The sequence below is a fragment of the Conexibacter sp. JCM 18997 genome (genome assembly GCF_055391915.1).
The window spans coordinates 606,829-662,456 of sequence record NZ_AP043885.1 but is presented as its reverse complement, the minus strand read 5'-3'; the positions used below and the strand labels follow the sequence as shown (position 1 = coordinate 662,456).

Genomic DNA, 55,628 nt, shown 5'->3' with positions numbered 1-55,628 from the left:
CGGAAGCAGTTCTCCGGGTCGGTCTGGGCGATGAGCGACGCCAGTGGCTCGGCGAAATGCCCGACGTGCTCCAGCGCGTACTCCTTGACGGGCTCGTCGAAGGGCTCGGCGGCGTCGTGGGCCTCGAGCATCCACCACTCGTAGCCCGGCTTGCCCTCGTGGAGGATCGGCGTGTAGCTGCCCTGACGGGTGCGGTCGTGCGCGAAGACGCCCTGCGTCGGGACGGGCCCGTCGAAGGTGAACCAGCCCGCCATCAGGTGGATGTTCTGCTCGCGGATCGGCTCGTCGCCCCACAGCTGCTTGCGCACGACCGAGTTCAGCCCGTCTGAGCCGACGAGCAGATCGACCTCGAGGTCCTCACGCCCGTCGATGTGCACGACGACGCGGTCGCCGCGGTCCTCGAAGCCCGTGACGGGCTGACCGAGGCGGAGCATCCCCGGCGGCAGCGTGTCGAGCATCCGCTTGTAGAGACCCCAGCGCACCAGTCCGATGAAGCCGCCGTTGTACTCGTCCACGACCGCCTTGGGCAGCCGGAACTCCGCGCGCTGGTGCCCGTCCCACCGGCGCAGCGTCGTGTGGCAGGGCGCGCCGAGATCCTTGATGTCGACGCCGATCAGCTCGAGCACCTTCTGCGGCGGCGGCCACAGGTTCAGGATGTTCCCGGCGGCGCGCACCTCCGGGTAGCGCTCCAGCAGCACGACCTCGTAGCCGAGGCGGTGCATCGCCAAGCCGGTGGCCATGCCACCGGGCCCGGCGCCGACGACGCCGACGCGTCCGCGCGAAGCCATGTCAGCCGCGGGCGACGAAGCCTTCGAGCATCTCGTCGCTGCGTCCGACGAGACCCGGCGGGATGGCGACCATGTGCACCGCGGGCAGGCCGATCTCGGTGCGGAACGAGTTGTTGGGCCCGTCCTCGACGCGCCAGAGAACCGGCTCCCAGTCGGGCACGTAGTTGCGATAGCCGCCCGAGTTCAGCTCGTAGCGCAGACCGGCGGGGTCGCGGAAGTACAGGTAGTTCTGCTCGCCGATGCCGTGCTGGCCCGGCCCGTAGTCCACGTCGTGGCCGTGCTCGAGGATGAGCTTGGCGCCCTCGGTCAGGTCGTGGTTGGTCTCGACCCAGAACGCGACGTGGTGCAGGCGCCCGGGGGTCCCGTCGAAGTCGAGGATGAAGCCGTAGTCGTGGGACTTCTCGTTGTTCGTCGCGACGCCGAAGAACCACGGTCCGCCCGGCTCGGGCTCGACCGCGGCCATGAGGCGGAAGTCGAGGACGTCGCGGTGCCAGTACATGGCCTCGCGCACGTCGGGTGCAGTGACGGTGAGATGGTCGAGCAGACGCACGCCGATGCCGCGGGTGCTGCGCCGCTGCGGACGCTCCGGGTAGGGCGACTCCTCACCGGCAGGCGCGACCGCGCGGTCGACGTCCCAGAACAGCTCGGTCGGGTGCCCGGCCGGTCCGACGAAGCGGTACGCCCGCCCGTGACCGAAGGAGGACTCGATCCACTCCCCCTGGATGCCGGCGGCCTCGACCGAGGCGACGGCGATGTCCAGCTGCTCGGCGTTCCAGCTGCGGAAGGCGCCGTGGCCGAGCGCGGGCTCGGGCCCCTCCGTGAGGACCAGGCTGTAGGCGTAGTGATCACCCCAACAGCGCAGGTAGACGGAATCGCTCTCCTCGCGCACGACGTGCAGGCCGAGGATGTCGCGGGCGAACGCGACGGACTCGTCGAGCTTCGGCGTCATCAGCTCGACGTGCGACAGCATGGACAACGGGCGATGCGGCATGGACTCTCCTCCGACTCTGTACGAAACGGAGCGTATCAGAAGTGTGTAGGCTTGGGGACATGACTACGGAGGAGAGCGTCGTCGTCATCGGCGGCGGCATCGGGGGTCTGACCCTCGCGTACGGACTCGCGCGCGCCGGATACGGCGTCGAGGTGGTCGAGGCCGGCGGTCGAGGCGACCGCCTGGGCACCGGCATGACGCTGCTGGGCAACGCGTTACGAGCGTTGGACGAGATCGACCTCGCCGACGAGATCGTCGCGGCCGGCTTCGGCTGGGACGCCGTCTCTATGCGCGACGCCGGCGGCGCCGTCGTCCACGAGCAGCCCCTCCCCCCGGTCTTCCGGCCCGACGGGCCCCGGGCGATCGGGATCATGCGCACCCGCCTGGCCGATGTGCTCGAGCAGCGCGCCCGCGACAGCGGCGCCGTCGTTCGCTTCGACACCGCCGCGACGGCGATCGATCAGGACGCCGACGGCGCTTCGGTGACGCTGTCGGACGGCCAGACCCTGCGCGCCGACCTGGTCGTGGCCGCCGACGGCGTCTACTCCAAGACGCGCGCCGCGGTGTTCGGCGATCACGCCCCGCGCTTCACCGGCGAGAGCGGCTGGCGCTACACGATCCCGCGCCCGGAGAACCTCAACGGCCTGGCGCTCTACCGATCGGGCCGGCACACGATCGGCGGCCTGCCGCTGTCGCACGACCTGGCCTACCTGTTCTACCTGGAGCACACCGACGAGCGGGTGCGCATGCCCGCCGATCAGCTCGGCGAGTTGCTGCGCGAGCGCTTCGCCCCGTTCGACGCGCCGGAGCTCGTGAAGGCCGCGGCCGAGATCGACGACACGCGGCACATCAGCTTCCGCCCTTACGACGTGCTCTTGATGCCCGGGCCCTGGTACCGCGGCCGTGTCGCGCTGCTGGGCGACGCCGCGCATGCGCTCACGCCGCAGCTGACGTCGGGTGGCGGGATGGCGATCGAGGACGCGGTGGTCCTCACCCAGGAGCTGGAGCAGGCCGGCGGCGACATCGACGTGGCGTTGCGCGCGTGGGACGAGCGCCGGCAGGCCCGGGTCATCCCGATCTACGAGAATTCGCTGCGCATCTGCGAGCTCGAGCAGGACCCCAACAACGACGGGCAGGAGGGCATGCGGCTGATGGGTGAGAGCCACATGCTGCTGGCGCAGGCCATGTGACCTGCGCCAGCCGGTCTCAGCGGGGCGTCAGGCCTCGCTGAGGACGTGCGAGCACGCCTGGTGCAGGCGGAAGATGTCGGGCAGCTCCGCTGGGTCGACGCGTCCGTAGCCGCAGACGGCGCCGATGCCGAAGTGGTCCAGGTGGCGGTGGGCGAGCGCGATGCGCTCGCGGCAGCCCTCGGCGCCGTCGGTGTGGACGAGTCCGAGGTAGACGACGGTGTCGCCAATGTCGAGGTCGTCCAGCGGCGCGAAGAACGCGTCGTCGGGCTCGGCCACGACGGGCATGTGGATGTAGGACAGGTCGTGGGCGCTGCGCTGCTTGGCCTCGTTGGACATGCGAACGCACGCCGACAGGTCGCCCATGTCCTTCATGGGCCAGCCGCCCCAGGTGCCGTAGCACCAGTGGATGCCGAGCAGCACGTCGTCGGGGACCTTCTCGGTCAGCGGGCCGACCGTGGCGGCGTGGCGCTCGATCTTCTGGTCGAAGGTTTCATGCGGCCAGTGGCCGATGCTGACGCCGTCGCCGGAGGCCAGATCCACGAACTCCATGGCGAAGTCGAACTGGATCTGCAGGTCCTCGGCCGGCACGACCTCGAGGATCTTCTCGATCTCCCGGCCGATCGCCTCGTGGTAGGCGGCGTGGATGATCGGCCACTCGTCGGGCTCGCTGAAGAAGTAGGAGACCGCGCTGCCCGTGGCGGGCAGGCAGACCTGGAAGCGGACGCCGTCGGGGATCACGCCGTCGGCGCGCAGCTGCTTGAACGTCTCGTATGACGTCAGCGCCTCGGTCGCGTAGCCGAGGTCGTCGAAGTGCAGCTCGGTGACGCCGGGGTTCAGCGCGAACAGGAACGACGCCTCCCACACGTCGGGCTTGGCGTCGGGCTGGGTCTGCACGCCGCCGTCGGGTGAGCGCGTGACGCGCAGGTCGGGATGCTGGGAGTAGACGGTGCGCGGCAGGAAGCCGATCCAGATCTTGCGCAACCCCACCTCCCCGTCCGGGATGCCCAGCAGCTGGTCGCCGATCAGCTCGCCGGCGGTGCGCATCCCTTCCTCGACGGTGTCGTACGGCATGCTGCCCACGAGCAGCACAGGGTGGTCGACTTCCGAAGCCATCTAACTCTCCTCGCGTAACGGAACGGTGCGTAGCGTATCGAAACGGACGAGACCTCACCACTCGTCACCAGATGCGGGAAGCTGGGTCTGTGACGCTCGCCTTCGACGACAAAGGGCGACTCCGCCCCGGCTCAGCGCCTGGCTGGGGCTACAGCTGGTGGCTCGTCGCGCACGACGTCACCAAGGCCGACTTCGAGGCCATGACGCCGTCCCAGCGGATGGAGCTGTGGATCCAGTACGACGCCGCGCTGCATGACGGCTGGGCGCCCGACGTGACGCCGGACGAATGGGTCGGGCCACACCACCCCTCCGCCCCGTCTCGCGCCGGCCAGACCTCGCCGCCCCGAACCAAGCCGAAGCGCTCGCGGGAGCGATAGTCGCTGCTCGGAACGCGCGATTGTCGCGCTGGCTGTCGCGCACACTCCCTCAGAACGACAAAACCCCCGATCAGATCGGGGGCTTTGAGAGTACCGCTACGGGGATTCGAACCCCGGTTTCCGCCGTGAGAGGGCGGCGTCCTAGTCCCCTGGACGATAGCGGCAGGTGAACGCTGAAACAGGGTAGCAACCCGGATCTCAGAATCGTCGCCGCTTTACTCGAACAACTGAGCAAACGGTTGAACTGGTCCAACCGGTTGTGGCGCGTCGGCGCTCTGCCGGTCGTACAGAAGTCCATGCTTTGGTCGAAGCGTGATCCCCGATGTGGGGATGAGGCGAACGGAGGACAAACGCTGGTCCTATTGGTCCCACCTAGTGAAAGACATGGATGTCAATCATGCCCCTCTCTCGCAGCCGTAACGCCGCCACCATCGCCGAGCTCAAGGACCGCCTGACGAGCCTCGACGCCAACTGCCTGACCGACCTGGTGGCGGGCATGGACGCCCTCAACCGGGGCGACCTGACCGTCGCGGTCGTGCCCGTCACCACGCCGATCACCGACTCGCACGCCACTGGGGACGTCGCCGAGCTGGTCGAGCTGTTCAACGGGATGCTCGACAAGGCGCAGACCGCCATCAACGGCTACAACAGCTTCCGCGAGGAGATGCGCGCGGCCCTGGGCGACCACTCCTCACTGCAGGAGCTGCAGGCCCGCCTGACCTCGCTGAGCGACCACTGCCTCGTCGCCCTCGGCGAGGGCCTGGACGCGATGACGCGCGGCGACCTGACCGTCGACGCGCAGCCCGTCACCACGGCGCTGACCGCCGAGCCGGGCACCAACCTGGGCACGCTGGGCGAGACGTTCAACACGATGCTCGGCCGGGCGCAGGGCGGCCTGGGCGCCTACAACGTCATGCGCACGCAGATCGGCGACCTGATCGGCGACATCGCCAACACGTCGTCGGCCGTCGCCGGCGCGTCGGAGCAGATGTCGGCGACCGCGGTCCAGACCGGCCAGGCGATCGACGAGATCGCCCGCGCGTCCACCGATCTGGCCCACGGCGCCGAGCGGCAGGTGACGTCGATCGCCGACACGCAGGAGCTGTCGCACGAGGCCGCGTCGCTGGCCACGACCGCCCACGAGATCGCCGGCCAGGGCGTCGAGATGACGTCGCAGATCGCCTCGATCGCCGACCAGACCAACCTGCTGGCCCTCAACGCGGCCATCGAGGCCGCCCGCGCCGGCGAGCACGGGCGCGGCTTCGCCGTCGTCGCCGACGAGGTGCGCAAGCTGGCCGAGTCGTCGGCCGCCACGGTACGCGACACCGAGCAGGCGTTCAACGAGCTGGCCAGCTCGGTCTCTCAGGTCGCCGAGGTCGTCGCCAAGATCGAGGCGGCGACCGGCGACGTGCGCGCGGTGGCCGAGGACGCCAGCGCCGCCACGCAGCAGGTCTCAGCTTCGGCCGAGCAGTCGTCGGCCTCCACCCAGGAGGTCAGCGCTGCCACCCAGGAGCTCGCCGCCCGCGCAAGCGAGCTGGACGCCCTGGTCGGCCGATTCACCCTGGTGGGCTAACGCCCACGAGGTAGGACGAAGGACCAAGCGAGCAGGACCGCGCCCGCGTCGCCGATCCCTAGCGGCGGCGCGGGCGCCACTCGCGCATCGCGCACTCGACCTGGTCAGGCACGAGCGGCCCGACCGGCAGCGGCGTCGGCGCCTGGCGCTCGGCCCGCATGCCGTCGATGACCAGCGTGAGGATGCGGCGCCAGGTATCCGGCTCCACGTCGCGCGTGTACTCCGCGACCGAGCCCATCGCGAACTGGATGAGCGGCAGATCCGACGGGGCGATGTCGGCGCGCAGCTGCCCGGAGCGCTGAGCGCGCTCCACCAGCTCGGTGACCAGCGGGACGATCCGGTCGCGCGCCCGGCCGATCTGCTCACGGCCGTGGGCCGAGCCGGACATCAGCTCCTTCAGGCCGCGGTCCGCGCACTGGCGCTCGACCGTGCCCTCCATGAACGCGACGAAGCCCTCCCACGGGTCCTCGACGCTCAACGCCGCCTCGGCCTGCGCGACGAACAGGTCGAGCTGCTCCTCGAAGAGCGCCGAGATCAGCTCCTCCTTGTCGGCGAAGCGGCGGTAGACGGTGCCCACCCCCACGCCGGCCTCCCGCGCGATCGCGTCGAGCGAGACCTCCAGGCCGTCGCGGGCGAACACGACGCGGGCGGCCTCGAGGATGCGCTGGCGGTTGCGCTCGGCGTCACGACGCAGCGGGCGGGGCGCGGCGGGCGTCTCGGCGGCGGACATGTGACCCATGTTACTCAAAAGTGGACGACACCCCTCCAGTTTCGTGCTACATTGCCGATAAGAAGTTGAGAAGCATCCTCCACTTGAGACACGAGAGCCCCATGAACGCCACCGCCAACCCACACCACAGCCGCCGCTGGTGGATCCTCGCGATCCTCGGCATCGCGCAGCTGATGGTCGTCCTCGACGCGACGATCGTGAACATCGCGCTGCCCTCCGCCCAGGCGGACCTGGGCTTCTCCGATGACAATCGTCAGTGGATCATCACCGCCTACGCGCTCGCGTTCGGCTCCCTGCTGCTGATCGGTGGTCGCATCGGCGACCTGTTCGGCCGGCGGTTGGTGTTCGTCGGCGGCCTGCTCGGCTTCGCCGTGGCCAGCGCCATCGGCGGCATGGCCCAGAGCTTCGAGGTGCTGGTCGCCTCGCGGGCGCTGCAGGGCGTCTTCGGCGCGCTGCTCGCCCCCGCCGCCCTGTCGCTGCTGACCACGACGTTCAGCGAGCCGGGCGAGCGCGGCAAGGCGTTCGGCATCTTCGGCGCGGTCGCCGGCGCCGGCGGCGCGGTCGGCCTCCTGCTCGGCGGCGTGCTCACCGAGTACCTGAGCTGGCGCTGGTGCCTCTACGTCAACCTGATCTTCGCCGTGCCCGCCGCGATCGGCGGCCTGACCCTGATCACCAGCCAGCGTCACCCCGACAAGCCCAAGCTCGACCTGCTGGGCACCGCCGCGGCGACCGCCGGCCTGTTCGCTCTGGTCTACGGCTTCTCGCAGGCCGAGACCAAGGGCTGGAGCGCCACGAGCACGATCGCGTTCCTGGCCGCCGGCGTCGTCCTGTTGATCGCCTTCGTCGTGCGGCAGCTGCACGCCACGCATCCGCTGCTGCCGATGCGCGTCGTGCTGGACCGCGACCGCGGGGCCTCGTACCTGGCCATGGGCATCTCGGGCGCGGGCATGTTCGGCGTCTTCCTGTTCCTGACCTACTACCTGCAGCAGACCCTGGGCTTCTCGCCGGTCACCACCGGCCTGGCCTTCCTGCCGCTGGCCCTGTCGATCATGGTCTCGGCCACGATGGCCACCGCCGTGCTCGTGCCGCGCTTCGGCCCGCGCCCGCTGGTCACCGGCGGCATGGGGCTGGCCGCGATCGGCATGCTGATCCTCACGCAGGTGGGCACCGACACGAGCTACTTCACGCACGTGCTCCCGGCGCTGATCATCATGGCCTCGGGGATGGGCTTCATCTTCGCCCCGGCCATGAACACCGCCACGGCGGGCGTGGCCGCCCACGACGCGGGCATCGCCTCGGCGATGGTCAACACCGGCCAGCAGGTCGGCGGCTCGATCGGCACCGCGGTGCTGAGCACGCTGGCGGCCAGCGCGGTGACGTCCTACGCCGCCGGCAAGCCGCAGACCGCGGACGTGCTGGCCCAGGCCTCGGTGCACGGATACACGACCGCGTTCTGGTGGTCGGCCGGCATCTTCCTGGTCGGCGCGGTGGTCAGCGGAGCGCTCTACCGGCGCGGCGTGCCGGTGGTCGATCCGGCCGCGGAGCCGGTGCTCGCGCACTAGGCGCTACATTGCAACGCGCATCTGCGGATGTGGCGGAATTGGTAGACGCGCAGGCTTCAGGTGCCTGTGTCCTTCGGGACGTGGAGGTTCAAGTCCTCTCATCCGCATACCGCAGACGCTGACGAGGGCCCCGGGCGACCGGGGCCCTCGGCGTTTCAGCCCTTGACGATGATCGTCCGCCCGCGCGTGGCGGCCGTCCCGCCGGTGGGCGTGAAGCGCACCTGCACGGCCAGGCGCAGGCGGTGGCTGCGCCGCAGCGTCCGCTTGGCCTTCGTCGTCAGCTTCAGCGGCACGGCCACCCGGCCGGGGCCGCCCTTGGCGGTCGAGGTCCGCAGCAGCTTGCGGGGACCGGTCACGCGGACGGTGCCCGCCGACCCGACCTGCAGCGTCAGCGAGCGGCCGTTGACCGAGCCGATCGACACGCGGTTGGACGGCGTGCCGGTCGACGGGGTGGTTGGCGTGGTGGTCGGCGTGGTCGGCGTCGTCGAGCCGCCCGCGGCGACCGTCAACGGCGGGCTGGTCTGCGTCGTCGCGCCGGCCTGGTTGGCCGCGCTGGACACGCACCGGTACGCGCCCGCCTGATCGGCGGTCAGCGTGGCGCTGGTCGCGCCGGCGATGGCCACGTTGTCGCGCGTCCAGGCGATCGCGGTGGTCTGCGGCACCCGGTACAGGAACGCGGGCAGGATGTCGGGCGCCCACGTGCCCGGAGCGCAGGTCAGCGCCGATCCGATCGCCGTGGCTCCGGTGATCGCCGGAGCGTTGGCGCCCTCGGGCTTCTTCAGCAGCGCCGGGAACTCGGGCGTGGCGATCGTCGCGGTGAGCGTGGCGACGTCCCCACCTCCGGTCCCGTCCGTGCGCACGTAGGAGACCTTGTTGCCCGTCTGGTTGGCGAAGTAGACCCGGCCGGCCGCGGCGTCGATCGCCATGCCCTCGGGGCTGCTGACCGTCGCGCCGGCGGTGTTGAGGTCGGCCCCGCCGGTGCCGTCCAGCTTGGCCCACGAGATCTTGTTGGCGGCGAAGTTGGACCAGTAGACGCGGCCTGCCGCCGGATCCACGGCCAACCCATCCGGCCCGCTGACCGTCGCGCCGGTGGTGGTCAGGTCGCCGCCACCGGTGCCGCTGAGGTTGGCGAAGGAGATCTTGTTGGCGTTGAAGTTGGCCCAGTAGATGCGCCCGGCCGCGGGATCCACGGCCACGCCCTCCGGCGCGCTGACCGTCGCGCCGGTGGTGGTCAGGTCGCCGCCGCCGCTGCCGTTGACGTTGGCGAAGGAGATCTTGTTCGCGCCCGAGTTGGCCCAGTAGACGCGGCCCGCGGTCGGATCGATGGCGATGCCGAGCGGGCTGGCGACCGTCGCCCCGGTGGTCACCAGATCGCCGCCGCCGCTGCCGTCCAGCTTGGTCCACGAGATCTTGTTGGCGCTGTAGTTGGCCCAGTAGACCCGGCCCGCGGCGGCGTCGATCGCCGTGCCGGTCGGACCGTTGACCGTCGCGCCCGTGGTCGACAGGTCCCCGCCGATCGTCGCGTCCAGCGCGACCCAGGAGATCTTCTTGGGGGTGAAGTTCCCCCAGTACAAGCTGTCGGCAGCGGATGCGCTGCCGGGAATCGTCGCCGCGGCCCCTACCGCGGCGACCAGGAGAAGGCGCCTCATGGCGCGACTATACGGACGGACGGCTACGGCGTCAGGACCAGCTTGCCGAACGTCGTGCGCGCGCGGATGTCCTCGTGGGCCTGCTTGGCATCGGCCAGCGCGTAGCTGCCGCCGACGATCGGCTTCAGCTCACCGGCCAGCACGGCGGCGAACATCTCCTCCATCGCCTCGGCCATCAGCTCGGGGCGGCGCATCACGTGCACGAGCCAGAAGCCGACGACGGCGCGGCTGGTGCCCATCAGGCGGCCGGGATCGACCGGCGGCGCGCCCTCGCGCCCGGCCTGGCCGAAGTGCACGAGCCGCCCGAACGGGGCCAGCGCCTCCAGGCTCTGCTCGAACACGCGCCCGCCCGTCATCTCCAGGATCACGTCGACGCGGCGGCCGTCGTTGGCCTCGCGCAGCGCGGCGGTCAGGTCCTCGGCGGTCCCGTCGACCGCCACGTCGGCGCCCAGCTCGAGCGCCAGGTCGCGCTTCTCCTCGGTGGAGGCGACGGCGATCACCCGGCCGGCCCCGAAGCGCTTGGCCAGCTGGACGGCGATCGTGCCGACGCCGCCACCGGCGGCGTGCACGACGACGCTCTCGCCCTGGCGCAGCTGGGCGCTGGTCCGCAGCAGATGCCAGGCCGTCGTGCCCTGCAGCACGAGCGCGAGCGCGGCGCCGTCGCTGACCCCCTCGGGCACGTCCCACATGGCCATCTCGGCGGCCAGCGCGCGTTCCGCGTACCCGCCGCCGGCCAGCAGCGCGACCACGCGGCGGCCCTCCGGCGTGGTGCCGACCACCTCACCGCCGGGGATCAGCGGCAGCGTGGCCGGGGCCAGGTAGGTGTTCTCCGCCTGATGGGTGTCGGCGTAGTTGATGCCGGCCGCGGAGACGTCGAGCACGACCGTCCCGTCGGGCGCCTGGGGCTCGTCGACCTCGCGCAGGACGAGGACTTCAGGGCCGCCGAACTCGGTGATCTGGATCGCGCGCATGCGGGGCATTGTCCTCTACCGACCTGGGTACAGGTACTGATGTATGCCTTCCAGCGTCATCGTCGATCTCCCCCGCTCCACCCGCGCACCGGGCCAGGCCCGCGACGCCCTGGAGTCGGTCGAGTCGCTCGACGCCTCTCTGCTGGGCGACGCGAAGCTGCTGGTCTCCGAGCTGGTGACCAACAGCGTCAAGTACGGCGGCGACGGGCCGGTGCGCCTGGTCGTCCGCTACGAGGACTCGGGCCGCCTGCGCGTCGAGGTCGTCGACCGCGGCGGGGGGTTCGTGCCCGTGGCCCGCGATCGCCCGGCGACGGAGGTCGGCGGCTGGGGCCTGCACCTGGTCGAGACGCTCACCGACCGGTGGGGCGTCTACGAGGGCTCGACCCACGTGTGGTTCGAGCTGCACGTGAAGCCGCCCGCCTGACCGCAGCCAGACGGGCGCCCCACGGCATCGAGGGCTAGTTGACCTCGATGAAGAACGGCGAGCTGATCGGGCCGCCGGTGGCGACCGAGGTCAGGACGACCGTGATCTGCGTGTTGCTCGGGCAGGTCCCGACCGGGCCCATCACCGCGTTGGCGATGATCGCGCCGCTGAACGTGTGCTGCGCGGTGACCTGAACGTTCTGCGGGGCCGGGTTGAGGCCGAAGATGCAGTAGCCGCCGACGGACGGCACCGACACGTTGGACGTGCTCATGCCGTTGCCGTTGGTGACCGTGCCGGTGGCCCCGACCAGGCCGAGGGCCACGTTGGCGCCGCTGCTGCCGGCCGGGCCGGCCGGGCCGGCGGGACCAGCGGGACCCGCGGGACCCGTCGCGCCCGTCGCGCCCTTGGGCAGCGAACCGCTCTTGAAGTCCGACGAGGTCAGCGACCCGTTCTTGACCTTGGCGCCGGTGACGGCGCTGTTCTTCAGCTGCGACGTGCCGACGCTGTTGCTCGGCAGAGATGCCGCGGCGAAGGCGGAGCCGCCAAGCGCCAAGAACAGCGCGAGGTAGGCGACCACGGTGCCGTGGCGGGGACGTCCTAGACGCATGCGCGTGTGTCCTCCTGGTGTGGATGAGAGATGCCCGGCATCGAACCGGTTCCGACCGCCGAACTTCAAGGAAAACCCCCGGACTCCTGCGAAGTAGCGCCGTTTGATTGACATTCTGAGCGGTATCTGGATACTCACGGGTATGCGCCCGACCAGCCTCCCTCCCGGCCCGCGCGCGCCTCGCGCGGTGCAGACGCTCGCCTGGATGACCCGCCCGATGCCGTTCATGGAACGGGCGCGCGCCCGCTACGGCGACATGTTCACCGTCCGCATCGCCCAGGAGGGCAACTGGGTCTTCCTGGCCGATCCCGAGGCGATCAAGGAGGTCTTCACCGCTCCGCCCGGCGTCCTGCACGCGGGCGAGGCCAACGTGATCCTCAAGCCCTGGATGGGCGACAACTCGGTGCTGCTGCTCGACGGCCCCCAGCATCTGGCCCAGCGCAAGCTGCTGCTGCCGCCCTTCCACGGCGAGCGCATGCAGCGCTACGGCGAGGTGATGGCGCAGGTGGCCCGCGAGGAGGTGGCCACCTGGCCCAACGGCCGCCCGCTGCAGCTGTGGCCGCGGATGCAGAAGGTCACGCTCGAGGTGATCGTGCGGACGATCTTCGGGGTCGACGAGCCCGGCCGACTGGACAACCTGCGCGCACGGCTGCGCGAGGCCGCCGAGCTGACCACCCAGACGAGCACGATGCTGAAGATGGCCGCGTTGGGGCCGGACCGGGTCGGGGCGTCGAGCGGCTTCCAGCGCCGCATGGCGCCGATCGACGAAGCCGTCTTCGAGGCGATCGCCGCCCGGCGCACCGCCGGCGACCTGTCCGATCGCGACGACATCCTGTCGCTGCTCCTGCAGGCGCGCCACGAGGACGGCTCGCCGATGAGCGACCAGGAGCTGCGCGACGAGCTGATGACCCTGCTGATCGCCGGACACGAGACGACCGCCACCGCGCTGTCCTGGGCCATCGAGCGGATGCTCCGCCTGCCCGGCGACGGGATGGAGCGCCTGGCCGCCGACGAGGCCTACGCCGACGCGGTCGTCAAGGAGACGCTGCGCCTGCGCCCCGTCCTGCCCGCCGTCGTGCGTCAGGTCAAGCAGCCGATCACCGTCGGCGGCGTGGACTTCGAGCCCGGCGTGACGCTGACGCCGTGCATCCACCTCGTGCACCGCCGGCCCGACGTGTACCCCGAGCCGGCCCGCTTCCGGCCCGAGCGGTTCCTGGAGCAGCCGGCGGGCACCTACACCTGGCTGCCCTTCGGCGGCGGGGTGCGGCGCTGCCTGGGCGCGGCGTTCGCGCAGTTCGAGATGAAGACGATCCTGCGTGTCGTGGCGCAGGAGCGCCGGCTGGAGGCGACGACGCGCACGGCCGAGCCCGTGCGCCGGCGCGCGATCACGCTGACGCCCGGCCGCGGCGCCGAGGTGGTCGCATCACCCGCCTGACGCGCAAGGAGCGTCAGGCCGACACCCGCCGGCGGCTGATCGCGGCAGCGGCGACGGTCGGCGCCCGCCGCGGGTTGGCCGCCGCCTCGGTCGACGAGGTGGCCGCCGAGGCGGGGTTCACGAAGGGCGCCGTGTACGCGAACTTCGCCTCCAAGGACGAGCTGTTCCTGGCCGTGCTCGACGCGCGCTTCGACCAGCGCCTGGCCGAGATCGAAGGCGTCTTCGCGCGCGAGGAGACGCCCGAGGCGCAGGCCGCGCAGGCCGGCGACGCCTTCACCAGCGCGGTGACCGGCGATCCCGACTGGAACCGGCTGTTCTTCGACTTCGCCGCCCGCGCCGCGCGCGAGCCCGAGTTCCGCGCGCAGATGTCCGAGCGCTACCTGCGCCTGCGCGACGGCATCGCGGCGATGCTCGAGCGCCAGTTCGCGCAGGCCGGCATCACCCCGTCGATGCCGATCGTCGACGTGGCGATGATGACCTTCGCGATGGCCAACGGCGTCGCGCTCGAGGCCTCCATGCTGGGCGACGAGGTCCCGACCGACCTGCTCGGGCGGATGTTCGTCCTGCTCCTCGAGGGGATCCAGCGACCCTCCTAGGAGAGGATCGCGACCACGCGGGACGGGGCGGCGCTGGCGCCCTTGATCTTCAGCGGGAAGCAGGCCACCTGGAAGCCGGTCTTCGGCAGCGCGGCCAGGTTGGTCAGCCGCTCGATCTGCGAGTAGGGCCGGTCGACCTGGTGGGCCGCCCACAGGATGCCCTGCTCGTCGCGCGCCTTGGCCTTCTCGGCCTGGATCGGCAGCGGCTGGTCCCAGCCCCACGCGTCGATGCCCATCGTCCAGATGCCCTGCTCGACCAGCCACACGGTCGCCTCGGGCGTCACGCCCGGTCCGTGGAACATGTACTCGGGCTGGCCGTAGTAGCGGTCGGTGCCGGTGTGCACGAGCACGATGTCGCCCGCCTGCAGGTCGTGGCCGGCCGCGGCGATGCCGGCCTGCATCTGCTCCAGGGTGACGGCATCGCCGTCCTCGCGCCCGGTCGCGTCGACGACCACGCCGGGCCCGAAGAAGTGCCCCAGCGGGATCTCGTCGATGGTCTGCGAGGGCTGGCCCTGGATCGTCGAGTTGTAGTGATAGGGCGCGTCGAGGTGGGTGACGCTGTGCGTGCCGATCGACAGGCGCTCGCCGGAGGGCCCCTCGCCGCGCAGCAGCAGCTTGCGGTCGATGCCCAGCAGCTGCTCGAACTCCGCCGCGCCGCTCTGGTGGTCGTTGTAGGTGATGTCCGTGCGCAGGAAGTCGGGCGTGCCCTCAGGGCTGGCGACGATCAGGTGGGACAGGTCGACGATCTCGGGCACGGCGCTCCTCAGCTTCGGACTTTGGACGCCGCCGCGTGGAGCAGGTGCTCGGCGCGGCGGACCAGCTTCACCCTCGGGCGGCCGTGCGGCTCGCCGAGGCCCTTCTCGTGGGCGTCGATCAGCTCCCAGCCGGCGTAGTCGACGACCTCGACCCCACGCTCCTCCAGGCGGTCCAGCAGCACGGCCGGCGTGGCGGTCGGCTCCGGGAGGATCCCGGCGGCCAGATCGGCCAGCAGCAGGTCGACGGTCTCCTGGGCGCACTTCTTGTTCGTGCCGATCACGCCGGACGGGCCGCGCTTGACCCAGCCCGCCGTGTAGACGCCGGGCAGCGCATCCTCGGTGCCCTCGTGCGTCACGCGGCCACCGCGGTTGTGGATCGTGCCCTTGCCCTGGTCGAACGGGACCCCGGGCAGCGGCGACCCCGTGTAGCCCACGCTGCGGATGACCATCTGCGCCTCCAGCAGCTCGCTCTCGCCGGTCGGGCGGGCGCTCACGCGGCCCTCGTCCTGCACGAGCTCGTTGTGCACGACGCGCACGCCCTCGACGCGCTGGTCGCCGATGATCTCCACCGGCGAGGTGGCGAAGCGCAGCACGATCCGCTTGCGCCGGCCCTGGGGCTCGGTGGCCTGGTAGCCGCGGATCAGCTCGACGTTGCGCTCGGCCGTGGGCTCGATGCCCTCCAGCCCGATGAACGTCTCCGGCGCCGCCTCGATGATCACGTCGGCGTCGTGCAGATCGGCCAGCTCGCGCAGCTCGGGGTTGGTGAACGCCGCCTGCGCCGGGCCGCGACGGCCCAGCACGACGATCTCCTCCACGCTGGACGCGGCCAGCGCCTCGATCGCGTGATCGGCGGTATCGGTCACGCGCAGCTCCTGCACGTCCAGCGCGAGCATGCGCGCCACGTCCAGCGCCACGTTGCCGTTGCCCACCACGATGACGCGCTTGGCGTCCAGCTCGAACTCGTGGTCGGCGTAGTCCGGGTGGCCGTTGTACCAGGCCACGAACTCCGTGGCCGCGTGCGACCCGGGCAGCTCCTCCCCCGCGATCCCCAGCTTGCGATCCATCGCCGCACCGATCGCGTAGAGCACCGCGTGGTAGGACGCGGCCAGCTCGTCGTGCGTCACGTCGACGCCGACCTCGACGTTGCCGTGGAAGCGGAAGCCCTCCTTGGCCGCCGTCTTCTCGTACACGCGCGTCACCGACTTGATCTTCGGATGATCCGGCGCGACGCCGTAACGGACCAGACCCCACGGCGTGGCCAGCTTGTCGAACACGTCGACCTCGACCGACAGGTCCTTGGACGACAGCAGCTGGCCGGCCGCGTAGAAGCCCGCGGGACCGGAGCCGATGATCGCGACACGCAGGGGATTGTCGGGTGTGCCCGGGGTAGAAGCCATTTGTCGATCCGCTTTCAGGGAAATGAGGGTCCCCGAAGCTTAGACACGCTCAAACGGGCTCGGCCGTCCGGATCATCGACTGCGCGATCAGCTCGCCGTTCTTGGGCCCGTGATCGTGGGCCAGCTCGAGCTCCTGGATCTCGCGCGAGATGTCGTAGACGAAGCGGGCCCGGGGCTCGCGGCGGGCCTGCCAGCGCACCAGCGCGTCCTCGACGGGGCCGTCGGCCGCGAGCTCCTCGGCCAGCACGATCGCGTCCTCCAGCGCCATCGCCGCGCCCTGACCGATGTGCGGCGAGGTCGCGTGGGCGGCGTCGCCGAGCACCAGCGCGCGGCCCTGGTGCCACGGGCCCTCCAGGAAGATGCGGTCGACCGGGCGGTACACGACGAGGTCGTCGTCGACGATGTGGCGGTCGCGCACCTCGGCGATCAACGAGCCGAAGCCGGCCAGGCGCTCGCGCATGGTCGCGGCCAGGCCCTCCTGCTCCAGGCGCACCGGCTGTCCGGCGGGCGGCTCCTCGATGCACAGGACGTACATCAGGTCCTGGGTCATCGGGACGATCCCGGCCTTGCCCTCCTGGCCGATGTACATCCACAGACCGTCGACCTCGGGCGGGCGGGGGACGTTGTAGCGCCAGCACACCTGACCGGTGAACGACGGCTGCGGGTCGGCGCCGAAGAGCATCTCGCGGACCGTCGAGTGGATCCCGTCCGCGCCGACCACGAGGTCGTAGCGACCGGCGGTGTCGTCGGTCAGCACCGCCTCGACGCCGTCGGCGAACTGGTCCAGGCGGCGGACCGTGTGCCCGAGCGTGATCTGCGCTCCGGAGGCGCGCACCGCGCCCACGAGGATCTCGTGCAGCAGTGGCCGGGTGATCCCGTTCATCGGCGGATAGTCGGGACCGGCCAGCCGGGGCGGGGCGGGCTGCTCGTGGATCAGGTGCCCGTCGGCGGTGTACAGCCGTGAGCCCTCCATCGGGAAGCCCGCGGCCACTGCCTGGTCGGCCACGCCCAGCGCGGCCAGCGCGCGCACGGCGTTGCCCGGCTGGATGATCCCGACGCCGTAGACGTCCCACTTGGGGTTCAGCTCGACCAGATGGACGTCGACGCCGCGCTGACGCAGCGCGATCGTCGTCGCCAATCCCCCGATCCCGCCACCGACGACGAGGACCCTCTCAACGCTCGACAAGTGCTCTCCTCTGATGTCCCGAACCAAGGTTCGGATTCGATTGATAGCCGTTCCGTCGCAGGCCGTCAAGGAACCGAATTCGAAATTCGCGTTCGGCTGTGGTTGACTGCCCGCCGTGCCGCAGCCACCGCGCCAGAAGCGCAGCCGCGAGTCGCTGGAGCGCGCGGTCATCGCGGGCGTCGAGGTGATCGTGGACCTCGGCTGGGACGGCTTCACCGTCGCCGAGGTCAGCCGCCGCGCGCGCGTGTCGGTGGGCTCGCTGTACGCCCGCTTCGGCTCCAAGGAGGAGCTGTTCCTGGCCGCGCAGGCGCGGGCCATCGAGGTCATGGAGCAGGAGGAGGCCGAGTACTTCGCGCTCGAGCGCTGGGCGGGCGCCGGGCCGGTCGACGTGGTCACCGGCGCGATCGGCGGTCTGGCCTCCAACTTCGAGCGCCACGGCGGCGTGCTGCGCGGTCTGATGCGCCGCGCCGGCCGCGACGACGAGGTCAGCGGCCGCGGATCGGAGGGCGCCAGCCACATGGCCCGGTCCTACAGCACCCTGGTCCTCACCCACCGCGAGGCCATCCGCCGGCCCGATCCCGAGGTGGCTGTCGACATCACCTACCGGATGGTGTTCTCCGCGCTGGCCCGGCGGCTGGTCTACGGCGACACGTTCGAGTCCCAGCGCGTGATCGCCTGGGACACGTTCGTGGCCGAGCAGCAGCGCGCGTGCGTGGCCTACCTGCTCGGGCCCGAGGCGGTGGCGGCGTGACGACCGGATCCGAGGCGGCGGTCCCCCGTCCCCCGCGCCAGCGCCGCAGCCGCGAGTCGCTGGAGCGCGTCCTGCAGGCCGGCGTCGAGCTGCTGGGCGAGACCGACTACGACGGCTTCACGCTGGGGGAGCTGAGCCGCCGAGCGAGCGTGTCGGTCGGCTCGATCTACGCCCGCTTCGGCTCCAAGGAGGAGCTGTTCCTGGCGCTGCAGGACGTGATCCAGACCCGCCTGCACGACGAGCAGGCGGCCGCGTTCGCCACCATCGACGCCGCCGCGCCCGACGAGGCGATCGACGCCGCCGTCGGCGTGCTGGCCACCACCATGCGCCGTCACGGGTCCGCGCTGCGCGTGCTGATGGTGCGCGGCGCCGTCGACCAGCGCACGCGCGACAGCGGCTCGCGGGCGGCCAGCGGCGCGGCCGAGCAGTTCACCGCCGCCGTGCTGGCCCACCGCGAGGGGATCGCGCACCCCGACCCCGAGCTGGCCGTGGACGTCGCGTTCCGGATGGTCTTCTCGACGCTGGGCCGCCGCCTGGTGTTCGGCCCCACCTTCGAGTCCAAGCGCCGCGTGGCCTGGGAGCGGTTCGTCGGCGAGCAGGCGGCCCTGTGCCGGGCGTACCTGTTAGATGATTGATTCCGCGCCGGGTACGCGGGTCGTGGAATCAGTCATCTATGCCAGTAGGCGCCTGGCGCGCAGCGACGCCGGGATGCCCGCGTCGGTGCCGGTGAGGATCGCCTCGGCCACCAGCCGCGCCGAGGCCGCGCCCGTGGAGATGCCCCGGCCGCCGTGGCCGGCCGCCACCCACAGGTGGTCGCGCACGCGGCCCAGATAGGGCCGCCCGTCGGCCGCGCGCGGGCGGGCGCAGGCGCGCGTGAACGTCACGCGCGCACCGGCCAGCCCGGGCCAGAAGCGGGCGCCGTTGTCGATCAGCGGCCGCACCCAGGCGCGCGGATCGGGCTCGTCGACCAGGAAGGTCGAGCCGAGCACGACGCCGTCGGGCGGGCCGATCAGGCTGAACACCGGCGCCTGCGGCGCGCCCCCGCCCAGCTGGATGTCGGAGATGCGCCCGTCGATCAGCGCATGGCGGGGCACCTGGTCCAGGGCCACGCCGACCGTCGCGCCCCACAGCGGCGCGATCGCCTCGCTGCCCAGCAGCGCACCGGACTGGGCCCCCGCGCAGACGACGACCGCGGGCGCGTCCAGTGCGGCCGGGTCGGCAACCGGAGCGTGCTCGACGATGCGAGCGCCCGCGGCGCGCGCCCGGCGGGCCAGCGCCTGGACGGCCAGCGCGGGCGCGACCGGGTAGCCGGTACGCACGCGGCAGGCCCACAGGTCAGCGGCCAGGCCGGGCTCGATCGCCGCCAGCGCGTCCGGATCGAGCACCTGCGGCTGCAGCCCGGCGAAGCCCGTGTGGTCGGCGGCCACCAGCTCGGCCTGCTCGACGGTCTCGACCAGCAGCAGCGCGCCCACGGGCTCGCGCGCCACCGCATCGCCCAGCAGCTCCTGCAGCAGGACCACCGTCTCGTCGAACAGCCCGACCTGCTCGGCGTCGTAGGGATGCTCGATCAGCCCGGAGTTGCGCCCGGACGCGCCGGCGCCGATCTGGCCGGCCTCCAGCACGGTCACGCGCCGGCCGCCGCGGGCCAGGAACCAGGCCAGCGCGCACCCGACGACACCGGCTCCGACCACGATCACGTCCGCGTCGTCGTGCACGCATGGAACGCTACCGTCGTCCTGTGGCTCCGACCGCTGTCCCCGAGCTGTTCGACCCGTCCGCCTACGCGGCGTTCCGCTTCGTGGGCTGGCGCTTCGACGAGGCGTCGGCCGCCGCCACGCTGACCTATGCGCTCGACGACCTGGCGTTCGAGGAGACGATCGCGCTGCCCGCCGGCGCACCGCCGTTGGACCCCGCGCGCCGCGCGGTGCTCGACGCGGTCCTCGAGCTGCTGCACCAGGTCGCGGGGGTCAGCTACTGGAAGGCCGCCGCGCCGCACGCGCTGGCGATCGGGCCGCTGAGCGAGCGCCGGGCCCGCTTCCTGACCGCCGTCTACGTGCAGGGCCTGGGCGAGTACGCCTACCGCAACGACGTCGACGTCGCCGCGCGGATCGCCTTCGCCGGGGATCGGGCCGTCACCCCGCGCGAGGTGGCGCTGGAGCCGACGGGGCGCTCGCTGGTGCTGATCGGCGGGGGCAAGGACTCCGTGGTGGCGCTGGAGACGATGCGCGCCGCCGGCGCTGACGTGACGCTGTTCTCCGTCGGCGACCCGACCGCGATCGCGGCCACCGCCGAGATCTCCGGCCTGGAGCGCCTCATCGCCCGGCGCACCATCTCGCCGGTGCTGATCGCCGCCAACGCCGCGGGCGCGCTCAACGGCCACGTGCCGGTCACCGCCGTCGTGTCGCTGATCGCGCTGGCCACGGCCGTGCTGCACGGGTTCGACGAGGTCGTGCTGGCCAACGAGCGCTCCGCCTCGCAGGGCAACCTGCAGTGGAACGGCATCGAGGTCAACCACCAGTGGTCCAAGGGCGTCGGGTTCGAGCGCGCGCTGCGCGACCTGCTGGCCCACGAGGTGACGCCGTCGATCGACTACTTCTCGCTGCTGCGCGGCGCGTCGGAGCTGGGGATCGCGCGCGCCTTCGCGCGGCTGGACGCCTACCACCACGCGTTCACCTCCTGCAACGCGGTCTTCCGCCTCGACGAGCGCCGGCGCGCGGCGGCCTGGTGCGGCGACTGCCCCAAGTGCCGCTTCGTGTTCCTGGCGCTGGCCCCGTGGATGGAGCCGCCCGCGCTGCGCTCGATCTTCGGCGCCGACCTGCTCGAGCGCGACGAGCAGACGGCGCAGTTCCTGGCGCTGGCCGGCTTCGAGGACCACAAGCCGTTCGAGTGCGTCGGCGACCTGGAGGAGTCGGTGGCCGCCTTCCGCCTGCTGGCCGCCGACCCGCGCTGGGCCGACCATGCCGTCGTGCGCGCCGCGCGCGAGCGGATGCTGCCCGCCGTGCCCGACGACTTCGGCGATCCCGATACGGTCCTGCGTCTGTCCGACGATCACGAGATCCCCACGCGGCTGCTGCCCACGGTTCATGCGCGTCTGCGAGCTTGAGGGCCGGCGCATCGGGCTGTGGGGCGCCGGCCGCGAGGCGGCCTCCACGTTCCGCGCGCTCGGCTCGCCCACCGGCGTGGTCGTGGCCACCGACGCGCCCGTGGACGCGGAGGGACGCGCCGGCTTCCCGGGCGCGACGTTCGCCGACGGAGCCGACGCCTGGCGCGCGCTGCTGGATCGTGACGTCGTCGTGCGCTCGCCGGGCATCAGCCGCTACCGCGAGGATGTCCAGGCGCTGGCCGACGCGCCCGACGGCCCCGCCCTGACCACCGCGACGAACCTGTGGTTCGCCGAGCACGGCGCCGAGTGCGTGATCGGCGTCACCGGGACGAAGGGCAAGTCGACGACGGCCTCGCTGATCGCCGCGCTGGCCACCGCCGCGGGCGCGCACGTCGAGCTGGCCGGCAACATCGGCCGCCCGCTGCTGGACCTGCTGGACCCCGAGCGCAAGCCCGACGTGTGGGTGCTGGAGCTGTCCAGCTACCAGCTTGCCGACCTGGAGTACTCGCCCTGCGTCGCCGTCGTGGTCAACCTCTACCGCGAGCATCTCGACTGGCACGGCAGCGAGGAGCGCTACGTGGCCGACAAGCTCAACCTGCTGGCCCGCGAGCCCTGGGCGGTGGTGCTCAACGGCCGCGACGAGCAGCTCACCTCCGCCGCGCCCGACGACAGCGAGCGCGTGCTGTTCGGCACCGACGACGGCTTCGACGTGACCAGCAGCGGCGGGCTCGTGGTCCGCGACGGCGTGCCGATCGTCGACCTGCGCCGCACCGCGCTCCTGGGCGCCCACAACGCGCTCAACGTCGCCGCGGCGCTGACCGCCGCCGAGGTGACCGGCTGGCTGCCCGAGGACCCGCAGGCCGCGCTGGCCGGCTTCGAGCCGCTGCCCCATCGCCTGCAGACGGTGGCCACCGACGGCGACGTGCGCTTCGTCGACGACTCGATCTCGACGACGCCCGAGTCGGCGGTCGCGGCGCTGGAGGCGCTGCCCGACCAGCCGGTGGCGCTGCTGGTCGGCGGGCAGGATCGCGGCCAGGACTTCGCCCCGCTGGCCGCCGCGGTCGCCGCGCACGGCGCGGTGCGGGTCGTGGTCGGGATGCCCGACAACGGCGCGCGGGCACTGGAGGCGATCGGCGACGCCGCGCCCACGCAGCTGGCCGACGACCTCGACGACGCGGTTGCGCGCGCCCGGGCCGCGCTCGACGGCGCCGGCGTCGTGCTGCTCTCCCCGGCGGCGCCCTCCTACGGGCGCTTCACGGACTTCACCCAGCGGGGGGAGCGGTTCCGCCAGGCGGCGACGGAATCGTCCGCCCCGCCTCCACGCACACCTCGATGAGCGCGTCGGCGACCGTGGCGGTGTCCGCCCGGAACGCCGGCATCGAGACGCTGATGGCGAACCGCGCCGTGCCGGCGGGATCGCGCACCACGGCGGCCACCGAGGTGATGTAGGGGTCGGACTCGCCCGCGTTGGTCGCGTACCCGCGCTCGCGGATCGCGGCCAGCTCGGCGTCCAGCGCGCGCCGGGTGGCCAGCGTGCGGTCGGTCAGCACGGCCAGCTGCGCGTCGGGGTACAGCGCGCGCAGCGTCGCGGCGTCCAGCTCGGCCAGCAGCGCCTTGCCGCCCGACGTCGTGTGGGCCGGGAACGACGCGCCCACCCGGCCGGTGGTGCGCACCGACTGGCCGCCCTCGACCGAGTCCAGGAACAGCGTGTCCGCGCCGGCCAGCACGAGCAGGTGCGAGGTCTCCCCCGTGCGTTCCGACAGCGCCTCCAGGAACGGGCGGGCGTGCGCGCGCACGTCGTAGCGGCGCACCGTGGCCAGCCCGAACTCCAGCAGCGCGCCGCCCGCCCGGTAGCTGCGCGTCTCGGGGTCCTGCTCGGCGAACCCGTGCACGACGAGCGAGGCCAGCAGCCGGTGCGCGGTCGAGCGGGCCACGCCCAGCAGCCGCCCGGCCTCGGCCACGCCGACCTCCTCGCGTTGCGCGAGCACGTGGATCAGGCGCAGGGCGTTGTCGACGGAGGAGAGCGAGGCGGTCATGGTTCTGTTATAGGTACCGGCGTTCCGCTAGCTCGAACGCTATCGCACCCTTCGGAGGAGAGACCACCCATGTCCCAGCGCACCCGGCCGCCTTATCGCGCCGACCACGTCGGCTCGCTGCTGCGCCCGCCGGAGCTGCTGGCCGCCCGCGCGGACCAGCAGGCCGGGCGCATCAACGCCGAGCAGCTCACGGCGGTCGAGGACGCGGCGATCCGCGACGCCGTCGCGCTGCAGGGCGAGGTCGGCCTGACCAGCGCCACCGACGGCGAGTTCCGCCGCGCGTCGTGGCACATGGACTTCATCTACGCGCTGGGCGGCGTCACCCGGGTCGAGGACGAGGGGCTGCACGTGCAGTTCCACAACGAGGAGGGCGACATCGAGTTCAACCCGCCCTCGGCCAAGATCGACGGTCGCGTCCGCCTCGACGGCACGATCTTCGGCGACGCCTTCACGTTCCTGCGCGACACCGTGGCCGACGGCCAGGTGCCCAAGCTGACGATCCCCTCGCCGTCGATGGTCCACTACCGCGGCGGCCGCGCGGCGATCGACGAGCAGCTGTACCCGGACCTGGATGCGTTCTGGGACGACCTGTCGGCCGCCTACGCCCAGGAGGTCAGCAACCTGCACGGCCTCGGCTGCCGCTACCTGCAGCTCGACGACACCTCGCTGGCCTACATGAACGACCCCGACCAGCGCGCGTTCGTGGCCTCGCGGGGCGGCGATCCCGAGCACCAGCACGAGACCTACATCGCCAACATCAACCGCTCGCTGGCCGACCGCCCGGCGGACATGGCGATCACGACGCACCTGTGCCGCGGCAACCACGCCTCCTCGTGGGTCGCCTCCGGCGGGTACGACTTCGTGGCCGAGGCGCTGTTCAACGACCTCGACGTCGACGGCTTCTTCCTGGAGTACGACGACGAGCGCTCCGGCACGTTCGAGCCGCTGCGCTTCGTGCCCAAGGACAAGACCGTCGTGCTCGGGCTGGTGACGACCAAGCGCGCCGCGCTGGAGTCCAAGGACGACCTCAAGCGCCGCATCGACGAGGCCACGCAGTACATCGACCTCGACCAGCTGTGCCTGTCGGGCCAGTGCGGCTTCTCCTCCACGACCGACGGCAACAAGCTCACGCGCGACGACCAGAAGGCCAAGCTCGAGCTGATCGTCGCGGTCGCCGCCGAGGTGTGGGGCTAGCACCCCGCCATCCGTCGACTGGTGGCATGGGGCGGCGGAGCGGCGTGTAGCGTGGCCGCGTGCTCGCCGCTCCTCGCCCGCTGCTGGCCCCTGCCCTGATCGCCGGGACGCTGGTCGTCGCCGCTCCCGCCTCGGCCGCCGCGCTGCCGCTGCCGTTGTCGTCGACGCTCCAGACGCGGGGCGCGACCACCGCGCGCTGCCACGCGCGGCTGGCCTCCGGACCGGGGATCGTGCGGCGCACCGTCGACGCGTCCGCCAACGCGCTGGTGGCCGCGCGCCTCAGCCGCGGGCGCGGCGACTGGGACCTGGGCGTGTTCGACGCCGCCGGCCACTCGCTCGGCGGCTCGGCCGTGCCCGGCACCGAGGACCTGGCCCAGGCGCCGGTCAGCGCGGCCGGGCCGGTCACCGTGCAGGCCTGCCGCCGGCGCGGCGCGTCGCACGCGGTGCACCTGACCGCCACCCTGGTGCCGATGGCCAGCTCGCGACGCGCGCGGCTGGTGGCGCGCCGGGCCGAGAAGGCCGACGTCCTGCAGGCCAGCGCCGCGCGGGCCCGCGCGACCCGGCGGGGCTCGCGACAGCGCTCGCCGGGCAACCTGCGCCTGCCCTCCGGTCGCCACAGCTACCGCCAGCTGCCCGACTACGAGGCCGACCTCAAGGCGCTGGCCACGGAGCACCCGGGCTCGGTCCGCGAGGTCGTGCTCCCCCACTCGACGCTGATCGGCCGCACGGTCGTCGGCGTCGAGATCGCCCGCGACGTGCGCCGCAGCGACGGGCGGCCGGTGATGCTCATCACCGGCCTGCACCACTCGCGCGAGTGGCCGTCGGGCGAGGTGACGATGGAGTGGGCGATGGACCTCGTGCAGTCGCTGGAGCGCAAGGACCCGCGGGTGCGCGGCCTGCTGGCCAAGGCGCGGGTGATCGCCGTCCCGGTGGTCAACCCGGACGGGTTCTTCCTGTCGCGCACGGTCGCCGGCACGTTCGAGTTCAAACGCAAGAACTGCCGCGTGGTCGACGGCCAGGTGCCCAGGCCGGGGCAGTGCGAGGCGGCGGCCAACGCCCGCCTCGGCGTCGATCCGAACCGCAACTACGGCGGCTTCTGGGGCGGCCCGGGTGCCAGCGTGGACCCGACCGACGACGCGTACCGCGGCGCCGGCCCGTTCTCCGAGGCCGAGTCGCAGAACATCCACGAGCTGATCGAGGGGCGCCAGGTGACGGTCGCGCTCTCCAACCACACCTACGGCAACCTGCTGCTGCGCCCGCCCAGCCTGCGCGACCAGGCACCACCCGACGCGGACGCGCTCAAGCGCCTGGGCGACGCGATCGCCGCGCCCGCGGACCTGCACAGCGAGCCCGCCTACGACCTGTACGACACGACCGGTGCGATGGAGGACTGGTCCTACTGGTCGACCGGCGGCCTGGCCTTCACGGCCGAGATCGGCGCCGACCAGGCCGATGACCCCACCGGGCTGATCGCCTTCCACCCGCCCTTCGCCCAGACGGTGGCCGCCTATCCCGGGCTGCGCGAGGGGTTCCTGCGCGCGCTGGCCTGGACCGCGGATCCGGCCAACCACTCGATCATCGACGGGCGCGGGCCGCGCGGCGCGACGATCGAGCTGTCGCGGGAGTTCCACACGTCGACGTCCCCGGTGCTGCGGTCCGACGGGCTGGCCGGGCCGGCGCTGACCTTCCTCGACCGGCTGCACTCGACGCTGCGCATCGGCGGCTCGGGCCGCTTCGCCTTCCACGCCAACCCGTCGACGCGCCCGGCCGCCATGGGTCGTCCCGGCCGCTCGGCGACCGGGCCGACGACCGCGCCGGTGGCGTTCGCCTCCCCGGGCACCACGACCTCGTTCACCTACACCCAGCCCGGCGCCAGCGACGCCCCGGCCAGCGCCCGCGCCGACTTCCCGTTCACGATCGCGCCGGGCGAGGACGACGCGCGCGCGACGGTCCGCATCGCCTGGGCCAACGCGGCCAACGACTTCGACCTGTACGTGTTCCGCGTGGCGGCCGACGGGACGGAGACGCTCATGGGCGCGTCGGGCCAGGCGGACACGACGTGGGAGCAGGCCGAGCTGGTCGGCGATCCGGTCAACTCACCGCTGCCCGCCGGCACCTACGTCGCGCGCGTGGTCGACTACGCGTCCACCGACAAGGCGTTCAACGGGCAGATCACGTTCGCGGGCCCGAGCGCGCCGGTGGCCGCGACGCCCGAGCGGTGGACGCTCACCTGCCGTGTGGGTGGTCGGGCCGTGGGGTCGACAGCGGTGCTCGTGGCGCGCGGTCAGCGCGTCGACGTCGGCGCGGCCTGCCGGTAGAGGAGCTCGTCCTCGATCCAGCGGGTGTGCACGTCGCCGGCGATCACGTCGGGGTGATCGAGCAGCTCGGCCACGAACGGCGCGGTCGTCTCCACGCCCTCGACCCGCAGGTGGTCCAGCGCGCCGCGCAGGCGCGCCAGCGCGGTGGCCCGGTCCTCGCCCCAGGCGATCAGCTTGGCCAGCAGCGAGTCGTACCAGGGCGCGACCGTCCAACCGGGGAAGCAGGCGGTGTCGACGCGCACGTAGCTGCCGACCGGCGCCGCCCAGCGCTCGAGGCGGCCGGGGCTGGGCGCGAAGCCGTCGCGCGGGCGCTCGGCGTTGATGCGCGCCTCGATCGCGTGGCCGCGCAGGCGCACCTCGGACTGGGCGAGCGACAGGCCGTCGCCGGCGGCGATGCGCAGCTGCTCGCGCACGATGTCGACGCCCGTGACCAGCTCGGTGACCGGGTGCTCGACCTGCAGGCGCGCGTTGACCTCCAGGAAGGACCAGGTGCCGCGCTCGGCGTCGACGAGGAACTCGCAGGTCGCGGCGCCGCGGTAGTCCAGCGCGCCGATCAAGGTCACGGCGGCGGCCCGGATCTCCTCCTGCAGCGCGCCGGGCAGGCCACTCGCGGGGCCCTCCTCCACCAGCTTCTGGTAGCGGCGCTGCAGCGTGCAGTCGCGGTCGCCCAGGTGGATCGCGCGGCCGGGCCCGTCGGCCAGGATCTGCACCTCGATGTGGCGGGCCCGGCGCACGTAGCGCTCCAGGAACAGGCGGCCGTCGCCGAACGCGGCCTGCGCCTCGGCGCTGGCCGCGCCCCACGCCGCGGCCAGCTGGTCGGGCTCGTCGACGCGGCGCATCCCGCGCCCGCCGCCGCCCGCCGACGCCTTGAGCAGCACGGGGTAGCCGATCTCCTGGGCCAGGCGCCCGGCGGCGGCGACGTCGTCCAGGACGTCCGAGCCGTCGCCCACGGCGATGCCCAGCTCGCGGGCCAGCGCCCGGGCCGTGGCCTTGTCGCCGGCCCGGCGCATCGTCTCCGCCGAGGGCCCGACGAAGGTGATGCCCGCGGCGGCGCAGGCCTCGGGCAGCTCCGGGCGCTCGGAGACGAAGCCGTAGCCGGGGTGCAGCGCGTCGCAGCCGGTCGCGTCGGCGGCGGCCACCAGCCGGCCGATGTCGAGGTAGGAGTGCTGCGGGCTGGCCGGCCCGATGCATACGGTGCGATCGGCCAGCTGGGCGGCCAGGCTGTCGCGGTCGGCCTCGGAGACCGCGACGACCGTCTCCAGCCCCTCGTCGACGCACGCGCGCAGGATGCGCACCGCAATCTCGCCCCGGTTGGCGATCAGGACCCTCCTCATGGGGCGGGAATCTACCCCTCGCGGTACACGTCGGCGGCGGCGCGATGGAACCCCTCGGGCAGGCCGGCGGCGGCGAACGTCCGGGCGATCTCCTCCATCTCGCCGACCCAGCGCCAGCCCTTGCGCTCGGCCGACGCGCGCCCCGCGGCCCAGCGCTCGTCCAGGCCGGGTTGCGAGCGGGCCTGCTCGGCGATCAGCGCCTCGCCGATCCCGAGTCGCTCGGCCAGCTCGCGCGTGGCCAGCAGCAGCGCGATCGAGCCCTTCGTCCAGGCCGCGTAGGCCATCTTCAGCGCGCTGGCCGCGGTCGGGTCGGGGCCGAGGTCGACCGTCTCCAGGCGGGTGCCGGCGAACAGCTCGGCGATGCGCGCCGGGCCCTCGCCCTCGCCCTCGCCCGACAGGAACAGGCGGGTCGTGCCGGCGCGCGTGGGCGGCGGGCCGACGATGCCGCCGTCCACGTAGTGCGCTGCCGCCGCCGCCACGGCGCGCGCGGTGGCGGGCGCGATCGCGTTGGCGTCGACCCACGTGCCGGCGTAGTCACGCGCGGCCTGCGCGGTCTCGATCGCCGCGTGCGGCGGCACGATGCTGAAGGTCACCTCCGCCCGGGCCAGCACGGCAGCGAGGTCGCCCACGTCGATCAGGCCGGCCTGTTCGGCCCGCCGCGCGGTCTGCGGCGACCGGCCGGACGACGCCCACAGCACCTCGTGGCCCGCGCCGGTCAGGGCCGCCCCTACCGCCGCCCCCATCTCACCTGGATGGGCAAGCCCAATGGTTGCCATGCGTGGGATTCTGGCGCTTCCGCGGAGGCGACGAGCCTCCACGGATCCTCTGGTGGCCCGATGACGGACAGCGTCCAGTACACCCTCAGCGTCCTGCGCGCCCGCGCGCTGCCGCGGGTCGGCGCGTCGGTGTAGCGGATCTGCTGGGCCGCGCTGACCGTCAGCTCGATGGTGATCCTCGGCGGCACCGCGTCACGGTCGATCGCCATGCAGGACCAGCGCTCCAGCAGCGCGTCGTCGAGCACGCGCCGACCATCGCCGACGCGCAGCATGGGTTCGGCCGCCGCAGCCAGTACGCGCCGGTTCAGCGCGGCCGGCTGCCCACGGGTGGCCTGGCTCCAGTCGTCGACCAGCCGCGCGAGCGTCGCGCCGATGAGGTCGGGCATGAACCGAGCATCCAGCGCCGCGGCCTCCAACAGCGTTCGCTCACCTCCGGTGGGCGGCACGGACGCGTGGGCGTCGAGGGCAGCCACCTCGCCCAGGCCGGCGCGCCGCAGCTCGGCCTCGTCGACGTCGGGAGCGGCGATCAGCGGTGACTCGAGCAGCTCCGTGGCGCGCGGATCGCCGTGAGCGGCCAGCAGCAGCCAGACGCCCGCGCGCCGGCCGAGCATCCACCGCTCGTCGAGCCTCTCGTGCCCACCCTGCTCGTATCGCGCCCGCCAGCGCACGCGCACGACGACGCGGTCCTCGTCCTCCCCCTCACGGTTGACGACCTGGAGGACGTCCACACGGAGCCGGGGGTCGACGCGGAACCCCGGGCCCAGGAACATGCGGCGTTCGGCCGCCCAGGCGCCCAGCTCGGGCGTCCATCGCATCGCGTCGGCGTCGCCCTGCTCGGCCAGCCGCAACAGCGCGGCCACGTCGTCGCGGATCCGGCCCGGCTCGAACGTCGGGTCCGTCAGCGCGGCGTCCAGGGCCGTGGCCGTCGCGCGGCGTGCTCGCCGGCGCACGCGGCGGGCGCGGACGAGCTCGCGCACACCGCCGCGGGCGGCGGCCACCCAGGTGCCCAAGACGCCGATCCCGACGGCGCCGACCACGATCACCGCTCCGGTGTCCATCGCGCAGTTCTACCCGAGCGCCGCGCCCTTCGTCCGATTGCACGGCCCACACAGGACCTGCAGGTTCTCGACGGTGGAGGCGCCGCCGAAGGCCACCGGGATCACGTGGTCGAACTGCAGCTCGAAGTCCGCGCCGCAGGCCACGCAGCGCCCGCCGTCGCGCTCCCACACGGCCTGGCGGACCGGGCGGGGCACGATGTCCCGCCGGCGCGGGCGCTCTTCGCCGGCCAGCGCGGCGTGGGCGCGCTCCAGGCGCCGGCGGCCCCGGCGCTCCCGCTCGCGCACGAGCGCGAGGACGTCGCCGCCGTGCAGGTCGTCGTCGGCCCACCAGAAGCGGTCCTCGAACCACCACAGGGCGCGCTCGCCCCGGCGCAGCAGCACCGCGGGCGCGACCGCCGCGCGGGCCTGCAGCTCGGCCACCGCGCGGCCGCTCCAGGTCAGGCCGACCGGCGCGCCGCCCAGCTGCAGCTCCCAGCGCCAGCGGCGGCGCGCGAAGCCGGCGTCTGTGACCTCTCGCAACATTCCCGCGACGCTATGTGGCGCTGTTGACGGGATGACAGCGCGCGTGCATTACCGTTGGCGGGCATGAGCGTCCCTGAGCGCGCGTGGAAGCTCGACGACCTGTCGCCGCGCAGCTACCAGCACCCGGCCGATCGCGCCGCCACCGCAGCGCTGCAGAAGGTCCCCTACCTCGACGAGGTGGTCAAGAAGCTGATCGCGCTGGGGTACGAGCGTGCGTTGCGGGCGGCGTCGCTCGGCGCCAGCGTGCGCCTGGGCCAGGAGCAGCTCCCGCACATCTGGGTGCTGCACCGCGAGGTGTTCAACGTCCTGGACATCGACGACGTGCCGGACCTGTACATGACGCAGATCCCCATCGCCAACGCGATGACGTTCGGGACCACCAACCCCGTCGTGGTGCTCAACTCGGAGCTGGTGCGGATCCTGCCCGCCGATGGCCACCGCGTCGTGTTGGCCCACGAGGCCGCCCACGTGCACTCCGGCCACGTGCTCTACCAGACCGCGCTGATCATCCTGCTCCAGCTCGGCACCTCCGTCGCTCGCCTGCCCTTCCTGGCCGGCCTGCCGCTGATGGCCATCCAGCTGGCGCTGCTGGAGTGGTTCCGCGGCGCGGAGCTGAGCTGCGACCGCGCGGCCGCGCTGGTCACGCGCGATCCCCAGCAGGTGTGCCGCACGCTGATGACGATCGCCGCCGGCGAGCAGGCCGACAAGCTCAACCTCGACGCGTTCGTCGCCCAGGCGATGGACTACGACGAGGGCGGCATGGGCCTGGACAAGCTCACCCGGATGATCCAGGACCTCCGCCTCACGCACCCGATGCCGGTCCGTCGTGTCAACCAGCTGCTGGCCTGGGTGCGCTCAGGCGAGTACGACCGCATCATCGCCGGCGAGTACATCCGCCTGGGCCAGGAGCCGCCCCTGCGCGAGGAGGCCGAGGCCGCCCGCGACCACTACAGCGCCCGCGTCGGCGACGCCTTCGCCCAGGCCGGCTCCTCGATCTCGGAGGTCGGACAACAGCTCGGCGACTGGCTCAACCGCCAGCGCCGCAGCGACGACGACGACGACACCCCCTAGGGGGGCGAAAGGGCGACGTGATCGCCCTTAGACGTCCATGAGACGTCTAACAGCGACCACGTCGCTTCCGAAGGACGCGCAGGTCGCGTGGGTCGCGGCCCGCCAGCACGGCGCGATCAGCCACGCGCAACTCGCCTCCGCCGGCCTTTCACAGACCGAGATCGACAGGCGCGTCGCCGCGGGCTGGCTGCACCGCGTCCATCGCGGCGTCTACGCCGTCGGCCACCCCGGTCTCACCCAACGCGGATGCTGGGCCGCCGCCGTCCTGTCGGGCGGCAACGAGGCCGCCCTGTCGCACCGCTCCGCCGCGGCCCTGTGGGGCATCTGGACCGACGGCGACCGCCCTGCGATCACCAGCAACGGCATCCGCCGACGCGGCGCGCCGGGCATCGACACCCACGCCGGACGCCTCCACCCCGGCGACACCATGACCGTCGACGGCATCCGCGTCACCAAGATCGCCCGCACCCTGCTGGACCTCGCCGAGGTCCTCACCGTCGATCAACTCGTCCAGGCCATCGACCAGGCCACCAACACCCGCCAGCTCCGCCCGACGCTGATGTCCTCGATGATCAAGCAGTCCCCAGGCCGCCGCGGGCTCAAGCCACTCAACCAAGCGCTGCTGATCACCCGCCCCCAGGACGTCCTGACCAGATCAGAGCTCGAACGCCGCGCCCTGAAGCTCATCACCAGAGCACGCCTCCCCAAGCCCGAGGTCAACACCAGGCTCCACGGCTACGAAGTCGACCTCCTCTGGCGCCCCGCCCACCACATCGCCGAGCTCGACGGCCGCGAGTACCACGACCCCGAACGCGACACCCGCCGCGACAACAACCTCCTGGCCCACGGCTGGACCACCAGCCGCTTCACCTGGCGCCAGGTCGTCAACGACCCCGACTGGGTCGTCGACTGCCTGACCACCTACCTCCGAAGCTGACTCGTGCCCTCTAGGCCGTTCCCGCCCGCGCGTCGACCAGCTCCTGGGCGGCGCGCATCTCGGCCTCCGGCGGCGCGGCGCCGTCAGAGAGGCCCAGGCCGGCGGCCACGCGCGCGCCGAGCTGCGGGTCCACCCGCGTCCAGTAGGCGATCACGCGCAGCTGCATCGGCGTGGAGACCTCGTCGGCGGACGCGTGCCCGACGATGTTGTCGACCAGCGCCCCGCGCTCGGTGTCGTCCATCACCTCGCGCACCAGCGTGCCCGGCTGGCCGAAGTCGTCGTCGTCGCGATGCTTCGCGTACGCGGTGCGGGCCAGCTCGCCCGCCTCGACGTCCCACCCGAACTCGCTCGCCCGCGCCGGATCGGCCTCCGGGCCGCCGAACGAGTTGGGCGCGTACACGGGCTGGTCGCCGCTGTGGTGGTAGGTCATGTGCCCGTCCTTGTTGTAGGAGTGGACCGGGCACTGCGGGCGGTTGATCGGCAGCTGCTCGTAGTTGGGGCCGATGCGGTGCAGGTGCGTGTCGTGGTAGCTGAAGATGCGGCCCATCAGCATCCGGTCGGGCGACAGGCCCGTGCCGGGCACGAGGTTGGACGGGTTGAAGCTGGCCTGCTCGACCTCGGCGAAGAAGTTCTCGGGATTGCGGTCCAGCACCATCCGCCCGACCTCGATCAGCGGGTAGTCGCTCTTGGGCCACACCTTGGTCAGGTCGAACGGGTTGAAGCGGTAGTCGGCGGCGTCGGCGAACGGCATCACCTGGACGGAGAACGTCCACTCCGGCGCGTCGCCGGAGGCGATCGCCTGGTGCAGGTCGCGGCGATGGTGGTCGCCGTCCTCCCCGGCCATCGCGGCCGCCTCGTCGTCGGTCAGGTTGGCGATGCCCTGGTTGGTGCGCACGTGGTACTTGACCCAGAAGCGCTCGCCGCCCGCGTTGATCCACGAGTACGTGTGGCTGGAGAAGCCGTGCATGTTGCGCCACGTCGCCGGGATGCCCCGGTCGGACATGAGGATCGTCACCTGGTGCGCGCTCTCGGGCGACAGCGTCCAGAAGTCCCACTGGATCTCGTTGGAGCGCAGGCCGGTGTCGGGCAGCCGCTTCTGGCTGTGGATGAAGTCCTGGAACTTCGACGGATCCCGCACGAAGAAGACCGGCGTGTTGTTGCCGACCATGTCGAAGTTCCCGTCCTCGGTGTAGAACTTCAGCGCGAAGCCGCGCGGGTCGCGGACCGTGTCGGGGAAGCCCTGCTCGCCGGCCACCGTCGAGAAGCGGGCGAACATGTCGGTGCGCTGGCCGACGCTCCCCAGGAACGCGGCCTTGGTGAACTCGGTGACGTCGTTGGTCACCTCGAAGAAGCCGTGCGCGCCGCCGCCCTTGGCGTGGACGACGCGCTCGGGCACGCGCTCGCGGTTGAAGTGCTGCATCTTCTGCACGACGTAGTGGTCGTGCAGGGCGATCGGACCGGCCGGGCCGACGGTCAGCGAGTGCTCGTCGCTGGCGGCAGGGATGCCCGAGTCGGTCGTGGTGTGCGGGCGACGGGGATCGGTCATGCCCCCGCGCTACCCCGCGCGGCAGGCCTCCACTCAGGCCGACGGCAGCTTGCGCGCGCGCCGGGCGATGCCCTTCCAGGCGTCGCCCTCGGAGGTGAGCCGGGCGGCCGCGTCCTGCACCGTCCAGCGGCCCGGCGCGAGCTGGGGATCGTCGAGCTCGGCCCAGTGGATGGGCATGGCCACCGGCGCGCCCGGGAGCGGCCGCACGCCATAGGGCGCGACCGCGTGCTGGGCGTAGTTGATGCGGTTGATGTCGACGTAGATGCGCGCGCCGCGATCGGCCTTGCGCCACTGCAGCGTCAGATGGTCGGGGTCGTCTTCGACCATCGCCTCGGCCACCGTGCGCGCGTAGGCGTGCACCGCGCCGAAGTCCGGCCCCCGGCGCAACGGGCAGGTGACGTGGATCCCGCGCGAGCCGGTGACCATCGCGAAGGTGACCAGGCCCGCGTCGCGCAGTCGCTCTCCGGCCGCGCGGGCGGCGGCGCGGACGTCGGCGAACGTCGCCCCGGGCGATGGGTCGAAGTCGAGGATCAGGCGGTCCGGCTGGTGGGGCTGGTCGTAGCGCGACAGCCACACGTGCGGCGTGATCACGTTCTGCCCGGCCAGGAACACCAGCGTGGCCGCGTCGTTGGGCAGCACCTGGACGTTCGTGCCGCCCTCCTTGTCGACCTCGGCGCGGGCGATCCAGTCGGGGAAGTGCGAGGGGATCTTCTTCACGAAGAAGCCCTTGCCGTCGATGCCGCCCGGGAAGGTCTGCAGGGCCAGCGGCCGATCGCGCACCAGCGGCACCATCGCCTCGGCCACCGCGTCGTAGTGGCGGGCCAGATCGAGCTTGCTGATCGGCGGATCGCCGAACAGGTTCTTCTCGGGATGGGTGATGGCGATCGAGCGCCGACCGACCCGGATCGTCTCCGGCTCGCTCACGTGTGCTCCCGGACGACGTCGCGTGCCGCCTTGTCCTCGCGCAGGCCGAGGAAGCGCGGATGGCGCAGGCGCCCGTCGCGCGTCCATTCGGTGAACCCGACCTGGGCGACCAGCTGGGGCGTGACCCAGGTGACATGGCGCTCCTTGATGCCCGCGGCGTCCGCGAACGGGGCGGTCTGCCGGGCCAGCTGGTTCAGGCGCGCGCCGAGCTCGTGCAAGGTCTCGGTGTCGAACCCGGTGCCGACCTTGCCGGCGTAGACGAGCGCGTCGCCGTCGTAGACGCCGAGCAGCAGCGCACCGAAGTCGGTGCGCGCGCCCTGCGGCGCGGTGAAGCCGCCGATGACCAGCTCCTGGCCCTGCGCGCACTGGAACTTCAGCCAGTCCTTGGAGCGCGTCTCGCGGTACGGGCTGTCGGCCCGTTTGGCGATGACGCCCTCCCAGCCCTCGCGGCAGGCCTCCTCGAAGAACGCGACCCCGTGCTCGTTGCGATGCGCGGTCAGCCGCAGCGCGCCGTCGTAGGCCAGCGCGTCGCGCAGCAGGCGCTTGCGCGTGCGCAGCGGCAGCTCGCGCACGTCGTGGCCGTCGAGCCACAGGATGTCGAACACGTACAGGTAGACCGGCACCGGATGGTGCCCGCGCCCGGCCAGCGCGGCGAAGCTCGTCTGGCCGTCGCGATCGATGGCCACGACCTCGCCGTCCACGACGAACCGCTTGGCCTCCTGGGCGTCGAGCGCCTCGGCCACCTCGGGGAAGCGCCCGTTGAGCGACAGGTCGTTGCGCGACAGGAGCGTCGTGGCCCCGCCGTCGCGGATCGCCACGCAGCGGATCCCGTCGAGCTTGCGCTCGTAGATCCAGGCCGGATCGTCGAAGCGGTCGTCGGTCAGGACCGCCTTCATCGCGCCCGCCTTCACCGGCGCGGGCGCCAGCGGCGCGTCGTCCAGGGCGGGATCGGCCATGCCCGGCACCGTACCCTGGCGCGGAGATGTCGACCACCCGGGAGATCGAGACGCCACACGGCCCGGCCCGGGCGCACCTGCACCTCGTCGACGGCGCCCCGCGCGCCGGGCTGGTGCTCGGGCACGGCGCGGGCGGCGGGGTCGGCGCGGCCGACCTGCTGCTGGCCACCTCGGTGGCCGTCGAGCTCGGCGTGTCGGTGGTCCTGGTCGAGCAGCCCTATCGCGTGGCCGGGCGCAAGTCGGCGGCACCCGCGGCGCAGCTCGACACCGCCTGGGCCGCCGTCCTGGCCGCACTGCGCGCCGACGAGCTGGCCGGGCTGCCGGTGGTCACCGGCGGGCGCTCCTCCGGGGCGCGCGTGGCCTGCCGCACGGCGCAGGCGACGGGTGCGGCCGGCGTGCTCTGCCTGGCCTTCCCCCTACAGCCCGCGCGCCGGCGGGCCAGCGGCGAGCAGGCGCCGTCGCGCCTGCCCGAGCTGGAGGCGGTCCCCGTGCCGATCCTCATCGTCCAGGGCGCCAACGACCCGTTCGGCGTGCCCGCCGCCGCGCCCGGCCGCGAGGTCGTGGTCGTCGAGGGCGACCACGCGCTGCGCAAGGAGCGCCCGGCGATCGCCGCCGCGATCGGCGGCTGGCTGGGCACGGTCGTCTAAGGACCGGCCAGCGCCAGCAGCCGCTGCGCCGCCACCGGCGCCTCGCGGCCCTTGACGTGCAGCAGCCCCAACGGCTCCAGCTCGGCGCCATCGAGCTGGCGGGCCGTGTCCGGTCCCACCGCGACGCCGCCCACCGGGGCCTGGGCCTCCAGCCGCGCGGCCAGGTTCACCGCGTCGCCGATGACCGTGTGCGTGCGCCCGCCGCCCGCGCCCAGCACGCCGACGAGCGCGGGGCCGCTGTTGACGCCGACCCGGAAGCGTGGCCAGTCCGGGTGCGCGGCCGCGACCTGCCCCGCCGCCTGCTGGATGGCCAGCGCCGCTCCGGCCGCTCGGCGCGCGTGGTCGGGCTGGTCGCCGCGACGGTTGAACGTCGCCATCAGCGCGTCGCCGATGATGCGGTCGATCTCGCCGCCGTAATGTCGGACGACCGGCGGCACCGTCTTCTCGAAGTAGGCGTTGAGCATCTCGGAGACCTCCAGCGGCGAGCGGTTCTCCGAGAACGCCGTGAACCCCTGCAGGTCGGCGAACACCACGCTGATCTCGCGCTCGCCCGCCGACGTGCGCGTCAGGTACAGATCGCTGAAGCGCTCCTCGTGCCACTCCCGGTGCGCGCCCCAGCCGACCAGCGCGAACGCGGCCAGCATCAGCCCGTGCCACTCCCACCAGGTGGTGTGCCAGTTGCGCGCCACCGCGATCGCCACCATCGCCTCGGCCAGCAGGACGAAGGCCAGCAGCATCAGCACCAGCAGCGCGGAGGGCCGTCGGCGCACGAGCCGCGCGTAGCGCACGACCGCGATGCCGTACAGCGCGCAGCCCAGGACGGCGAGCGCGACCAGCGCTCCGGACAGCTGCTCGGGCGTGTCGGTGACGTGAAACGGCGGCAGGTCGGCCAGCGACGCCGTCCCCCAGAGGAGCATCACCGCGAGAAGCGCCCGGCGCAGCAGGTGCGCGCAGCGCATCGTGGCGCGGTCGACCGTCGACAACGCCGCGAACCCGGCGGCGATGAGCAGGCCCAGGGGCGTGGCCAGCGCGAAGCCGGCGTTCCAGGTGTCGAGCACGACGCCGGGCGTGGCCAGCGCGTGCAGGCCCAGGAATCCGGAGGCCGACAGGAAGGCGAGGCTGACCAGACACACGCGTGCGTCGCCGCGGCGCTGGGCGGCGACATCGGTGGCGTAGGCGAGCACCGCGCTGAGCAGGGCCGCGGTGGCGACCAGCCAGAAGTGCGCGCGGTGGTTCTCCCACACCATCTCCAGGTGCGGCTGCGCGCTGAGCAGCCCCAGCCCGGCGGCCGGCAGCGCCAGCATCACCGCGACCGATCCGTTGCGAAGGAGCGAGCGCACGCCGCTCAACCGCCCTGCGCCAGCAGCGGCGCGCTCGCGTGGTCGAGGCGGTCGTGGACCTGGCTGACGACGACCGAGCCCTCGCCGACCGCCGAGGCGACGCGCTTGGTCGATTGCGCCCGCACGTCGCCCACCGCGAACACCCCGGGCAGCGTGGTCTCCAGCGCACAGGTGCCGTCGGGCGCGCCCGCCGCCTCGGCCTCGTGCCCGGTGAGGACGAACCCCCACCGGTCGCGGGCCACCGACTCCGGCAGCCAGTCGGTGCGTGGGCGCGCCCCGATCAGGACGAACAGGCCGGCCGCGTCGCGGGTCGCGGCGGCCCCGACGACGTCGTCGTACAGCGTGATGCGCTGCAGGCGCCCGTCGCCGTCGGCGCCCACCACGCGCGACTGCACGCGCACCTCGAGGCGGTCCGTCGCGGCGATCTCGTCGATCAGGTACTGGGACATCGTCGCGGCCAGCGCCGGACCGCGGACGACGAGCGTGACGTGCGCGGCGTGGCGGGCCAGGTGCAGCGCCGCCTGCCCGGCCGAGTTCCCGCCGCCGACGACGAACACCGGGCGCCCGGCCATCGCCCGCGCCTCGGAGACCGAGGCGCCGTAGTACACGCCCGCGCCCTCCAGCTCCTGCAGGCCGGGCGCGGTCAGCCGCCGGTAGCGCACGCCGTTGGCCAGCACCACGGCCCGGGCGCGCACCTCCAGACCACCGGTCAGCTCGAGCACGTGGCCGTCGCCGTCCGGGTGCAGGGCCAGCGCCTCGCGCATCAGCACGAAGCGCGCGCCGAACACCCACGCCTGCTGGTAGGCGCGCTGGGCCAGCTCGGCCCCGCTGACCCCGCGCGGGAAGCCGAGGTAGTTGCGGATCAGCGAGCTCGAACCGGCCTGCCCGCCGATCGCCTCGCGCTCCACGACCAGCGTCCGCAGCCCCTCCGAGGCGGCGGAGACGGCGGCGGCCAGGCCGCCCGGCCCGGCGCCCAGGACCACGAGGTCGAACGCGCGATCCCCGGCCAGGTCGGTGGAGACGCCATACACGCCGGCCAGCTCGGCGTTGGAGGGATCGACCATCGCCTGGCCGTCGTAGCGCACGACCACCGGCCGCTCCTCGCCGGCCAGCGCGCACTGCTCCAGGAGCGCGCGGCCGGCCGCGGACGCGGACGGCAGGTAGGCGTGCGGCACGCCGTTGCGCGTCAGCAGGTCGCGCAGCTCGTGCGCCCGCGGCGAGACCTCCGCCGCGACGAGCGTCAGCTCCTTGAGCGCGCCGTTGGCCCGCGCGTACTCGTGCAGGAACTCGGCGATCGTGCGGTGGAACTGCTCGTCGCGCTCGCGCCAGGGCTTGAGCACGTAGTAGTCGATCTGCCCCAGCGACATCGCGCCGAGGATCGCCTCGGCGGTCGGGCGGTCGCCCCACATGCCCCAGCCGACGAGCAGGCCTCGCTTGGCCTGCGGCACCAGCGCGCCCGCGCGGGCCAGGAAGTCGGCGCCGTGCAGGCCGGGCAGCCACTGGTCGGCCAGCACGAGCGCGACCTCGCGACCGGCGTCGCGCCAGTGCGCGAGCGCGTCGAGCGCGGCGCCGGGTGAGCGCTCGCCCACGATCTCGTAGTCGGAGGCGTAGCGGCGGTCCAGCTCGGCGACGGTGCGGCCGAGGGCCGCGGCGTCGTCGTCGAGCACCAGCAGAACGGGAGCGGTGGTCGTCGTCATGGGGCGCACGCTGGCGCGTGCGCGCTACCGCACCGCTACCGCGTGCCTACCGCCGCGGCGGCCACGGCCGCCGCCTCCCGCAGGTCCATCGTCTGATGGCCCTCCTCGAAGCCGGCCAGGCGGGTGGCCAGCGCCGCGCGCGCGGCGCCGGCGGCCCGCCCGCGCAGTAGCCGGGCGAGATCCGTCGCCGCGCGCAGGGCCAGCAGCCGCGAGCCCTGGTCGTCGGCCAGCGCGATGGCCGCGCGCAGGTCCGCTTCGGCGGCCAGCGGGTCGTCGCCGTTGGTGGCGGCCCGCAGCCGCAGCAGCTCCGGCTCGTAGTGGCGCGAGCGCGCCGCGCGGCCGAGCGCGAGCGCCTCCTCGATGGCCGCGTCGGCCGCGCCCGGCTCGCCGCCGCGCAACCGGGCCTGGGCCAGCAGCGCCAGGTAGTAGGGGTCGTCCATGCGCGCGCCGGTCTGGCGCGAGGCGGCCAGACCGGCCACGATCTCGGCGGCGCCCCGGGCGGGCTCGCCCAGCTCGGCCAGCGCCCACCCACCCAGCACCCGACCCATCGCCTCGCGGTAGGCGTAACCCAGCTCGCGCGCGGACGCGGTGGTGTCCTGCGCCCAGCGCAGCACGTCGTGGGGCTCGCCGCGGCAGGCGTGCAGGACGGCCAGCTGCGCGGTCGCGGTGGCCCGCGCGTACAGGCGGCTGGGATCGCCGGCCAGCGCGTGCGCCAGCCGCGCGCGCTGCAGCGCGCGCTCGGGAAAGCCCAGGAACCACAACGCCAGCCCCGCCCAGTCCTGACAGGCGACGCCCGCGTTGTCGCCCATCGTGGCCGGGAACGTCGAGTACTGCCCGGCGTCCTCGCCGCCGGCGGCGAACAGCGCGTTGCCCAGCTCGGCGTGCTTCAGGGCGCGGGCGAACGCGCCCTGGTGGAACAGGCTGCAGGCCAGCAGCTCCTCGGCCTCCAGGTGGGTCGCGCGATCGAGCTCGGGCGCGCGGCGCAGGCACTCGTCGGTCAGGTCGTGGGCACGCCCGACCTCGCCGCGGACCTCGCACAGCGTGGCCAGCGCGAGCAGCACCGCGACCAGCGGCTCGTTGTCGGCCAGGCCGGCGGCCGCGACGCGCGCGTCCAGCAGCGCCTTCTCGGCGGCCGGTGACGACCAGCCCTCGATCGCCACCGTGGCCTGGCCGATGCGGGCCAGCAGCTCGACCTGCAGGCGCGTGCGCTCGGCCCCTTCGGGCAGCTGCGCGGCGGCCGCCAGCGCGGCGCGAAGGTGTTGGACGCCCTCGGCGGCGGCGCTGCGCGCGAACGCGCGGTCCGCGGCGACGCGCAGGAAGCGCACCGCGTTGGCCGGGTCCGCTCCGGCGACGTAGTGGTGGGCCAGCTCGGCGGCGTGCTCGCCCGCGGTCGCGCCGTACGCGCGCTCCAGGTGGGCGCCCAGCCGCGCGTGCAAGGCCACGCGCCGCCGGGGCGCGAGCTGATCGCGGAACACCTCGCGCTCGAGGTCGAACGCGAAGGCGATCCCCTGTGCATCGGCGCGCAGCAGCCGGGTGGTGCGGGCCAGCTCGACGCACCGGGCGCGCACGTCGTCGGGTGGGCGCTCCAGCGCGTCGGCCAGTGCCATATGGTCGATGCGCGACCCGGCCAGCGCCGCGGCGCACAGCAGCTCGCCGTCGTCGGGGCCCAGCGCGGCGAGCTGGTGCTCCAGGTGACCGCGCAGCGTGTCGGGCACGCCGACCTCCAACGCGTCGGGCGCGACCGTCAGCCGCGCCGCGCCGTCGGCGGTGGGCGCCAGAACCCCCGCAGCGGACCAGTCGTCGAGCAGCACGCGCGCGAACAGCGGATGGCCGGCGCTGCGCCGGGCCAGCGCCGCCGTGACCTCCGGGGGCGCGCCGCCCGGGAACCGCTGGGCCACCAGCTCGCCCACCTGCTCGGCCGCCCACCGCCCGAGCACCACCTCGGCGCCCAGGCCGTGCAGCTGCAGCTCGGCGGCCAGCGCCTGCACCGCCGGGGCGCCGACGCCGGGCACGCTGGGTCGAAACGAGGCCAGCACCAGCAATCGGGCGGGCGGGCGCCGGCGGGCCAGGGCCCCCAGCGCGTCGATCGTCGGCGCGTCGGCCCACTGCAGGTCCTCGAGGGCCAGGACCACCGGCTGCTGCTCGGCCAGCGCCTCGACGACGGCCAGCAGCTCGCGCAGCATCCGCTCGCGCGTGGTTCCCCGCACGCGCCGCTCCAGCACCCCCAGCTCGGCGTCGTCGACCAGCCAGGGCATCTGCATCAGCCAGGTGGGCGCGCGCCGGCTGAGCAGCTCGACCACCGACGGCTCGCGGGCCAGGACGCACAGCGCATCCAGGAGCGGCAGGTACGGCTCGCCGGGCCCGCTGTGCTCGATGCCCTGCCCCAGGCCGACCAGCGCCCCCTGCGCGCCGGCCTCGGCCAGGAACGCGTCGAGCAGCGCGGTCTTGCCGGAGCCCGGCTCGCCTCGGATCGCGACGACCTGGCGGCGCCCGGCCGTCGCGCCGGCCAACGCCGCGCGCAGCGTGTGCAGCTCGGCCCCGCGGCCGATCAGCAGCGTCGGTCCCGCGCCGGCCACGCCGTCGGGCTCGCTCAGCGTCGCGTCCTGCTCGAGGATCCGCCGCTCCAGCTCGCGCGTCTCGCGCACCGGGCGCAGTCCGACCTCCACCAGGTGCGCGGCCAGCGTCCGGTAGGCGGCCAGGGCGTCCACCTGGCGCCCGCAGCGGTACAGCGCGACCATCAGCGCGCGCACGACCTCCTCACGCATCGGCTCGGCGGCGACCAGCGGCGCCAGGGCGAGCGCCGCGTCCTCGTGGCGCTCCAGCGCGACCAGCGCCTCGGCCCGGGCCAGCTCGGCCTGCCGCCGGCGCTCCTCCAGCTCGCGCGCCTCGACGCGCGCCCCGCCGCGCTCGGCCAGCTCCGTGTAGGGCGTGCCGCGCCACAGCGCCAACGCCTCGTCCAGTCGCGCCAGCGCGCGCTCGGGCGCCAAGCCGGCCGCCTCCTGGACCGCCTGGGCGAACCGCACCGCGTCGACCTGCTGCGGATCGATCGCCAGCCGGTAGCCGCCGGCGTCGCGCAGCAGCAGCCGCGAGGGCGCGCCGGACGGGCGATCGGGCTCCAGGAACCCACGCAACCGGGCCATGCGCACGCTCAGCGAGCGCGACGCCGTCGCGCGCGACGCGTCGTCCCAGGCCACCTCGAGCAGCGCGTCGGCGCTGACCGTCGCACCGGGCACGACGAGCAGCCGGGCGAGGATCGCCCGCTCCTTGGCGCCCTGAGGCGCGCGCGCCTCACCGGCGCGCTCCACCTGCACCGGGCCCAGCACGCGGAAGCGCACCAGGCGACCATACCGGCGCGCCGGTTGGCGCGCTGGCGCTCACACCTTCGTCTTGCTCCACTCCGCCTTGTGGACCTTCTTGGCCGCCTGGTACTCGGCCAGCGCGTCGAGCGAGTCGACGCCGCCGAGGGTCGGGTGCCAGGGCACGAGCGGCTGGGCCAGCTCGACGCCGTACTGCAGCGCCAGGACCGCGCCCAGCGACTTGACCTTCATGTCGCCGAAGCCGGGCAGGTCGGCCAGGTTCGCGCGCAGCTCATCGGTGGTGGTGGCATCGGTCCAGACGCGCGCCGCGTCGCCGTCGTAGCGGTCGCGGATGTGGACGGCGAGCTCGTGCACGCGCTGGGCCATCGCGCCCGGGAAGCGGTGGATGGCCGGGCGCTCGCGGAAGATCGGCTCCAGGTCGGCCGCGGCGATCGCGGCGGCGTCGAGCGTGCCCAGGCGCTCCTGGAGGGCCAGCGGTCCGGCGAAGGCCTTCTGGACCGTCACCTGCTGGTCGAGCGCGAAGCCGATCAGCAGCGCCATGGGGTCGGCCGCGTTGAGCGCGTTGGCCGGATCCGACTCGGTGAAGTACAGGCGGTCGGGCATGCGCGAAACCCTACCTCCGCAGGAAATGCCCGAACTTGGGCGAAAGTCGTGATCGCCTCTTGCAATCCGAAGCTCGTTTGGTGTTTCATGAGGCATGTGAGCCCCAGGTCGGAAGGGGCCACGGACGGAATCACCGTCCACGCAGGGGGATCGACGTCCTCTGTCACCGGAAAGGCCTCGCTCGCGGGGCCTTTCGTCGTCTGGCGGCCGCTACCGGCGCGGCAGCAGCGCGGCGGTGCCGACGATCACCATGCCGGCCACGACGGCGGCCAGCAGGTAGGGCCCCAGCCAGTGGTGATGGCCGCGGCTGTCCAGCGCGATCAGTCCCGCGGTCTCGGCCCCGATCAGCATCACCACCGCGTACACGGCGCCGATCCGCCGGCCGAAGCGGATCATCGCCACGATCACGCGGTCGCCGGGCGTCTCGGACTCGTCGAACTCCTGCGGGTGGCGCTCGTTGAGGCTCAGCAGCCGCGTCTCCAGGGCCAGCGCCAACAGCAGGAACGGGATGATCTGGACCGCCGCGTTGAGGAAGTCGGAGTCCAGCCGGTCGGGCGTGGCCAGCGCGCACACGAGGAACGCGATCACCCCCAGGATCAGCGGCAGCGACTCCAGCAGCGCCCGCCAGACGCTGCGACTCGACGACGTGGCCATCGCCGGGCAGCATGGCGACGGCACCGGTCGTAGCCTGCGGCGCATGAGCACCGACGTCACCTTGCACCAGGACGCGCACCGCTACGTCGTCACGGTCGACGGCCAGACCGCCGGCTTCCTGCAGATCCGCGATCGCCCAGGCCTGATCGCCATGATCCACACGGAGGTGGAACCCGCCTTCGAGGGCCGCGGGGTCGGCTCGACGCTGATCGCCGCCGCGCTGGACGACGCCCGCGCCCGCGGCCTGGCGGTGCTGCCGTTCTGCCCGTTCGTCAACGCCTACATCGGGCGCCACGCGGAGTACCTGGACCTGGTGCCCGAGCAGTACCGCAAGGCGTTCGGGCTCTGAGCCCGAACTTGTGCATCGGATTGTTGACAAAGCTGTGCGCGACTGGAACAGTCGAGCCGTCGCTCAATCCGAGGAGGAGAGACCTTTGGACCGCATCCTGGCCACCCACGTCGGCAGCCTGATCCGGCCGCCCGAGCTGCTCGAGCTGCTGGGCCCCAAGGAGCGGGGCGAGCCCTACGACGAGGCGGCGCTCGAGGCCGCGACCAAGGCGGCGGTGGACGACAACGTCGCCCACCAGGCCGAGGTCGGCATCGACGTGATCTCCGACGGCGAGATGGGCAAGGCGTCGTGGATCACCTACCTGTACGAGCGCGTCAGCGGGCTGGAGACGCGCATGGTGCCGTTGGAGGGCACGAGCATCCTGCCCCCCAGCCGCGACCGCGACAACTTCCCGGGCTTCTACGCCGAGCTCGATGCCGAGTTCGAGCACGAGAACCGCGAGAGCATCGGCGGCCAGGACGCCGAGCCGAAGGCGCCGGAGGCCCAGGTGTGGGTCTGCACCGGCCCGCTGACCTACGACCCGACGGCGCTGCAGGCCGACATCGCGCGCTTCAAGGCGGCGCTGGAGACGGTCGACGTGGTCGACGGCTTCCTGCCGGTCGTCGCGCCCGCCAGCGCCTACTGGCTGCGCAACGAGCACTACGAGAGCGACGAGGCCTTCGTCTTCGCGCTGGCCGACGCCCTGCACGACGAGTACCAGGCGATCGTCGACGCCGGCCTGATCCTCCAGGTCGACGACGCGGTGATGATGCACGAGGCCGACTCGATCATGGCCACGGGCGGCTCGTGGGAGGACTACCGGCGCTGGGCCGAGCTGCGCGTCGACGCGCTCAACCACGCGCTGCGCGGCCTGCCCGAGGACCGCGTGCGCTACCACGTCTGCTGGGGCAGCTGGCACGGCCCGCATGCCTACGACCCACCGCTGAAGGACGTCGTCGACCTGATCCTGCGCGTCAACGCCGGGCAGTACGCGATGGAGCAGGCCAACGCCCGCCACGAGCACGAGTGGCAGGTGTGGGAGGACGTCAAGCTGCCCGACGGCAAGAAGCTCATCCCGGGCGTGGTCACCCATCACACCAACGTGCTCGAGCACCCCGAGCTGGTCGCCCAGCGGCTCACCCGCCTGGCCGGCGTCGTCGGCCGCGAGAACGTGCTGGCCGGGACCGACTGCGGCTTCGCGCAGGGGTCGTTCGTGCGCCGGGTGCATCCCGAGCTGCAGTGGGCCAAGCTGCAGGCGCTGGCCGAGGGCGCGCGCATCGCCTCGCGCGAGCTGTGGGGCGCCGCCGCGGTCGTCTAACCGAGCGCCGAGGCGCGGGGCGGCTCGATTCCTCCAGCCGCCCCGAGCGCCGCGGCCACGTGGTCCAGGTGGTCGCGCATGGCCCGCTCGGCCGCGTCCGGATCCCCGGCCACGATCGCCGCGACGATCGCCGCGTGCTCGCGGGCGGAGAACGACGGGCGTCCCGGCAGCAGGATCGTGCGGAACTGGAAGCGCACGGTCTGGGACTTCAACCCCCGCACCAGCCGCTGCATCGTGTGGTGGCCGGACAGCTCGATCACGCGGGCGTGCAGGCGCGCGTTGATCTCCGACGCGCCCAGCAGGTCCTCGCGCTCCAGCGCCGCGCGCTGCTCGGCCAGGATCGCCTCCAGCTCAGAGGCTTCCGCGTCCGTGCGCTTCAGCGCGGCGTGACGCGCGGCCAGCCCTTCCAGGACCGCGCGCGTCTGCAGGATCTCGACGGCCTCGCGCTCGGACACGTGGCGCACCCGCGCGCCGCGATGCGGCTCGCGCTCGACCAGGCCCTCGTGCTCGAGGCGCAGAAGCGCGCTGCGCACCGCCCCGCGGGGCAGGCGGAACATGCTGCTGACGTCGGCCTCGACCAGGCGCTGGTTGGGCGCCAGCTCGCCGTGCACGATCGCCTCGCGCAGTCGCAGGTATCCAGCCGAGTCGTTTGAGTCGCGCTTCGCTGGCATCCGTGTCCGCTGTCGAACCTACTGCGGAAACGAGACAGAGTGCGTGTCCGTGAACGCCAAGATGCCCTCGTCCCCCATCTCGCGGCCCATGCCGCTCTGGTTGAAGCCCCCGAACGGCGCGCGGTCGTCCAGCCACGGGGCGTTGTGCGCGTTGACGAACGTCGTGCCGGTGCGCAGCCGCGCCGCCACCCGTCCCGCGTGCTCGGCATCCGCGGACCACACCGACGAGCACAGCCCCGACCACGTGTCGTTGGCCGCGGCGATCGCGGTCTCCTCGTCGTCGAACGGGATGATCGGCAGCGTCGGGCCGAACTGCTCCTCGGTGACCACGCGCGCGTCGGCCGCGGGGTCGAGCACGAGCGACGGGCGCAGGAACTGACCGCGGGCGAACGCCGCCTCGTCGACCGGATCGCCCAGCTCGCGCACCTCGGCGCTGTCGCGGACCTCGTCCAGCAGCCCGCTGACGTACTCGCGCTGGCGCTGGCTGTGCAGCGGGCCCATCGTCGCCTCGGCGTTCAGACCCGGGCCGATCTTCTGGCCGCCCAGCGCGCCGCTCAGGCCTTCGACGATCGTGTCGTAGTGCGAGCGGTGCACGTACAGGCGCTTCATCGCCATGCACACCTGCCCGGTGGTCAGGAACGCGCCGACGAACAGCTTGCCGATCGTCTCCTGCGTCACCTCGGCGTCGGCCAGCACGAGCGCGGGGTCGTTGCCGCCGAGCTCGAGCGTCACGCGGGTCAGGTTCTCGGCGGCCATGCCCATGATCCGCTTGCCCGCGCCGACGCTGCCGGTGAAGCCGACCTTCCGCACGCGCGGGTCCTGGATCAACACCGGGCCGAGCACCGCGTCCTGGCCACTGAGCACGTTGAGCACGCCCGCCGGCAGCTGCGCGGCGATCAGCTCGACGGTGCGCACGAACGACAGCGGCGTCGTCGGCGGTGCCTTGACCACGACGGTGTTGCCGGCGACCAGCGCTTGGGGCACTGACGCGGCCAGGATGGCCAGCGGCCAGTTGAACGGGACGATCAGCGAGACGACGCCGAGCGGCAGGTAGGCGATCTGCGTGCGAAACGGCGGCGCCGCCAGCGTGCGGCCCGCGGCGACGACGTCGGCCAGGCCGGCGGCCAGCTCGAAGCGCCCCTCGAGCACGTGCATCTCGATCTCGCACTCCGAGCGGACCTTGCCGTTCTCGCGCGACAGCAGCTCGACGCGCTCGTCGTTGTCGGCGGCCAGCGCGCCCAGCGCCGCTCGCACCTGGTCGGCGCGCGCGTGGGCGCCCAGCGCGTCCCAGGCCGGGAACGCCGCGTGCGCGGCGGCGACCGCCGCGCGGGCCTGGTCGGCGGTGGCGTCGGCCGCGTAGCCGACGATCGCTGCGGGGTCGGCCGGGTCGCGCACGGCGAAGTGGTCCGCCCCGTCGATGTGCGCGCCGCCGATGTAGAGCCCGGTCCGCAGATCGGAGCCGGAAAGGATCTCGGTCACGTGCGTCAGGGTGCCAGGGAGCGGGTTCGCTGGCAAGCCGTCAACGAGACTTCGCCGAAGATTGTTGACAATCTCTTGCACGATACGGTTGAATCGCCGCCGGGCTCCAAGCGCAACGCGAAGGAGGAGAGAGAGTGGTCTCACAGTCTCTGAGGGGATGGCTGGGGGTCGCTGCGGCGATCGTCGTGCTGGGTGCGGCCGGATGTGGGTCATCCGACGAATCGAGCACAACGGCGGGCAGCACGTCCGCACCCGCCGCCGACACCGGTGCCAGCACGACCGCGGACACCACCGCGGCGGACACCACCGCGTCGACCGACGCAGACTCCGGCGGGGCCGGAGCGGACTCGGTCACCGACTACGCCGCCTACGTGGGCGGCAGCGGCAAGGCCGATCCGAGCAAGTCGCCGGTCACCATCGGCTGGGTCAACCAGCAGGGTGGCCAGGAGGTCATCGGCGCCGCCGCGACCGACGGTGCGGACTTCGCCGTGAAGGCGATCAACGACCTGTACGGCGGCATCGACGGACACCCGGTCGTGCTGAAGAAGTGCTTCATCAAGAGCGCCGAGGAAGAGGGCACGACGTGTGCCCAGCAGCTCGGCAACGACTCGGCGGTCAAGGTCGTCGACATGGGCGGCGTGGCCACCGGCATCCAGTCGTTCTACTCGTCGATCGACAAGCCGGTGATCACCGGCGTGGCCGTCACCCCGGTCGACGGCACCCAGAAGTGGGGCACCGTGCTGTTCGGCGACGCCGCGCACGTGCTCGGGCCGATGGGCACCTACGCCCGCGACGTCCTGAAGGCGAAGTCCGCGGCGATGGTCTACCCGAACACCTCGGGTGTCCGCGAGGGCGCGGCCGCGATCACGCAGGCCATGAAGGACGCCGGCGTGCCGGCCAAGGGCGTCGGCTACTCGCAGGGCCAGACCGACCTGGTGGGGCCGCTGACCGCGGCCAACGCGCAGTCGGCCGAAATGGTCGTGCCCTACAGCGACGCCTCGGGCTGCGTCAACCAGGCCAAGGCGCTGCAGCAGCTGGGCATCACGGACAGCAAGAAGATCGTGTCCGCGCCGCTCTGCCTGAACCCGGACGTGGCCGCCGGCCTCGGCGGCGACTACCCGCTGTGGACCTACTCGATCGCCAGCTCGCTGTACGGCGATCCGACGGACAAGAGCATGGCCGTGTACATGAAGCTGGCCGACCAGTACAAGATCAAGGCGGCCCCGGACCCCTGGGTGATCGTGTCCTTCGGCGTCGTGATGTCGACGGCGAAGCTGCTCAACGAGGTCGGTCCCGACGCGACGTCGGACGACATCCTCAAGGCGGCGCGGGCGTTCAAGGGCCCCGTGGTCCTGGGCGCACCGGAGCTGGCCTGCGGGAAGTACCCCGACGCCCCGGCGATCTGCAACGACCGCGCGCAGTTCTTCACCTACGCCGGGAAGGGCAAGTTCGACAAGGCGGCAGGCTGGCTGAGCCAGCCGACCGGCTGATCGCACATGCAGCAGCTCCTGCTGTTCGTCCTGCTGGGCCTCGGTTCGGGGGCGCTCATCGCCGGCCTCGCGCTGTCGGTGGTGCTCACCTACCGGGGCTCCGGGATCATCAACATCGCGACCGGCGCCATGGCGATGTTGTCGGGCTACTGCTACTGGGCGCTGAAGACGGGCGAGATCGGGGGCGGCATGTCGACCGCTCCCGCGCTCGTGCTCACGCTGGTCTACACGCTGGTGGTCGGGGCGCTGATCGAGCTGATCGCGTTCCGACCGCTGCGCAACGCCTCGCCGCTGGCCAAGCTGGTGTCGTCGCTGGGCGTGCTGCTGATCGCCCAGGCCTCGATGCTGCTGGCCTTCGGCACGACCCAGAAGCCCCAGCCGCCGATCCTGCCGACCAGGGTCGTGCACGTCCTCGGGGCGATCGTGCCGCTGGACCGGTTCCTGCTGGCCGGCATCGTGATCGTGATCGCGCTGCTGCTGATGGCGCTGTACCGCTGGAGCCGGTTCGGCCTGGCCACGCGCGCCGCCTCGGAGAACGAGGTCAACGCGATGCTGGCCGGTCTGTCGGCCAACCAGCTGTCGATGATCAACACGCTGCTGGCCAGCGTCGTGGCCGGCTCGGTCGGCGTGCTGGCCGCGTCGATCACCCAGCTGGACTCGGTCTCGCTGCCGCTGCAGGTGGTGCCGGCGCTGGCCGCCGCGCTGCTGGCCCGGCTGACCTCGTTCGGCATCGCCGCCGCCGCCGGGATCGGCATCGGGATCATCAACTCGCTGCTGGACTACTTCTCGACGCAGAGCTGGTTCCCCACCTCCGACGGCGTTCCGCTCCCGGGCGTCAAGGAGCTCGTCGCCTTCCTGATCATCATCACCGCGATGTTCCTGCGCGGCAACGCGCTGCCGGGCCGCGGTGAGCTGATCGAGCAGCGGCTGCCGTTCGTGCCCCGCCCGCAGCGGCTGGCCGCGCCCGCGATCACCGCGCTGATCATCGGCGCCGCGTGCTTCATGGTGTTCCCGTTCGACTTCCGCCAGGCGCTGATCAACACCCTGATCGGCGTGGTCATGGCGCTCTCGCTGGTGGTCATCACCGGGTTCGTCGGGCAGATCTCCGTCGTCCAGCTGGCCCTGGCCGGCGTGTCGGGGTTCACGGTGTCGCACCTCGCGGTCGACGCGGGGATCGGCTTTCCGCTGGCGCCGCTGGCCGGCGCGCTGCTCGCGGTGCTGCTGGGGTTGATCACCGCCGTCTCGGCGCTGCGCGTGCGCGGCGTGGCCCTGGCGGTGGTGACGCTCGGTGCCGCGGTGGCGATCGCCCAGTTCGGCTTCAACAACAGCATCTGGGGCGGCGGCGACAGCGGCTCGCCCGTGCCCGAGCCGCACCTGTTCGGCTGGGACCTGGGCCCGCGCTCGGGACTGCACGGGCTGACCGAGGGGCTGCCCAGCCCGATGTTCGGCTTCGTCGTGCTGCTGGTCACGGTCGGGATGTGCCTGCTGGTCGCCTCGCTGCGGCGGGGCGACTTCGGCCAGCGGATGCTCGCGGTGCGCTCCAACGAGCGCGCCGCCGCGGCCGCGGCGATCGACGTGCGCATGGTCAAGCTGATCGCCTTCTCGATCAGCGCGGGCATCGCGGGCGTGGCCGGCGCGCTGTACGCCTACAACTTCGGCTCGGTCAGCGCCAACCGCTTCAGCGCGCTGACCGCCCTGGCGCTGATCGCCTTCGCCTACGCGGGCGGGATCACGCTGGTGTCCGGCGCGGTCTTCGCCGGGCTGATCTCGACCGAGGGGCTGTTCCCCCACGCCATGGACAAGTGGCTGGGGATCAACGGCAACTGGTTCCTGCTGTTCGGCGGCGTGATCCTGATCTTCACGCTGATCCAGCACCCCGAGGGCGTGGCCGGCGCGTTCTACAAGACGCTGCACAAGCGGCGACGACCGTCGGCGCCCGAGGTGCGCGGCGGCCGGGTCATGGCCGAAGCGCAGGTGGAGCGATGACCGCGGTGCTGGAGACCTCCGGCCTGTCGGTCCGCTTCGGCGGCGTGCACGCGCTCAGCGACGTGCACCTCCACGTGGGTGAGGGTCAGCTCGTCGGCCTGATCGGGCCCAACGGTGCCGGCAAGACGACGTTCGTCGACGCGGTCTGCGGGTTCGTGGGCTGCAGCGGCGACCTCGCCCTCGACGGCCGCTCGCTCGTGGGACTCTCCCCCCACGAGCGAGCCCGCCGCGGCCTGGCCCGCACCTGGCAGGCCAGCGAGCTGTTCGACGACCTGACCGTGCGCGAGAACCTCAACGTGGCCGCGCGCCGGCCGTCCGCGTGGACCGTCGTGCGCGAGCTGTTCCAGGCCGATCCCCCGGCGGCCCCCTCGGTGGAGACGGCGCTGGCGCTGGTCGACATGGAATGGGCCGCGGACGCGATGCCCAGCGACCTGTCGCAGGGGCAGCGCAAGCTCGTCGGCGTGGCCCGCGGCGTCGCCATGAGCCCGCGCCTGCTGTGCCTGGACGAGCCGGCCGCCGGCCTGGACACGTCCGAGAGCGAGGACCTCGGGCGGCGCCTGCGCGGCCTGGCCGACGAGGGCAACGCGATGCTCCTGATCGACCACGACATGGGCCTGGTGCTGAGCATCTGCGACGTGATCTTCGTGCTCGAGTTCGGCCAGCTGATCGCGGCCGGGCCGCCCGACGAGGTGCGCCGCGATCCCAAGGTCGTCGAGGCGTACCTGGGCAGCGCCGCCAGCGAGGTGATCGAATGAGCGAGGCCGTCCTGTCGATCGAGTCGATCGACGCGGGCTACGAGGGCGCGACCGTCCTGCGCAACCTGGACCTGACCGTCGGTGCGGGCGAGGTGATCGCCCTGCTCGGCGCCAACGGCGCCGGCAAGACGACGACCCTGCGGGCGATCTCCGGGATCGTGCACCCGTCGTCGGGCCGCATCGGCCTGTCGGGCCGGGACCTGCGCAAGATCTCCATCAGCGGCCGCGCGCGCATGGGCATCGCCCACGTGCCCGACTCGCGCGGCGTGTTCTTCGGCCTGACCGTGGCCGAGCACTTCCGCCTGGGCCACCGCGGCGAGAAGCTCGACGCCGAGGTCGCCTATCGGTACTTCCCGGCGCTGGCCGAGCTGCAGGACCGGCGCTGCGGCCTGCTGTCGGGCGGCGAGCAGCAGATGCTCGCCGTGGCCCGCAACCTGGCCCGCCATCCGCGCCTGCTCCTGCTGGACGAGCTCAGCCTCGGCCTCGCGCCGCTGATCGTCGAGCGTCTCCTGCCGGTCGTGCGCCAGTACGCCGACGACAGCGGCTGCGGCGTCCTGCTCGTCGAGCAGCACGTCCAGCTCGCGCTGGCCATCGCCGACCGCGGCTACGTGCTCTCCCACGGGCGCGTGGTCCTCCAGGACGACGCCGCCGCGCTGCGCGACAACCGCGAGCTGCTGATGGCCAGCTACTTCGGCGAGCAGGCCGCCGAAGGGCTCTAGCTGACGAGCTCCTCGAGCACGCGCCCGTCGGCGTGGATCTCCAGCAGGCGCAGCTCGCCGGGACCGGGGTTGGTGAACGCGTGCGGCGTGCGGGCGGGCAGCGTGAGCGCGACCCCGGTGGTCAGCGGCAGGTCGGCGTCGCCGGCGTGCGCGACGCCCTCCCCCGCCTCGACCAGCACGACCTCGTCGTAGGGATGGCGATGGGCGGCGCGGGTGGCGCCCGGAGCGAGCGACGCGCGCACGAGCGTCACGCCGATCAGCCCGTGCGCGAACCCCTCCAGCGCCGCACCCGGGATCACCGCGGGCGCCGACGGATCATCGGAGCGCTGCAGCTCGGTCTCCCGCGCGACCGGGTCGAACCACGCGTTCTCCGGCGTGGCGATCCCGTCGACCCGCAGCAGCGCGGCCAGCACCTCGGCGTCGGTCGACGTCGCCATGATGATCCGCTTGAAGGTCCCGTAGTCCACGCGCATGCGCGCGAGCGCCGTGCGGTCCACCGGGCACGGATGCACGAACGTCCCGATCGTGCCCGCCATCTTGGCCCGCGCCTTGTCGATCATCCGGGGCAGCCACACGTAGCCGCCCAGCGTCTCGTCCATCCCGCGCGGCTCGCTCGTCGTCAGGTCGATCGTCGCGGCGCTCATCCCCTCATGGTTGCGCATTCGCGTTGCTTGTCGGATTTGTGGCCGTAGCGGGAACAAATCCGACAAGCAACGTGCTGGGCCGTGTCGCTCAGGCCGGCGTGTCGAGCGTGCGCAGCATCGGGTCGACGAGCGCCAGCACGTCGTCCAGCGCGGCCGCGCCCAGCTCGGGCAGCAGGCCGTTGCTGCGCAGCAGCGTCAGGCCCGTGGCCACGGCGACGGCGATCTCGGCCCGCAGCGCGGGATCGGGCACGTCGCGGCGCTCGAGCTCCTCGACCAGCGGCCCGAGCACGCGCGTCTGCAGGATCGCGGCGATCTGGTCGCGCACCTCGGGCGTCGGGTCGGCCGTGACCAGCGCGCGGCGCATCGGCGTCGAGCCGCGCGTGTCCCAGCGCTCGAGCATGTCGCGCACGGCGGCGGCCGGCGGGCGGTTGGCGCACGGGATCGGCCGCAGCATCTCCGGATCGGCCAGGACGGCCAGGTACAGACCCTCCTTGCCGCCGAAGTAGCGGGCGATCAGCGCCGCGTCCACCCCGGCCCGCTCGCCGATCTCGCGGATCGTGGCGCGCTCGAACCCGCGCTCGTCGAACAGCTCGGCCGCGGCGTCCAGCAGCGCCTGGCGGGAGGCCTGCGCGTCGTAGTGGCGCTTGGCCGAGATAGGGGTGTCGGGCTTTGTCATCAGGCGATGTCAGTGTATGATGACAAATCTTCCGCCCGCCCGCTCCACCTCTCTTCCTCTCATGCCGTCACGCACCGGACGCCCTCGTCCCCACTATCGCCTGAGCTTCAGCGTCCTCGCCGTCGCCGCGGCCTCCTACTCGCTGATGCAGTCGCTCGTCGCTCCGGCGCTGCCCGAGATCCAGGACCAGCTGCACACCTCGGCCACCGCGGCCGCCTGGATCCTCACCGCGTACCTGCTCAGCGCCTCCATCTTCACGCCGATCCTCGGTCGGCTGGGCGACATGTTCGGCAAGGAGCGGATGCTCGTCGTCGCGCTCAGCGTGCTGCTGCTTGGCACCGTCGTCTGCGCGCTGGCCACGAGCATCGTGCCGATGCTCCTCGGCCGCGTGCTGCAGGGCGCTGCGGGAGCGCTCTTCCCGCTGGCCTTCGGCATCATCCGCGACGAGTTCCCGGCCCTGCGCGTGGCCGGCGGCATCGCGCTGATCTCCGCGCTGCTCGGCGTGGGCGGCGGCCTGGGCATCGTCCTGGCCGGCCCGATCGTCGACGCGCTCGGCTACCACTGGCTGTTCTGGCTGCCGCTGACGCCGATCGCCTTCTCCCTCGTCGGCGCGATCTTCTGGGTGCCCGAGTCGCCGGTGAAGACGCCGGGCCGGGTCAACTGGGTCGGTGCGGCGCTGCTGTCGGCCTGGCTCATCTGCGGCCTGCTCGGCATCACCCAGGGCCCGACCTGGGGCTGGCTGGATCCGCGCGTCGTGGCGCTGGTCGCCGCCGCCGCCGCGCTGGCCTGGCTGTGGATCGTCAACGAGCGTGCGGCCCGGGAACCGCTGGTCGACATGCGGATGATGGCGATCCGCGGCGTCTGGACCGTCAACCTCGCCGCGTTCCTCGTCGGCGCCGGCATGTACAGCTCCTTCGTGCTGATCCCGGAGTTCGTCGAGACGGCGAAGTCCGCCGGCTACGGCTTCGGGGCCAGCGTCACCGGAGCGGGGCTGTTCATGCTCCCGTCGACGGTGACGATGCTCATCGCCGGCCCGATCGGCGGCCGCCTGTCCAACAAGGTCGGGCCGCGCGCGCTGCTGGTCGCCGGCTGCGCGTTCCTGATGGTCAGCTTCCTGATGCTGGCGCTGATGCACGACGCCGCCCTCGACATCTACATCGCGGCCGCCCTGCTGGGCTTCGGTGTCGGCCTCGCTTTCGCGGCGCTGGCCAACCTGATCGTCGAGGTCGTGCCACCGTCGCAGACCGGCGTGGCCACCGGGATGAACACCGTCATGCGCACGATCGGTGGCGCGGTGGGCACGACGGTGGGCGGCGCGCTGATCACCGCCACGGTCGTCGGTGCGGCCTCCCCCACCGAGTCGGGCTTCACGGCGGCGTTCATGGTGTCGGCGGGAGCGGGCGTCCTGGCCCTCCTGGCCGCGCTGCTCGTGCC

Annotated in this window: 51 protein-coding genes and 2 tRNA genes (2 of these 53 only partly in view); 24 read left to right on the top strand and 29 right to left on the bottom strand. The window is 72.9% G+C overall.

Features of this window, described 5'->3' with window-relative positions:
• Positions 1-788, bottom strand: the 5' portion of a protein-coding gene (locus ACZ5UI_RS03445) for an FAD-dependent oxidoreductase (protein WP_464194239.1). The gene continues 460 nt to the left of window position 1, outside the view; the window shows 788 of its 1,248 coding nt (coding positions 1-788); it begins with the start codon at positions 786-788; the stop codon falls past the left edge of the window.
• A gap of 1 nt (position 789) precedes the next feature.
• Positions 790-1,779 carry a VOC family protein gene (locus ACZ5UI_RS03440; protein ID WP_464194237.1) on the bottom strand — a complete coding sequence of 330 codons (990 nt, stop codon included), beginning with the start codon at positions 1,777-1,779 and terminating at the stop codon, positions 790-792.
• Positions 1,780-1,838: 59 nt separating this feature from the next.
• Between ACZ5UI_RS03440 and ACZ5UI_RS03435 the strand changes: the two genes are divergently transcribed.
• On the top strand, positions 1,839-2,969 hold the full coding sequence (locus tag ACZ5UI_RS03435; RefSeq protein WP_464194235.1) for an FAD-dependent monooxygenase: 1,131 nt from the start codon (positions 1,839-1,841) through the stop codon (positions 2,967-2,969).
• A gap of 27 nt (positions 2,970-2,996) precedes the next feature.
• Here the strand turns inward: ACZ5UI_RS03435 and ACZ5UI_RS03430 are convergent, their stop codons facing one another.
• Positions 2,997-4,082, bottom strand: a complete 1,086-nt coding sequence (locus tag ACZ5UI_RS03430; RefSeq protein ID WP_464194233.1) for a hypothetical protein — start codon at positions 4,080-4,082, stop codon at positions 2,997-2,999.
• An 89-nt stretch (positions 4,083-4,171) separates the two neighbouring features.
• Between ACZ5UI_RS03430 and ACZ5UI_RS03425 the strand changes: the two genes are divergently transcribed.
• The gene (locus ACZ5UI_RS03425) at positions 4,172-4,459 is read left to right on the top strand and encodes a hypothetical protein (RefSeq protein ID WP_464194231.1); all 288 of its coding nucleotides are present in this window, start codon (positions 4,172-4,174) and stop codon (positions 4,457-4,459) included.
• Positions 4,460-4,550: 91 nt separating this feature from the next.
• Here the strand turns inward: ACZ5UI_RS03425 and ACZ5UI_RS03420 are convergent.
• A tRNA-Glu gene (locus ACZ5UI_RS03420) sits at positions 4,551-4,623 on the bottom strand.
• 233 nt (positions 4,624-4,856) lie between these two features.
• Here ACZ5UI_RS03420 and ACZ5UI_RS03415 point away from each other — a divergent pair.
• Positions 4,857-6,032: a methyl-accepting chemotaxis protein gene (locus ACZ5UI_RS03415; RefSeq protein WP_464194229.1), complete on the top strand. Its 1,176-nt coding sequence runs from the start codon at positions 4,857-4,859 to the stop codon at positions 6,030-6,032.
• Between the two features lie 58 nt (positions 6,033-6,090).
• Here the strand turns inward: ACZ5UI_RS03415 and ACZ5UI_RS03410 are convergent, their stop codons facing one another.
• Positions 6,091-6,762 carry a TetR/AcrR family transcriptional regulator gene (locus ACZ5UI_RS03410; RefSeq protein ID WP_464194227.1) on the bottom strand — a complete coding sequence of 224 codons (672 nt, stop codon included), beginning with the start codon at positions 6,760-6,762 and terminating at the stop codon, positions 6,091-6,093.
• Between the two features lie 101 nt (positions 6,763-6,863).
• Between ACZ5UI_RS03410 and ACZ5UI_RS03405 the strand changes: the two genes are divergently transcribed.
• Together ACZ5UI_RS03405 and ACZ5UI_RS03400 are read left to right on the top strand one after the other, a co-directional pair.
• The gene (locus tag ACZ5UI_RS03405) at positions 6,864-8,324 is read left to right on the top strand and encodes a DHA2 family efflux MFS transporter permease subunit (protein WP_464194225.1); all 1,461 of its coding nucleotides are present in this window, start codon (positions 6,864-6,866) and stop codon (positions 8,322-8,324) included.
• A 23-nt stretch (positions 8,325-8,347) separates the two neighbouring features.
• A tRNA-Leu gene (locus ACZ5UI_RS03400) sits at positions 8,348-8,431 on the top strand.
• 48 nt (positions 8,432-8,479) lie between these two features.
• On the opposite strand, the gene ACZ5UI_RS03395 is transcribed toward ACZ5UI_RS03400, so the two are convergent.
• Both ACZ5UI_RS03395 and ACZ5UI_RS03390 read right to left on the bottom strand, forming a co-directional pair.
• A complete protein-coding gene (locus tag ACZ5UI_RS03395) occupies positions 8,480-9,973 on the bottom strand; it encodes an NHL repeat-containing protein (protein ID WP_464194223.1) in 1,494 nt (497 codons plus the stop codon).
• Between the two features lie 23 nt (positions 9,974-9,996).
• Positions 9,997-10,944, bottom strand: coding sequence for a quinone oxidoreductase family protein (locus ACZ5UI_RS03390; protein WP_464194221.1), 948 nt, complete (start codon positions 10,942-10,944; stop codon positions 9,997-9,999).
• Between the two features lie 43 nt (positions 10,945-10,987).
• Here ACZ5UI_RS03390 and ACZ5UI_RS03385 point away from each other — a divergent pair, with 43 nt between their 5' ends.
• Positions 10,988-11,368, top strand: coding sequence for an ATP-binding protein (locus ACZ5UI_RS03385; protein ID WP_464194219.1), 381 nt, complete (start codon positions 10,988-10,990; stop codon positions 11,366-11,368).
• 34 nt (positions 11,369-11,402) lie between these two features.
• On the opposite strand, the gene ACZ5UI_RS03380 is transcribed toward ACZ5UI_RS03385, so the two are convergent.
• On the bottom strand, positions 11,403-11,975 hold the full coding sequence (locus ACZ5UI_RS03380; RefSeq protein ID WP_464194217.1) for a hypothetical protein: 573 nt from the start codon (positions 11,973-11,975) through the stop codon (positions 11,403-11,405).
• A 205-nt stretch (positions 11,976-12,180) separates the two neighbouring features.
• On the opposite strand from ACZ5UI_RS03380, the gene ACZ5UI_RS03375 reads away from it, so the two are divergent.
• Together ACZ5UI_RS03375 and ACZ5UI_RS03370 are read left to right on the top strand one after the other, a co-directional pair.
• Positions 12,181-13,410: a cytochrome P450 gene (locus tag ACZ5UI_RS03375; protein ID WP_464194215.1), complete on the top strand. Its 1,230-nt coding sequence runs from the start codon at positions 12,181-12,183 to the stop codon at positions 13,408-13,410.
• Positions 13,411-13,484: 74 nt separating this feature from the next.
• A complete protein-coding gene (locus ACZ5UI_RS03370; protein ID WP_464194213.1) occupies positions 13,485-14,006 on the top strand; it encodes a TetR/AcrR family transcriptional regulator in 522 nt (173 codons plus the stop codon).
• Here ACZ5UI_RS03370 and ACZ5UI_RS03365 read toward each other — a convergent pair.
• Genes ACZ5UI_RS03365 through ACZ5UI_RS03355 form a run of 3 tightly spaced genes read right to left on the bottom strand, consistent with a single transcriptional unit; the run spans position 14,003 to position 17,296 of the window.
• Positions 14,003-14,761 carry a cyclase family protein gene (locus ACZ5UI_RS03365; RefSeq protein WP_464194211.1) on the bottom strand — a complete coding sequence of 253 codons (759 nt, stop codon included), beginning with the start codon at positions 14,759-14,761 and terminating at the stop codon, positions 14,003-14,005. The genes ACZ5UI_RS03370 and ACZ5UI_RS03365 overlap by 4 nt on opposite strands.
• Positions 14,762-14,769: 8 nt before the next feature.
• Positions 14,770-16,158: an FAD-dependent oxidoreductase gene (locus ACZ5UI_RS03360; protein ID WP_464194209.1), complete on the bottom strand. Its 1,389-nt coding sequence runs from the start codon at positions 16,156-16,158 to the stop codon at positions 14,770-14,772.
• Between the two features lie 49 nt (positions 16,159-16,207).
• The gene (locus ACZ5UI_RS03355; RefSeq protein WP_464194208.1) at positions 16,208-17,296 is read right to left on the bottom strand and encodes an FAD-dependent oxidoreductase; all 1,089 of its coding nucleotides are present in this window, start codon (positions 17,294-17,296) and stop codon (positions 16,208-16,210) included.
• A 163-nt stretch (positions 17,297-17,459) separates the two neighbouring features.
• On the opposite strand from ACZ5UI_RS03355, the gene ACZ5UI_RS03350 reads away from it, so the two are divergent.
• Both ACZ5UI_RS03350 and ACZ5UI_RS03345 read left to right on the top strand, forming a co-directional pair.
• Positions 17,460-18,095, top strand: a complete 636-nt coding sequence (locus ACZ5UI_RS03350) for a TetR/AcrR family transcriptional regulator (protein ID WP_464194206.1) — start codon at positions 17,460-17,462, stop codon at positions 18,093-18,095.
• On the top strand, positions 18,092-18,730 hold the full coding sequence (locus ACZ5UI_RS03345) for a TetR/AcrR family transcriptional regulator (protein ID WP_464194204.1): 639 nt from the start codon (positions 18,092-18,094) through the stop codon (positions 18,728-18,730). The genes ACZ5UI_RS03350 and ACZ5UI_RS03345 overlap by 4 nt, the downstream gene beginning before the upstream one ends.
• A gap of 36 nt (positions 18,731-18,766) precedes the next feature.
• Here the strand turns inward: ACZ5UI_RS03345 and ACZ5UI_RS03340 are convergent, their stop codons facing one another.
• Entirely contained in the window at positions 18,767-19,810 is a 1,044-nt protein-coding gene (locus tag ACZ5UI_RS03340) for an NAD(P)/FAD-dependent oxidoreductase (RefSeq protein ID WP_464194202.1), read from the bottom strand.
• 23 nt (positions 19,811-19,833) lie between these two features.
• Here ACZ5UI_RS03340 and ACZ5UI_RS03335 point away from each other — a divergent pair, with 23 nt between their 5' ends.
• Together ACZ5UI_RS03335 and murD are read left to right on the top strand one after the other, a co-directional pair.
• Entirely contained in the window at positions 19,834-21,198 is a 1,365-nt protein-coding gene (locus ACZ5UI_RS03335) for an endonuclease domain-containing protein (RefSeq protein ID WP_464194200.1), read from the top strand.
• Positions 21,179-22,534, top strand: a complete 1,356-nt coding sequence (gene murD, locus ACZ5UI_RS03330) for a UDP-N-acetylmuramoyl-L-alanine--D-glutamate ligase (RefSeq protein ID WP_464194198.1) — start codon at positions 21,179-21,181, stop codon at positions 22,532-22,534. The genes ACZ5UI_RS03335 and murD overlap by 20 nt, the downstream gene beginning before the upstream one ends.
• Here murD and ACZ5UI_RS03325 read toward each other — a convergent pair.
• Positions 22,461-23,234, bottom strand: coding sequence for an IclR family transcriptional regulator (locus ACZ5UI_RS03325; RefSeq protein WP_464194196.1), 774 nt, complete (start codon positions 23,232-23,234; stop codon positions 22,461-22,463). The two genes, murD and ACZ5UI_RS03325, sit on opposite strands and share 74 nt — an antisense overlap.
• A gap of 69 nt (positions 23,235-23,303) precedes the next feature.
• Here ACZ5UI_RS03325 and ACZ5UI_RS03320 point away from each other — a divergent pair, with 69 nt between their 5' ends.
• Entirely contained in the window at positions 23,304-24,428 is a 1,125-nt protein-coding gene (locus tag ACZ5UI_RS03320; RefSeq protein ID WP_464194194.1) for a 5-methyltetrahydropteroyltriglutamate--homocysteine S-methyltransferase, read from the top strand.
• Positions 24,429-24,487: 59 nt separating this feature from the next.
• Positions 24,488-26,746: a M14 family zinc carboxypeptidase gene (locus ACZ5UI_RS03315; protein WP_464194192.1), complete on the top strand. Its 2,259-nt coding sequence runs from the start codon at positions 24,488-24,490 to the stop codon at positions 26,744-26,746.
• Here the strand turns inward: ACZ5UI_RS03315 and ACZ5UI_RS03310 are convergent.
• The 4 genes from ACZ5UI_RS03310 to ACZ5UI_RS03295 are packed head-to-tail and all read right to left on the bottom strand — an operon-like array spanning position 26,713 to position 30,433.
• The gene (locus ACZ5UI_RS03310) at positions 26,713-28,080 is read right to left on the bottom strand and encodes an acetyl-CoA carboxylase biotin carboxylase subunit (protein WP_464194190.1); all 1,368 of its coding nucleotides are present in this window, start codon (positions 28,078-28,080) and stop codon (positions 26,713-26,715) included. The two genes, ACZ5UI_RS03315 and ACZ5UI_RS03310, sit on opposite strands and share 34 nt — an antisense overlap.
• A gap of 11 nt (positions 28,081-28,091) precedes the next feature.
• Complete coding sequence (locus tag ACZ5UI_RS03305; protein WP_464194188.1) at positions 28,092-28,823, bottom strand: NAD(P)-dependent oxidoreductase; 732 nt, start codon at positions 28,821-28,823, stop codon at positions 28,092-28,094.
• On the bottom strand, positions 28,808-29,914 hold the full coding sequence (locus ACZ5UI_RS03300; RefSeq protein WP_464194186.1) for a hypothetical protein: 1,107 nt from the start codon (positions 29,912-29,914) through the stop codon (positions 28,808-28,810). The genes ACZ5UI_RS03305 and ACZ5UI_RS03300 overlap by 16 nt, the downstream gene beginning before the upstream one ends.
• Before the next feature lie 9 nt (positions 29,915-29,923).
• Positions 29,924-30,433, bottom strand: coding sequence for an HNH endonuclease (locus tag ACZ5UI_RS03295; RefSeq protein ID WP_464194184.1), 510 nt, complete (start codon positions 30,431-30,433; stop codon positions 29,924-29,926).
• A 66-nt stretch (positions 30,434-30,499) separates the two neighbouring features.
• On the opposite strand from ACZ5UI_RS03295, the gene ACZ5UI_RS03290 reads away from it, so the two are divergent.
• Entirely contained in the window at positions 30,500-31,507 is a 1,008-nt protein-coding gene (locus ACZ5UI_RS03290; protein ID WP_464194182.1) for a M48 family metallopeptidase, read from the top strand.
• Between the two features lie 37 nt (positions 31,508-31,544).
• Positions 31,545-32,444 (top strand): type IV toxin-antitoxin system AbiEi family antitoxin domain-containing protein, encoded by a 900-nt coding sequence (locus ACZ5UI_RS03285; RefSeq protein WP_464194180.1) that lies wholly within the window; start codon positions 31,545-31,547, stop codon positions 32,442-32,444.
• A gap of 10 nt (positions 32,445-32,454) precedes the next feature.
• On the opposite strand, the gene ACZ5UI_RS03280 is transcribed toward ACZ5UI_RS03285, so the two are convergent.
• Genes ACZ5UI_RS03280 through ligD (ACZ5UI_RS03270) form a run of 3 tightly spaced genes read right to left on the bottom strand, consistent with a single transcriptional unit; the run spans position 32,455 to position 35,870 of the window.
• Complete coding sequence (locus ACZ5UI_RS03280) at positions 32,455-33,990, bottom strand: catalase (RefSeq protein WP_464194178.1); 1,536 nt, start codon at positions 33,988-33,990, stop codon at positions 32,455-32,457.
• A gap of 33 nt (positions 33,991-34,023) precedes the next feature.
• Positions 34,024-34,914 (bottom strand): non-homologous end-joining DNA ligase, encoded by an 891-nt coding sequence (ligD, locus tag ACZ5UI_RS03275; protein WP_464194176.1) that lies wholly within the window; start codon positions 34,912-34,914, stop codon positions 34,024-34,026.
• Complete coding sequence (gene ligD / locus ACZ5UI_RS03270) at positions 34,911-35,870, bottom strand: non-homologous end-joining DNA ligase (protein ID WP_464194174.1); 960 nt, start codon at positions 35,868-35,870, stop codon at positions 34,911-34,913. Before ligD (ACZ5UI_RS03270) ends, ligD (ACZ5UI_RS03275) begins: the two co-directional genes overlap by 4 nt.
• Before the next feature lie 26 nt (positions 35,871-35,896).
• Between ligD (ACZ5UI_RS03270) and ACZ5UI_RS03265 the strand changes: the two genes are divergently transcribed.
• The gene (locus ACZ5UI_RS03265; protein ID WP_464194172.1) at positions 35,897-36,517 is read left to right on the top strand and encodes an alpha/beta hydrolase family protein; all 621 of its coding nucleotides are present in this window, start codon (positions 35,897-35,899) and stop codon (positions 36,515-36,517) included.
• Here the strand turns inward: ACZ5UI_RS03265 and ACZ5UI_RS03260 are convergent.
• The 5 genes from ACZ5UI_RS03260 to ACZ5UI_RS03240 form a co-directional block, all read right to left on the bottom strand.
• Entirely contained in the window at positions 36,514-37,857 is a 1,344-nt protein-coding gene (locus ACZ5UI_RS03260; RefSeq protein ID WP_464194170.1) for an adenylate/guanylate cyclase domain-containing protein, read from the bottom strand. The two genes, ACZ5UI_RS03265 and ACZ5UI_RS03260, sit on opposite strands and share 4 nt — an antisense overlap.
• Positions 37,858-37,862: 5 nt before the next feature.
• Positions 37,863-39,554, bottom strand: a complete 1,692-nt coding sequence (locus ACZ5UI_RS03255) for an NAD(P)/FAD-dependent oxidoreductase (protein ID WP_464194168.1) — start codon at positions 39,552-39,554, stop codon at positions 37,863-37,865.
• 35 nt (positions 39,555-39,589) lie between these two features.
• Positions 39,590-42,889 carry an ATP-binding protein gene (locus ACZ5UI_RS03250; RefSeq protein WP_464194166.1) on the bottom strand — a complete coding sequence of 1,100 codons (3,300 nt, stop codon included), beginning with the start codon at positions 42,887-42,889 and terminating at the stop codon, positions 39,590-39,592.
• 39 nt (positions 42,890-42,928) lie between these two features.
• The gene (locus ACZ5UI_RS03245) at positions 42,929-43,474 is read right to left on the bottom strand and encodes an HhH-GPD-type base excision DNA repair protein (protein WP_464194164.1); all 546 of its coding nucleotides are present in this window, start codon (positions 43,472-43,474) and stop codon (positions 42,929-42,931) included.
• 210 nt (positions 43,475-43,684) lie between these two features.
• Positions 43,685-44,128: a hypothetical protein gene (locus ACZ5UI_RS03240; RefSeq protein WP_464194162.1), complete on the bottom strand. Its 444-nt coding sequence runs from the start codon at positions 44,126-44,128 to the stop codon at positions 43,685-43,687.
• Positions 44,129-44,171: 43 nt separating this feature from the next.
• Here ACZ5UI_RS03240 and ACZ5UI_RS03235 point away from each other — a divergent pair, with 43 nt between their 5' ends.
• Together ACZ5UI_RS03235 and ACZ5UI_RS03230 are read left to right on the top strand one after the other, a co-directional pair.
• Complete coding sequence (locus ACZ5UI_RS03235) at positions 44,172-44,477, top strand: GNAT family N-acetyltransferase (protein WP_464194160.1); 306 nt, start codon at positions 44,172-44,174, stop codon at positions 44,475-44,477.
• An 85-nt stretch (positions 44,478-44,562) separates the two neighbouring features.
• Positions 44,563-45,774: a cobalamin-independent methionine synthase II family protein gene (locus ACZ5UI_RS03230; RefSeq protein WP_464194158.1), complete on the top strand. Its 1,212-nt coding sequence runs from the start codon at positions 44,563-44,565 to the stop codon at positions 45,772-45,774.
• Here the strand turns inward: ACZ5UI_RS03230 and ACZ5UI_RS03225 are convergent.
• Together ACZ5UI_RS03225 and ACZ5UI_RS03220 are read right to left on the bottom strand one after the other, a co-directional pair.
• Entirely contained in the window at positions 45,771-46,445 is a 675-nt protein-coding gene (locus ACZ5UI_RS03225) for a GntR family transcriptional regulator (RefSeq protein ID WP_464194156.1), read from the bottom strand. The two genes, ACZ5UI_RS03230 and ACZ5UI_RS03225, sit on opposite strands and share 4 nt — an antisense overlap.
• Positions 46,446-46,463: 18 nt before the next feature.
• Complete coding sequence (locus ACZ5UI_RS03220) at positions 46,464-47,924, bottom strand: aldehyde dehydrogenase family protein (protein WP_464194154.1); 1,461 nt, start codon at positions 47,922-47,924, stop codon at positions 46,464-46,466.
• A 134-nt stretch (positions 47,925-48,058) separates the two neighbouring features.
• Here ACZ5UI_RS03220 and ACZ5UI_RS03215 point away from each other — a divergent pair, with 134 nt between their 5' ends.
• Genes ACZ5UI_RS03215 through ACZ5UI_RS03200 form a run of 4 tightly spaced genes read left to right on the top strand, consistent with a single transcriptional unit; the run spans position 48,059 to position 52,874 of the window.
• The gene (locus ACZ5UI_RS03215) at positions 48,059-49,414 is read left to right on the top strand and encodes an ABC transporter substrate-binding protein (RefSeq protein ID WP_464194152.1); all 1,356 of its coding nucleotides are present in this window, start codon (positions 48,059-48,061) and stop codon (positions 49,412-49,414) included.
• A 6-nt stretch (positions 49,415-49,420) separates the two neighbouring features.
• Complete coding sequence (locus ACZ5UI_RS03210) at positions 49,421-51,400, top strand: ABC transporter permease (RefSeq protein ID WP_464194150.1); 1,980 nt, start codon at positions 49,421-49,423, stop codon at positions 51,398-51,400.
• Positions 51,397-52,155 (top strand): ABC transporter ATP-binding protein, encoded by a 759-nt coding sequence (locus ACZ5UI_RS03205; protein WP_464194148.1) that lies wholly within the window; start codon positions 51,397-51,399, stop codon positions 52,153-52,155. The genes ACZ5UI_RS03210 and ACZ5UI_RS03205 overlap by 4 nt, the downstream gene beginning before the upstream one ends.
• Positions 52,152-52,874, top strand: coding sequence for an ABC transporter ATP-binding protein (locus ACZ5UI_RS03200; protein WP_464194146.1), 723 nt, complete (start codon positions 52,152-52,154; stop codon positions 52,872-52,874). The genes ACZ5UI_RS03205 and ACZ5UI_RS03200 overlap by 4 nt, the downstream gene beginning before the upstream one ends.
• Here ACZ5UI_RS03200 and ACZ5UI_RS03195 read toward each other — a convergent pair.
• Entirely contained in the window at positions 52,871-53,518 is a 648-nt protein-coding gene (locus ACZ5UI_RS03195; protein ID WP_464194144.1) for a DUF5069 domain-containing protein, read from the bottom strand. The two genes, ACZ5UI_RS03200 and ACZ5UI_RS03195, sit on opposite strands and share 4 nt — an antisense overlap.
• 88 nt (positions 53,519-53,606) lie before the next feature.
• Entirely contained in the window at positions 53,607-54,194 is a 588-nt protein-coding gene (locus ACZ5UI_RS03190) for a TetR/AcrR family transcriptional regulator (RefSeq protein WP_464194142.1), read from the bottom strand.
• A 61-nt stretch (positions 54,195-54,255) separates the two neighbouring features.
• Here ACZ5UI_RS03190 and ACZ5UI_RS03185 point away from each other — a divergent pair, with 61 nt between their 5' ends.
• On the top strand, positions 54,256-55,628 hold the 5' portion of the coding sequence (locus ACZ5UI_RS03185) for an MFS transporter (RefSeq protein ID WP_464194140.1). The gene runs 55 nt beyond the window's last position; only the first 1,373 of its 1,428 coding nucleotides appear in the window; the start codon lies at positions 54,256-54,258; the stop codon falls past the right edge of the window.

Coding starts and splice junctions, on each gene's coding strand:
- ACZ5UI_RS03440 (WP_464194237.1), bottom strand. CDS start 1,779: ATGCCGCATCGCCCGTTGTCCATGCTGTCGCACGTCGAGCTGATGACG.
- ACZ5UI_RS03435 (WP_464194235.1), top strand. CDS start 1,839: ATGACTACGGAGGAGAGCGTCGTCGTCATCGGCGGCGGCATCGGGGGT.
- ACZ5UI_RS03430 (WP_464194233.1), bottom strand. CDS start 4,082: ATGGCTTCGGAAGTCGACCACCCTGTGCTGCTCGTGGGCAGCATGCCG.
- ACZ5UI_RS03415 (WP_464194229.1), top strand. CDS start 4,857: ATGCCCCTCTCTCGCAGCCGTAACGCCGCCACCATCGCCGAGCTCAAG.
- ACZ5UI_RS03410 (WP_464194227.1), bottom strand. CDS start 6,762: ATGTCCGCCGCCGAGACGCCCGCCGCGCCCCGCCCGCTGCGTCGTGAC.
- ACZ5UI_RS03405 (WP_464194225.1), top strand. CDS start 6,864: ATGAACGCCACCGCCAACCCACACCACAGCCGCCGCTGGTGGATCCTC.
- ACZ5UI_RS03395 (WP_464194223.1), bottom strand. CDS start 9,973: ATGAGGCGCCTTCTCCTGGTCGCCGCGGTAGGGGCCGCGGCGACGATT.
- ACZ5UI_RS03390 (WP_464194221.1), bottom strand. CDS start 10,944: ATGCGCGCGATCCAGATCACCGAGTTCGGCGGCCCTGAAGTCCTCGTC.
- ACZ5UI_RS03385 (WP_464194219.1), top strand. CDS start 10,988: ATGCCTTCCAGCGTCATCGTCGATCTCCCCCGCTCCACCCGCGCACCG.
- ACZ5UI_RS03380 (WP_464194217.1), bottom strand. CDS start 11,975: ATGCGTCTAGGACGTCCCCGCCACGGCACCGTGGTCGCCTACCTCGCG.
- ACZ5UI_RS03375 (WP_464194215.1), top strand. CDS start 12,181: ATGACCCGCCCGATGCCGTTCATGGAACGGGCGCGCGCCCGCTACGGC.
- ACZ5UI_RS03360 (WP_464194209.1), bottom strand. CDS start 16,158: ATGGCTTCTACCCCGGGCACACCCGACAATCCCCTGCGTGTCGCGATC.
- murD (WP_464194198.1), top strand. CDS start 21,179: ATGCGCGTCTGCGAGCTTGAGGGCCGGCGCATCGGGCTGTGGGGCGCC.
- ACZ5UI_RS03325 (WP_464194196.1), bottom strand. CDS start 23,234: ATGACCGCCTCGCTCTCCTCCGTCGACAACGCCCTGCGCCTGATCCAC.
- ACZ5UI_RS03320 (WP_464194194.1), top strand. CDS start 23,304: ATGTCCCAGCGCACCCGGCCGCCTTATCGCGCCGACCACGTCGGCTCG.
- ACZ5UI_RS03310 (WP_464194190.1), bottom strand. CDS start 28,080: ATGAGGAGGGTCCTGATCGCCAACCGGGGCGAGATTGCGGTGCGCATC.
- ACZ5UI_RS03305 (WP_464194188.1), bottom strand. CDS start 28,823: ATGGGGGCGGCGGTAGGGGCGGCCCTGACCGGCGCGGGCCACGAGGTG.
- ACZ5UI_RS03300 (WP_464194186.1), bottom strand. CDS start 29,914: ATGGACACCGGAGCGGTGATCGTGGTCGGCGCCGTCGGGATCGGCGTC.
- ACZ5UI_RS03290 (WP_464194182.1), top strand. CDS start 30,500: ATGAGCGTCCCTGAGCGCGCGTGGAAGCTCGACGACCTGTCGCCGCGC.
- ACZ5UI_RS03285 (WP_464194180.1), top strand. CDS start 31,545: ATGAGACGTCTAACAGCGACCACGTCGCTTCCGAAGGACGCGCAGGTC.
- ACZ5UI_RS03280 (WP_464194178.1), bottom strand. CDS start 33,990: ATGACCGATCCCCGTCGCCCGCACACCACGACCGACTCGGGCATCCCT.
- ligD (WP_464194174.1), bottom strand. CDS start 35,870: ATGGCCGATCCCGCCCTGGACGACGCGCCGCTGGCGCCCGCGCCGGTG.
- ACZ5UI_RS03265 (WP_464194172.1), top strand. CDS start 35,897: ATGTCGACCACCCGGGAGATCGAGACGCCACACGGCCCGGCCCGGGCG.
- ACZ5UI_RS03255 (WP_464194168.1), bottom strand. CDS start 39,554: ATGACGACGACCACCGCTCCCGTTCTGCTGGTGCTCGACGACGACGCC.
- ACZ5UI_RS03245 (WP_464194164.1), bottom strand. CDS start 43,474: ATGCCCGACCGCCTGTACTTCACCGAGTCGGATCCGGCCAACGCGCTC.
- ACZ5UI_RS03240 (WP_464194162.1), bottom strand. CDS start 44,128: ATGGCCACGTCGTCGAGTCGCAGCGTCTGGCGGGCGCTGCTGGAGTCG.
- ACZ5UI_RS03235 (WP_464194160.1), top strand. CDS start 44,172: ATGAGCACCGACGTCACCTTGCACCAGGACGCGCACCGCTACGTCGTC.
- ACZ5UI_RS03225 (WP_464194156.1), bottom strand. CDS start 46,445: ATGCCAGCGAAGCGCGACTCAAACGACTCGGCTGGATACCTGCGACTG.
- ACZ5UI_RS03210 (WP_464194150.1), top strand. CDS start 49,421: ATGCAGCAGCTCCTGCTGTTCGTCCTGCTGGGCCTCGGTTCGGGGGCG.
- ACZ5UI_RS03205 (WP_464194148.1), top strand. CDS start 51,397: ATGACCGCGGTGCTGGAGACCTCCGGCCTGTCGGTCCGCTTCGGCGGC.
- ACZ5UI_RS03200 (WP_464194146.1), top strand. CDS start 52,152: ATGAGCGAGGCCGTCCTGTCGATCGAGTCGATCGACGCGGGCTACGAG.
- ACZ5UI_RS03195 (WP_464194144.1), bottom strand. CDS start 53,518: ATGAGCGCCGCGACGATCGACCTGACGACGAGCGAGCCGCGCGGGATG.
- ACZ5UI_RS03190 (WP_464194142.1), bottom strand. CDS start 54,194: ATGACAAAGCCCGACACCCCTATCTCGGCCAAGCGCCACTACGACGCG.